This window comes from Acidovorax sp. LjRoot204 (genome assembly GCF_056175785.1).
This window is the reverse complement of sequence record NZ_JBGFFF010000014.1, coordinates 1-50,947: the sequence shown is the minus strand read 5'-3', so window position 1 is coordinate 50,947 and position 50,947 is coordinate 1. Positions and strand designations below refer to the sequence as shown.

Sequence of the window (50,947 nt, the reverse complement as noted above, 5' to 3'; positions counted from 1 at the left end):
GACATGAAATGGCGGCGAGTACTCATGGGCATTCTCCTGGCAGATGGGTCGGGTTGAGGTTGGAGGAACGGATTCAGTGGAACTGGGCCGACAGCTCTTTGCTGACCCAGACCTTGGCGTCGATGCTGCCCACACGGGACAGCTGCATTTCGTATTCGTAGCGGTCCGGCCGGTACAGGCCGTGCAGCCACTGCACAGGGCGCTCCTGGTCGTCATAGATGAGACGGCGCACAGCCAGCAGTGCCGAGCCCACCGAGACATCCAGGTGGCGGGCCACGACAGCGTCAGCCAGCTTGGCCGAGATGGTCTGGTGCGCGCGGCCCACCTTGACGCCCGACTCTTCGAGCAGCACCAGGATGGGCTTGCGCGCCAGCTCGCGCCGTCCGAACTGGCGGGCAATGTCGGCGGGCACATAGGTGGTGATATGGGACAGCGGCCCCTCTTTGGTGCTCCGCACCCGGACCGCCTTTTGCACGGCGTCGCCCACCGCGATGTTCAGCGCGCCGGCCACGGCACGCGATGCTGTGACTGTGTCCACATCCAGCACCTTGACGGAGGTGCGCAGGCCCATGCTGACCAGGTTCTCCAGCAGGCCCGTGAGATGCGCGCGGCTGCTCTCGCCCTCACCGCCCGCGCCGTTGGCGGTAGCTGGGGCGGGTGGCACAGGGCGGGTGCCCCGGCCGGGCTCGCGGGAGATCATGCCCTCGCCTTCCAGCAGCTCCAGCGCGCGGCGCACCGTGACACGCGCCACCGCGAACTGCCGCATCAGCGCCAGTTCGCCCGGCAGGCCATCGGCAAACCGCCCCTCTTGCAACTGCTCGCGCAGCACCAGATAGATCTGGTGGTACTTGGGGAGCGGCAGGTTGTTGGACGGCATGGAGGTCATATTAGGAATAGTTCTAATGTCCTGTCAATAAGACATTTAGAAGCGAAATTTGTCTCGCTGCAGACATTTGCGGCACCGGTGCACTGCACCGAGCGCACGCAACCACCGTGCCAGCAAGGAGAGATGTGCACCGCATCAATGCGAAACGACGCGCCTTTTTGGCAGCTTGTGACAAGGCCGCATTGACGCGCCCACAGGCACTGGCTACATTACTAACCAGTCAGTCATTAAAAATAGCCGGTTTGACCACTCCCCCCCCACCCTCCTCTGCCACGACCAGCACCAAACGCGAGCGCCGCAAGGAAGCCCGCCCGGGCGAGCTGCTGGAGGCTGCTCTCGACCTGTTCGTCGAGAAGGGGTTTGCCGCCACACGGGTGGATGAGGTAGCGGCGCGCGCAGGGGTATCCAAGGGCACGCTGTTTCTGTACTTCCCCAGCAAGGAAGAGCTCTTCAAGGCGGTGGTGCGCGAAAACATCGCCGGCCGCTTTGCCGAGTGGAACAGCGAGCTGGAGACCTTTGTGGGAACCACCAGCGAGGTCCTGCGCTATTGCTACCAGGTCTGGTGGGAACGCATCGGGTGTACCAAGGCCTCAGGCATTACCAAGCTCATGCTCAGCGAGGCGCAGAACTTCCCCGAGATTGCGCAGTTCTACCAGCACGAAGTCATCCTGCCCGGCCAGGCGCTGATTCGCCGCATCCTGGAGCGTGGCATTGCGCGGGGCGAATTCCGCCCCGTGAACCTCGACTACGCCGTGTACCTGGTGCTGGCCCCCATGATCTTCCTCATGATGTGGAAGCACTCAGTGGGCGCCTGCGTGCCTGATGCCCAGGAGCTGACGCCTGAGCAATACATCGAGACGCAGATCGACAACATCCTGCACGGCCTGTGTGTGCGCCCCGAGGCGCCTGCGGCTTCCGGCGCAGCAGGCACATTGCCGTCTGACAAGCCGTCCCCTCCCCCTTCTTTCACGCGCTCGCGCACACCCTGACCATGAAACGCTGGATTCCCTGGATGGCTGCAGCCGTCGTTGTCGTGCTGCTCGGTGGCGGTGTCTGGCGTGCCATGGCGGCGCGGCAGGCGCAGCAGAAGGCTTTGGCCGAGGCGTCCACACAACGGGCCGAGGCACCGCTGCAGCTGGCGGCCGACGAAGTGATCACCGTGCAATCGTCCCAACTCTCGCTGGGGGTACCGGTATCAGGATCGTTGCGTGCCGTGGACTCGGCCATGGTCAAGGCACGCGTGGCCGGCGAGCTGCAGGGCCTGACTTTGCGCGAGGGCGACAGCGTCAAGGCGGGACAGGAAGTGGCCCGCATCGACCCGACCGAAGCCCGTGCACGCCTGCGCCAGGCCCAGCAACAGGCCGATGCAGCCAAATCGCAGGTGGACATCAACCAGCGGCAGTACAACAACAACCGTGCACTGGTAGACCAGGGCTTTATCTCTGCCACGGCGCTGGTCACCTCGCAGGCCAGCCTGGAAGCGGCCCAATCCAGCTACCAGGCAGCCGTATCGGCCGCCGATGTCGCCCGCAAGGCGCTGGAAGACACCGTCCTCAAAAGCCCCATCAGCGGCCTGGTGGCGCAGCGGCTGGCCCAGCCGGGAGAGCGGGTGCCCATCGACGCCCGCATCATCGAAGTGGTGGACCTCTCCCGCCTGGAACTCGAAGCCCTCCTCACCCCGGCTGACTCCGTCGGCGTACGTGTGGGTCAGAAGGCCCAGCTCACGGTCGAAGGCGCCTCGGCGCCGGTACAAGCCACCGTCGTGCGCATCAACCCCAGCGCCCAGGCGGGCAGCCGCACCGTGCCAGTCTATTTGCGGGTGGACCAGGCACCCCACAACGCCAGCCTGCGCCAGGGCCTGTTTGTGCAAGGCCTTCTGGCCACGGGCAGTGCGCAGGTATTGACCGTTCCATTGGATGCCGTGCGCACCGACAAACCGGCACCCTACCTCCAGACGATCAAGGAGGGCCGCGTGGCCTATGCGCCGGTACAGACGGGAGCGCGCGCCGTGGTCAATGGGCAGACCCTGGTCGCGGTGGACGGCGTACCCGTGGGCACGACGGTCATTGCGGGCCGCATGGGTTCGCTGCGCGAGGGCACGCCCGTGGCGGCGGCAACTGCTGCGCCGCAAGCCGCTCCCGCCTCGCGCACTGCGCCCTGACCAGCGGACGCGCCATGTGGTTCACCAAAGTCAGTCTTAAAAACCCCGTGTTCGCCACGATGGTGATGCTCGCCATCGTCGTGCTGGGCCTGTTCTCGTACCAGCGCCTCAAGGTCGATCAGTTTCCCAACATCGACTTCCCGGTGGTGGTGGTCACCGTGGACTACCCCGGCGCGTCGCCTGAAATCGTCGAGAGCGAGGTCACCAAGAAGATCGAGGAAGGTGTCAACTCGATTGCGGGCATCAACGCCCTCACCTCGCGCAGCTATGAGGGCACGGCGGTTGTCATCATCGAGTTCCAGCTCCACATCGACGGCCGCAAGGCCGCCGAGGATGTGCGCGAAAAGGTCGCCACCGTGCGCCCCTTGCTGCGCACCGAGGTCAAGGAGCCACGCGTGCTGCGCTTTGACCCTGCCAGCCGCGCCGTATGGTCGCTGGCCGTGTTGCCCGACGAAAAATCGGGTCGCAGCGCGGTGGAACTGACAACCTGGGCCGAGCAGATCCTGAAGAAGCGCCTGGAAAACGTGCGCGGCGTGGGCGCGGTGAACCTGGTGGGTGCGACCAAGCGCGAAATCAACATCTACCTCAACCCGCAGGCCCTGGAAGCCTTTGGCGTGACCCCCGACCAGGTGGCCAATGCCGTGCGCAACGAGAACCAGGACCTGCCCGTGGGTGCGATCCGCTCGCTGGCGCAGGAGCGCGTGGTGCAGATCGACGCGCGCATGGAGCGGCCCGAGGATTTCGGCAAGATCATCGTGGCCCGCAAGAACGGGGCGCCGGTGCGCCTGGACCAGGTGGCCCGCGTCAACGACGGCGCGCAGGAAGTGGAAAGCCTGGCGCTCTACAACGGCCAGCGCACGCTGCTGCTGTCGGTGCAAAAGTCTCAGGGCGAGAACACCATTGAGGTGGTCGATGGCCTGAACGCCGCCGTGGTGGAACTGAAGAACCAGCTGCCACCCGGGGTGCGGCTCGAAACCATTGGCGATAGCGCCCGCCCGATCCGCGTGGCGGTCAACAACGTGCGCCAGACGCTGATCGAGGGGGCCATCCTCACGGTGCTCATCGTCTTTCTGTTCCTGAACTCCTGGCGCTCCACCGTGATCACCGGGTTGACGCTGCCCATCGCGCTGATCGGCACGTTCCTGTTCATGAACATGTTTGGCTTCACCATCAACATGATCACGCTCATGGCGCTGAGCCTGTGCGTGGGGCTGCTGATCGACGATGCCATCGTGGTGCGCGAAAACATCGTGCGCCACGTGCAGATGGGCAAAGGCGCCTACGCAGCCGCCATGGACGGCACGCAGGAGATCGGCCTGGCGGTGCTGGCCACCACGCTGTCCATCGTGGCAGTGTTCATGCCCATCGGCTTCATGGGCGGCATCATCGGCAAGTTCTTCCACGAGTTCGGCATCACCATCGTCGCGGCGGTGATGATTTCGATGTTTGTGAGCTTCACGCTCGACCCGATGCTGTCGAGCATCTGGCACGACCCGAGCATTCATGCGCACGGCCAAAAGACGGCGCCCGTCACCTTCTACGACAAGACCATTGGCCGCGTCACCGGCTGGTTTGACCGCGCCACCGATGCGCTGGCAGAGGGCTATCAGCACATCCTGCGGTGGTCGCTGGTGCACAAGCTGGCCACCATGGTCATCGCCCTGGCGGTGTTCGTGTTGAGCGTGGTCATGGTGCCGCTGCTGGGCACCGAGTTTGTGCCCAAGGCCGATTTTTCAGAGACCTCCCTCAATTTCTACACCCCCGTGGGTTCGTCGCTCGAGGCCACCGAGGCCAAGGCCAGGCAGGTGGAAGGCATCCTGCGCGAGATGCCGGAAGTGCGCTACACACTGGCCACCATCAACACCGGCAACGCCCAGGGCAAGATGTACGCCAGCATCTACGTGCGGCTGGTAGACCGCAAGGACCGCAGCCGCAGCGTGGACCAGATGTCCGACGTGCTGCGCGAGCGCCTCAAGACCGTGCCCGGCATCACCGTGACCCATGTGGGCCTGCTGGACGCGGTGGGAGGCCAGAAGCAGGTGGAGTTCTCGCTGCAGGGGCCCGACCTGCGCGAACTGGAGCGCCTGACCAAAATCGTCACCGAGAAGATCCGCGACATTCCCGGCCTCGTGGACCTGGACACCAGCGCCAAGCCTGACAAGCCCGTGATTGCGCTGGATGTGAAGCGTGAAGTGGCGTCGGACCTGGGCCTGTCGGTGGCGCCCATGGCGGCCTCGCTGCGCACGCTGGTGGCAGGCACCACGGTGGGCAACTGGCGTGCGCCCGACGACCAGACCTATGACGTGAATGTGCGCCTGGCGCCCGAGGCGCGCACCACCCCGGCCGACCTGGAGCGCCTGCCCTTTGCCCTGGCCGCCACCGATGGTACGACCCGCATCGTGCGCCTGAACCAGGTCGCCAGCGTCACCGAATCCACCGGCGCCAACCAGATCAACCGCCGCGACCTGACCCGCGAAGTGGCGGTGAACGCCAACGTGTCCCAGCGCTCGGCCGGTGAAGTGTCGAACGACATCAAGAAGGCGCTGGAGACCGTGACCTTCCCGCCGGGTTACCGCTACCAGTTTGGCGGCTCCACCAAGAACATGGCCGAATCGTTCGGCTACGCCATCTCGGCACTGGCCATGGCCATCATCTTCATCTACATGATCCTGGCGAGCCAGTTCAAGAGCTTTTTGCAGCCGCTGGCGCTCATGACCTCGCTGCCACTCACGCTGATCGGTGTGGTGCTGGCGCTGCTGATGTTCCGCTCCACGCTGTCGATGTTCTCCATCATCGGCGTGGTCATGCTGATGGGGCTGGTGACCAAGAACGCCATCCTGCTGGTGGACTTTGCGATCCGTGCCCGCGAGGAACACGTGAATGACCAGGGCCAGACCGTGCCCGGCCTGCCCCGCGCTGACGCGCTGCTGCTGGCCGCCCGGGTGCGGCTGCGCCCCATCCTCATGACCACGCTGGCCATGATTTTTGGCATGGTGCCATTGGCGTTCGCGTTGTCCGAAGGGTCAGAGCAGCGCGCGCCCATGGGCCAGGCCGTGATCGGCGGGGTCATTACCTCTTCTCTCTTGACCCTGGTGGTGGTGCCGGTGGTGTATTGCTACATGGACGACTTGGCCCAGTGGGCGCTTCGCAAGATGGGACGTGCCCCGGCAGCGCCTAAAATCGAAGGTTTGTCCTGATCGCCCCGATCGGCCTTGCATCTGCCCCACGGAGAAATCCCATGAACCTGCCCCTGAACACGTCCGCCAACATCAGCGACCCCATCGCCCAGGCCCGCTACAACATGATCGAGCAGCAGATCCGCCCCTGGAACGTGCTCGATGCCGACGTGCTGGACCTGCTGGCCGTGGTGCGCCGCGAAGACTTTGTGCCCCCGGCCTACCGCAGCATGGCCTTCATGGACATTGAAGTCCCGCTGCTGGGCAATGACGCTGAAGAAGCCGTGCGCAAAGGCCACAGCATGCTGCAGCCCCGCGTGGAAGCGCGCATCCTGCAAGACCTGCGCATTTTGCCCACCGACCGCGTGCTCGAAATCGGCGCCGGCTCGGGCTACATGGCCGCCCTGCTGGCCGCCCGCGCCGAGCGTGTGGTGTCCCTCGAAATCCACCCCGAGCTGGCCGAAATGGCCCGCGAGAACCTGCGCGACGCGGGCGTGCAGAACGCCGACGTTCGCCAGGCTGATGGCGCCCGCGATGCCATCCCTGACGGCCCGTTTGACGTGATTGTGCTCAGCGGCTCCGTGGCCGAGGTGCCCAGCCACCTGCTGTCCCTGCTGCGCGATGGGGGCCGCCTGGGCGCCATCGTGGGTGGCGAGCCCGTGATGCGTTTCACCCTGACCCGCCGCACCGGCGACCGCTTTGAGACCACCTCGCCGTGGGACACCATCGCGCCGCGCCTGGTGAACTTCCCCGAGCCCTCTGGCTTCACGTTCTGACCCCCTGCCCTTCGGTTGCCTTCGGAGTTTTGCATGATCGATCACGTCCGCCCCGCCCAGCTGTCTGCCTGGTTTGCCGCTGCACCTGAAGGCAGCCAGCCCCTGGTGCTGGACGTGCGTGAGCCTTGGGAGCTGCAGACCGCCAGCGTGCGCGCCGACGGGTTTGAGCTGGTGGCCATCCCCATGGGCGAGTTGCCCGCGCGGCTGGCCGAGCTGGAGCCCGCCCGCCAGGCGCAACGCCCTATTGCCTGCCTGTGCCACCACGGCGCCCGCAGCCTGCGCGTGGCCTCGTTCTTGCAGCACCACGGGTTCGAGCATCTGGCCAACATCACCGGCGGTATTGACGCCTGGTCGCACGAAAGCGATCCGGCGGTGCCGCGCTACTGACGCCTTTTGTGGTTGATGGACCGTTGTTGATGGACCGCACTTGCCGCACCCATGCCCCAGTGCTGCCCGCCGCTGCCCACCCCGATTCGATTCGCAGACTCTTCCGAAGGACCCCCAATGACACCGTTTAGGCCCCTGTCCCTGTCCATCCTGTCCCTGGCGCTGGGCGCAGCGCTGTGTGCGCCAGCCCAGGCCCAAAGCCTGCTGCAGCTGGTGGAATCGGCCCGCACCTATGACACGGCCTGGCAGTCGGCGCGTGCGCAACTGGACGCCGCAGCCCGCAAGGCCGACCAGGCCCGCGCCGGCCTGCTGCCTTCCGCCGCACTCACCGGGGGCCTCACCCGCTCCAACGTGGAGCTGAGCAAACCCAAGATCGAGAACACCGGTACGGCACAGACCGTGGGTGTCAATGCCTCCCAGCCGCTGTACCGCCCTGCCAACCGCATCACGCTGGAGCAAGGCCAACGCGGCGTGGATGTGGCCCAGGCCCAGCTGGATGCCGCCACCCAAGACCTGCTGGTGCGGGTGAGCCAGGCCTACTTCGACGTGCTGGCTGCACAAGACACCCTCACCTTTGTGCAGGCCCAGAAGGCCGCCGTGTCCGAGCAACTGGCCGCCGCCAAGCGCAATTTCGAGGTCGGTACCACCACGGTGACCGATTCGCGTGAAGCCCAGGCCCGTTACGACCTGGTGATTGCCCAGGAGATCGCCGCCGAGAACGATCTGCGCGTCAAGCGCCTGGCGCTGGACCAGCTGGTCGGCATCGCCGGCACCAAGCCGCAGCCCCTGGCACTGCCGGTGCAACTGCCTGGCGTAGTGCCGGACAACCTTGCCACCTGGGTGGACACCGCCCGCGACCAGCAGCCCGGCGTGCGCCAGGCCGCCATTGCGCTGGACATTGCGCGGCTGGAGACCAAAAAAGCCGAAACCGGTCACCTGCCCACGGTGGACCTGCAGGCGGGCTACAACGTCACGCGCAACCTGCACGGCACCATCACCTCGCCCGGCGTCACGGCCCGCAGCAATGCCGCCAGCGTGGGCGTGGCACTGAACCTCCCCCTGTTTGCAGGCTTTGCCGTGCAAAACCGCGTGAAGGAAACCCTGGCCCTCGAAACCAAGGCCGAGGCCGACCTCGAAACCGCGCGCCGCAACGTGGCCCAGGCCACGCGCGCCGCGTTCTATGGCGTGCAGTCTGGCCAAGGCCAGGTGCAGGCCCTGGAAGCGGCCGAAGCCTCCAGCCAGAGCGCGCTGGACGCCAACAAGCTGGGCTACCAAGTGGGTGTGCGCATCAACATCGACGTGCTCAACGCCCAAAGCCAGCTCTACCAGACCAAGCGTGACCTGGCCCAGGCCCGCTACAACGTGCTGCTGGGCGGGCTCAAGCTGCGCCAGGCGGCGGGCACGCTGTCGCAGCAGGACATCGAAGCGGTCAACGCACTGCTGGCCAAGTAATGGGGCCTTGCACCCCGCGCCGGGGTGCATCCCGTGCATGAATTGCTGAAGCCTAGTGCAGGCCGCCCTCGGGCTGCACCAGCGCCACAATCGCACGCGCCGTGGCCTGCGCAGCCCCTCGGTGCGTGGCCGCGAACCGGGTGGCCCGCTCGCTGGCCTGTTCATGGGCGCGGGCGTCCCCCGCCAGCGCTGCAGCCTGTGCCATTCCTTGTGCCAGGTCGGGCACCCGCTGTGCTGCCCCCGCCGCGCACGCCAGTTCGGCCGCCTCGGCAAAGTTGAAGGTGTGCGGGCCAAGCACCACGGGGCAACCGCAGGCAGCGGCCTCGATCAGGTTCTGGCCGCCCAGTGGGGCGAAGCTCCCGCCCAGCAAAGCCACATCGGCCAGGCCGTAATACAGCGCCATTTCACCGATCGAGTCCCCCAGCCACACGTCAGCGGCCGCAGGTGCCGCAGCCCAGGTGCTGCGGCGCGACACCAACAGGCCGGCCCGCTGCAGCAGCTGGTGGACCTCGTCAAACCGCTGCGGGTGGCGCGGCACGATGAGCCATTGCACGGGGGGCAGATCAGCGTCAGATGCTTCACTATTGATAGCTGCCAAGGCATGATCCACTAGCGCTTGGGGCGATTTTTTCCGTATTTTCTGGATCTGCTCCAGCCACATGGCCTCCTCGCCCTCGCGGCTGCTGGCCAGCAAGACCACCGGGCGGCCGGTGCGCGTGCGCCACTCGCGGCCCCGCTCCAGCAGCTGTGCGTCGGGCACCACATCAAACTTGAGGTTGCCCAGCACACCACGCACCGGCGCGCCCATGGCCGCGAGCCGCGTGGCGTCTTCCTGCGTCTGGGCCCAGACTGCCGTCAGGCCGCCATACGCAGGCCGTGCCAGCGCTGACAGGCGCTGCGCCTTGCGCAGCGATATCTCGTTGAAGCGCGCATTGGCCAGCACCAGCGGAATGCGCCGGTGCCGGCAGCCCGCCACCAGGTTGGGCCACACCTCGGTTTCCATCAGGATGCCGATGGCCGGGCGGAACTTGCGCAAAAACCGACCCACGGCGCCCGGCGTGTCCCAGGGCTGCCACACCTGCACATCGCCCGGCAGCAGCAGCTTTTCGCCCTCGGCTCGCCCTGTGGCGGTGCCGTGGGTGAGCAACAGGCGCATGCCTGGCAGCTGTTCACGCAACTGGGCCAGCAAAATGGCGGCGGCCCGGGTTTCGCCCAGCGACACGGCATGCACCCACACAAACCGCCCCAGCGGGTCGGTGCTGCTGTGGGGCATCAGGCTGTCGATGGGGGCCGGGTAGCGGCCAAAGCGCTCGCCCACCGCGTAGGCGTAGCCCGGCTCGGCCACCGCACGGCGGCGCAGCTTGCGGCGCAGCAGCGGCTGCGCGCTCCAGGTCAGCAGCGAATACAGGGCCCGCGCGGCGTTCATGCGGGCACAGACAGGCTCAGCACACCACCCGCCCAGCCGCTGTCGCTGCGCTGTGCCCAGACGATGCAGGGCGCGTCACCCGGCGCAGCCACCACACAGCGGCCACCGGGCGCCCAGAAGGCGCTGCGCCCCGCACTCATGTAGCCACCGGACGTGCCGCTGTAGTTGGCGGCAAGCACCGCCATGTCGTGGTCACGCGCGTAGCCTTCCAGCATGGCCGATTCGGCCGCATAGGCCTTTTCGGAGATCAGCACGCCCGCCGCATACAGGGCTGCGCCCGCCCCGCGGGCCGCCTGGGCATGCTCGGGATGGGTGATGTCGGCGCACACGGCCAGTGCCGTGGGCTCGCCGGCCACCAGTTGCACCTGCGCGTCGTCCGTGCCCGCGCTGGCAAATTGCTCTTCGCTGTCGTGCAGATGGCGCTTGCGGTACAGCGCCACGCTGCCATCCGGCCCCAGCAGCCAGGCTCCAATGGCGGGCCGTGCGCCTGCCTCCACCGGCGCTGCCGGAGCACCCACCACCAGCGCCATGCCATGGCTCTGGGCCGCCTGGCGCAAGGCTGCCAGCACGGGGTGGTCGGCCGTCAGCACATGGTCGGCCATGAGCGAAGGCTCGTAGCCGATGAGCGACAGCTCCGGGAACTGCAGCAGTTGCACGCCCTGATGGGCAGCGGCCCGCACGCAGGCCAGGTGCGTTTGCAGGTTGCGCTGAAGATCACCGGGCGCCGACGGCGTCTGGGCGGCGGCGACACACAGGGGGGTGGAGAGCGAGAGCATCGGGCGTGCGGCAGGCAATGTCAGTGGCTGGCTGCGCCCACATGGGCGTCGGGCTTGACCCGGTGCAGCAGCGCCAGCATGGCAGCCTCGATGCGGGCCAGGGCTTCGGGGGTGTGGCCCTCAAAGCGCAGCACCAGCACGGGCGTGGTGTTGCTGGCGCGGATCAGGCCAAAGCCATCGGGCCAGTCCACGCGCAGGCCGTCGATGGTGCTGATGGCGGCGGGGGCGGCAAAGGTTTCGACGGCCAGGGCCTGCAGCTCGGCTGTCAGGCGGTGCGGTTCGCCCTCGGCGCAGGCCACATTCAGCTCGGGGGTCGAAAAGCTGGTGGGCAGCGCGTTCAGCACGGCGCTCGGGTCGCTGCTGCGGCTCAGGATCTCCAGCAGGCGGCAGCCGGCATAGGTACCGTCGTCAAAGCCGTACCAGCGCTCCTTGAAGAAGATGTGGCCGCTCATCTCGCCACCCAGGGGAGAGTTCGTCTCCTTCATGCGCGCCTTGATCAGCGAGTGGCCGGTCTTGAACATCACCGGCACGCCACCGGCCGCTGCAATGGCGGGCGCCAGGCGCTGGGTGCACTTCACGTCGAAGATGATCTCGCCGCCGGGCACGCGCGAAAGCACGTCTTGCGCAAACAGCATCATCTGGCGGTCGGGGAAGATGTTGGTGCCGTCCTTGGTCACAATGCCCAGGCGGTCGCCGTCGCCGTCAAAGGCCAGGCCCAGTTCGGCATCGCTGGCCTTCAGGGCGTCGATCAGGTCACGCAGGTTTTCAGGTTTGCTCGGGTCGGGGTGGTGGTTGGGGAAGTTGCCGTCCACCTCCGAGAACAGCTCGATCACCTCACAGCCCAGGGCGCGGAAGATGGCCGGGGCCGACGCGCCGGCAATGCCGTTGCCGCAGTCCACCACGATCTTGAGCGGCCGGGCCAGCTTCACGTCACCCACAATGCGTTCGCGGTATGCGGGCAGCACATCCACGTGGCGGACCGAGCCACCGGCCACCAGCTGCCAGCTTTCCTGCTCCATGGTGCGGCGCAGGCCCTGGATCTCATCGCCATAGATGGCGCGGCCGTTCAGCACCATCTTGAAGCCGTTGTAGTCCTTGGGGTTGTGGCTGCCGGTGACCTGGATACCACTGGTGCACAGCGTGCTGGCCGCAAAGTAGAGCAGCGGCGTGGTGACCAGGCCCACGTCGATCACCTCGATGCCCGCCTCCACCAGCCCCCGGATCAGCGCCGCCGACATCGCGGGGCCGGACAGGCGCCCATCGCGCCCCACCGCCACGGTGGTCTGCCCTTCCGCGCGTGCTGCGGTGCCAAAGGCCCGGCCCAGGCCCAAGGCCACGTCTTCGTTCAGGGTGGACGGCACGATGCCGCGGATGTCATAGGCTTTGAAGATGGCGGGGGTCTGTTGCACGCAGGGGGGCCTTTCGTGATGGGGTTGAAAAGTCCGCTGCATTGTAGGCGGCGGCCCTGGGGGTGATTGTCAGTCGATGCCTCAGACGTGCGCCCTGCCCTTGCCAAAGGCACAGGTCCGAAAACGGCCAGTGGTGCGAAGCCAGGCTCCTATGATCTGGCCCATGACCCCGACCGCCCCCCCCTCGTACACCGCCACGGATGTGGCATCCGACGAAGGCCGCTACCTGGCGCTGCAGGCGCGCGACGCGCGGTTTGACGGGCATTTTTTCACCGGAGTGACCTCCACCGGCATCTACTGCCGCCCCGTCTGCGCCGTGCGCACACCCCGGCGCGAGAACTGCCGGTTTTTTGCGCTGGCGGCGCAGGCCGAAAGCGCCGGATTTCGCCCCTGCCTGCGCTGCCGGCCGGAGCTGGCCCCCCAGGCGATGGTGTGGTCGGTGCAGGACGCCAGCGGCATTCTGGTGCAGCAAGCCGTGCGCCTGCTGGACGCGCCCGACCTCTGGCCCACACCGGCCGCACCCGGCGAGGGCAGCGCCACCGTGGCCCGCCTGGCCGAGCGGCTGGGCGTGAGCGACCGGCATCTGCGCCGCATTTTTGAGGCGGCCCTGGGCGTATCGCCGCTGCAATATCTGCAGACACGGCGGTTGCTCACGGCCAAGCAGCTGCTCACCGACACCGCCATGCCCGTGACGCAGGTCGCACTGGCCAGCGGGTTCGCCAGCGTGCGCCGCTTCAATGCCGCCTTTGTGGGGCATTACGGGCTCAACCCCACCCAGCTGCGGCGCAACGGTGGTGGCAGCGCCGCATCGGGTGCGGGGCGCACCAGCGCCGTGCGCCTGGCGTGGCGGCCACCACTGGACGTGGCGGCGTTGCTGGCCTTTTTTGAAAAGCGGCAGTTCCATGGCGTGGAGTGCGTGGTGCATGGTGCGGACGGCCCCGGCCTGCGCCGCACCGTGCGGCTGGCCAGGACCTGCACCGGCCTGCCGCAGGAGACCACCGGCTGGCTGAGTGCCCGTTTTGACCTGGCGCGCCACCAGGTGCTGCTGCAGACCAGCGACAGCCTGTACCCCGTGCTGCCGCTCGTCATCCGCCGTGTGCGTGCCATGCTCGACCTGGACGCCGACCCCGCAGCCATCAACGCCGTGCTGCACCCGCACTTTCCGGAGGGTGATGGCCTGCGTGTGCCCGGAGCGTTTGACGGCTTTGAGCTGGCCGTGCGCGCCGTGCTGGGCCAGCAGATCACCGTGGCGGCCGCGCGCACACTGGGCCAGCGGCTGGTGGAGCGGCTGGGTGAACCCATCGCCACGCCCTGGCCCGGGCTGCACCGGCTGTTTCCCACCGCAGCCACCCTCGCCTGCGCCGATGGCGACACGCTGGGCCAGCTGGGCATCGTGCGCCAGCGTCAAGCGGCCATCGTGGCACTGGCCCGCGCGGTGGACAGCGGCACCCTGCCCCTGCACGCGGGAGCCGACGTGCCGAGCACCACCGCCGCCCTGTGCGCCCTGCCCGGCATTGGTGACTGGACGGCGCAGTACATCGCCATGCGGGTGCTGCGCTGGCCCGACGCCTTCCCGGCGGGGGACGTAGCGCTGCACAAGGCGCTGGGGGTGCAGCAGCACAAGAACCCCGCACGCGCCGCGCAAGAGGCCTCGCAGGCCTGGCGCCCCTGGCGCAGCTACGCGGTGCTGCGCGCCTGGGCTGCCGGTGGCAGCAGTGCCGGAGCGGCTCAGCCTACAGATGCTCAGACACTATCAAAACAGTAGCACACCAGGCAATAAACACTAGCGCATGGTGCCAATTTCGACCAAAAACGGCCTCTCCCACTCTTTCAAGACCTCTCAGTATGCAGTTCCACTCTTTCACCGTGCAGGCACGGGCCGACACCCCGCTGGGGCCCGTGCGGCTGGCCGCTTCCCCCAACGGCTTGTCGGGCGTCTGGTTTGAAGGCCAGCGCCACGAGCCCACCGCCCACTTGCACGGTTCCGAGGCCTGGGCGTTGGCCCCTGGCGACCACCCTGTGTTGCAAGAAGCCGCCCACCAGCTGCAGCAATACCTGGGCGGGCAGCGCCAACATTTCGACCTGCCGCTGGACCTGTCGGGGGGCACGGCATTTCAGCAATCGGTGTGGCGCGCGCTGCTGCAGATTGGCCGGGGCCAGACCATCAGCTACGGCACGCTGGGCCGCCAGCTGGGCAACCCCAGCGCCGTGCGGGCCGTGGGTGCCGCCGTGGGTCGCAACCCGCTGAGCGTGGTGGTGCCCTGCCACCGTGTGCTGGGTGCCGACGGCAGTCTGACGGGCTATGCAGGCGGCCTCGATCGCAAGAGGGCTTTGCTGACGCTGGAGAATGCACCCCTTTTGGCCGCCGCAGCCCATCCCATGAAAGCCACCGCATGAACAGCCCCGCCACCCGGCCCGTCTCCACCTGGATCGGCGAATTCATCCTGCTGGCCGCACTCTGGGGCGCGTCGTTCCTGTTCATGCGCCTGGGTGCGTCCGACTTTGGTCCCCTGCCCACCGCCGGCCTGCGGGTGGCGTTGGCCACGGTGTTCCTGTGGCCCATCATGCTGCGCCAGGGCCACTGGCCTGCGCTGCGCCAGCATTGGCGGCCCATCCTGTTTGCGGGGGTCATCAATTCGGCGATTCCGTTCTCGCTGTTTTCCTGGGCGGTGCTGCACATCGCCACGGGTCTGACCTCGATCCTCAACGCCACGGTGCCGCTGTTTGGTGCGCTCATCGCCTGGGTGTGGCTGGGCGACCGCATCAACCGCCTGCGCTGGGTGGGGCTGGCACTGGGTTTTGTGGGCGTGGCCCTGCTGGCCTGGCGCGCACCTGCCGGCACCGGGTTCAAGACCGACCACGCCCACTGGGCGATTGCGGCCTGCCTGCTCGCGTCGGCGTTCTATGGCGTGTCGGCCAGTTTTGCGCGGCGCCACCTCACGGGGCTGCCGCCGCTGGCCACGGCCGCCGGCAGCCAGCTGGGCGCCGCGCTGGGCCTGGCCTTGCCCACGCTGTGGCTGTGGCCGGCGCAGATGCCCGGTGTACGCGCCTGGGCGGCCATCCTGGCCATTGCCGTGCTGTGCACCGGCATTGCCTACATCCTGTACTTTCGCCTGATCGAGCACGCGGGCCCAAGCCGCGCGCTGGCCGTGACCTTCATCACCCCGGTGTTCGCTGTGCTGTATGGCACGCTGTTCCTGGGCGAGACCATCACGCCGTGGATGGTGGGCTGCGCGCTGGTGATCGTGTGCGGCACTTTGTTGTCAACCGGACTTATCAGGACGCTGCGGCCCGCCCGGCCCACCTCAGAACAGGCCTAAACTTGGCGGATGGTTTTTTTATCGGGTGCATGCCTTCTGAGCAAGGCCACATGCGGCACAGGTCGCGACATGCACCCGCTCCTTCTTTTGGCTTGTCCGCCACGTTCCAGACCCGCAGCCGACCGCTTCAGCGACCAGACCACCCAGGGAAAACACCATGGGTAACAACACGCTGCTGGCGGGCACTGCCCTCATGCTGCTGCTGCTGGTGCCGGTCTGGCTGTCGCCGCAGGAGTCTCTGCACCCGTCCCGGCGCACCCTGATCCTGCTGGGCGTGGCGGGCGGGCTGGTCTCCATCGCAGCTTTCGAGGCGCTGCGATGGAATGCGCCGGAACTCCACATCGTGGCCTACCCCACCGCCACGGCGTTCGTGGCGCTGTTTTTTGGCGTGCCGGCGGCGGCCATCACCGCCGTGCTGGCCTTGCAGGCCGCGCTCTGGACAGACACCTCGGCCGTCTGGCCCGCCACCACCGTTCTGGGCGGCGCGCTGGCTACCGGCTGGGCGTGGCGCAGCCTGGGCCAGCGCTGGGCCTGGCCCGACTGGGCGCCACTGGCCGGACTGACCCTCACACTGCCGCTCGTGGTTTCGCTGGTCACAACGGCCACCAGCACGGCCCCTGAAGGCACCAGCAACATGCACTGGCACCATGGCGCTGGCGTGCTGATGCTCGGGATTGGCTGGCTGGTGATTGCCAGCCGGGCCCGCGCCGAGCTGGCGCGCAACGAGATCCAGCAGACACTGGGCCAGCAGGAGCACCAGCTGCGCCTGGCGCTGGACGCCCTGGGCGGCGGCCGCTGGGAATGGGACGTGGTCGAACGCCGGTTTTTCTGTGATGGCCGGTTTTACGAGGCCTATGGCATTACCAGTGCCGACTTGCAGTCGCCCGACCTCTGGCAGCGCTGGTACGCCCGGCGTCACCCGCTGGACGCTGAACGCAATGCCGCCAAGCTGGCCCGTGCCATGGACGGGCTGGAGGAAAGCTACGAGGCCGAGTTCCGCGTGATGGACACCCAGGGGCGGTGGCGCTGGCTGATGTCCCGCGGCACCGTCGCCCGGCGCGATGCGCAGGGGCGCCCGGCCAGCCTGATCGGCATGGACGTGGACATCACCGCCCACCGCGAGACCGAGGAGGCCCTGCTGTCCGCTGAGGCCAAATACACCACCTTCTACCAGACGCTGCCCGACCCGGCAGGCATCACCCGCATAGCCGACGGGCGCTACATCGATGTGAACCCGGCGTTCTGCGAGCTGCTGGGCTTCACGCGCGAGGAGGTCCTGGGCCGCACCTCGTCGGAGCTGCACATCTGGGCCAACGAGCACGAGCGCAAGCGGCTGCTGGACACCTACCAGCGAGAAGGCAAGGTGGACCGGTTGCCCCTGGTTGCGCAAAGCAAGGGGGTGCAGGTTCCGGGCCTGATGTCGGCACGCTCTGTGCTTGTGAATGGCGAAAACTGCTTTGTTTTCGTTTTCCACGACATGACCGAAGCCCAACGCACCAGCGACGAACTTCGGGCGCTCTACAACCAGCTGCAGCAAGCCGGCCGACTGGCCCGGCTGGGCGCATGGGAGGACGAGCGTGGCCGCGGCCTGGTGTATTGGTCGGACGTGTGTTTTGACATCCACGGCCTGTCACCCAACCAGCCGCCCCCCAGCGACTACATCGACCGCCATGTGGCCCCGCAGTACCGCGAGCCGCTGCGCGAAAAATTCTGCCAGAGCATCCGTTCACGCGCTGAGTGGAGCATGGAGATGGAGGTCTATCACGCCGACGGCCATCTTTTTTGGGTGCGCGCCCGGGGCGAGCCGGTGATCGAGAACGGCCGCGTGGTCAGGGTGCGCGGCGTGATGCAGGACATCGACGAAGCCAAGCGTGCCGAGCAGCGCCTGCGCCAGTCCGAGGAGCGCTTCTCGCGCATCTTCCATCTCATGCCCTACCCCATGGGCCTGTCGCACCGCAGCGATGGCCGCTATGTGGACCTCAACCCCGCCTGGGTCGACATGCTGGGCATTCCCCGCGAGGAAGCCATTGGCCGCACCGCAGTGGAGCTGGGCATCTTCACCGCCGAAGACCGCCAGCGCCTGATGGAGCAGGTCAGCCAGACCGGCCACCTCAGCGACTACGAAGTGACGCTGAACGTGCGCAATGGTCCCCGGCGCACCGTGCTGCAGTCCATGCGCGCCACCGAGTTTGATGGCGAGCCCTGCTGGCTGTTCTCGGTGCACGACATCACCGACCGCAAGCGCAACGAGGTGCAGGTGCGTGAACGCGAGGCCCTGCTGTCGCTCACCATCTCCGCCGCATCGCTGGGACTGTGGGACTGGGACCTGCAGACCGGCCTGGTCACGGGCGACCGCCGCTGGCGTGCCATGCGCGGGCTGCCGGTGACCGGCGACACCTCGGCGGCCGTGCAATGGACCACGGCCATTGCGCCAGACGACATCGACCGCATCACCACCGAGCTGTCGCGCCACACCGCCCACCTCGGCACCCCGTTTGACGCCACCTGGCGGCTGAACCAGCCCAACGAGCCGGTGCGCTGGGTGCGCAACCTGGGCAAGATCGTGGGCTTTGACGAGCAAGGCCGCCCGGCCCGCATGCTCGGTGTGGCCATCGACGTGACCCCCCAGCGCGAGCAGGAGGTCATGCTGCAGCGCCTGGCGTTGTACGACGCCCTCACCGGACTGCCCAACCGGGTGTTGTTGGCGCGCAAGCTGCAGGAATGCATGGCCCAGGCCCGTGACACCGGCAAGCAGCTGGGTGTGGCCTACCTCGACCTGGACGGCTTCAAGCCCGTCAACGACCGCCTGGGCCACGGGGCGGGCGACCGCTTGCTGGTGGTGGTGGCCGGGCGGCTCACGCGCGCACTGCAGCCGCTGGACACGGTGGCCCGGCTGGGAGGCGACGAGTTCGTGATCCTCATGCCTGGCCTCGGCTCGGTGAGCGACTGCGAACGCATGCTGGAACGCGTGATGGAAAGCGTTTCGGCCCCCTACACGCTGGACACCGAGCGCGTGGTCGTCACGGCCAGCATCGGCTACACCATCTTCCCGCAGGACGACGCCGACGCCGACACCCTGCTGCGCCATGCAGACCAGGCCATGTATGCCGCCAAGCAGGCGGGGCGCAACCGCTTCCACCAGTTTGACGCCGCCCAGGAGCGCGCCCTGCAGCTGCTGCGCGCGCAGGGGCACTACCTGCGCGAGGCACTGGCGCAAGCCCAGTTCATGCTGTACCTGCAGCCCAAGGTGGACATGCGCAGTGGCACGGTGGTGGGCGCCGAAGTGCTCTCACGCTGGCAGCACCCCGAGCGCGGCCTGGTGCCTCCCGGCGAATTTTTGCCACTGCTGGAGGGCACCGATCTGGAGATCGGCTTTGGCGAATGGGTGGCAGAGGCCGCGCTCACGGTGCTGGAGCAGCTGCAGGACCGGGGCATGCCCATGCCGCTGAGCATCAACATTGCTGCCCAGCACCTGCAGCAACCAGACTTTGCCGATTGGGTGGCCGGCTGTCTGGCGCGCCACCCCCGGGTGCCCGCGCACCTGGTCGAGATCGAGATCACCGAAAGCGCCGCCCTGTACGACCTGAGCGCCGTCGCCGACACCCTGAACGCCCTGCGCGCCATGGGCGTGACGGTGGCGCTGGACGACTTTGGCACCGGCTATTCGTCGCTGACCTACCTGCGCCGCCTGCCCATGGACACGCTCAAGATCGATCAGAGCTTTGTGCACGGCATGATGGGCGATCCGGGGGATCTGGCCATCGTGCAGGGTGTGATCGGCCTGGCACGCTCGTTCGGTTACCGGGTGATCGCCGAAGGAGTGGAAACCGTCGAACAGGGGCAGATGCTGCTGCAGCTGGGCTGCCTGCAGGCGCAGGGCTACTGCATTGCCCGGCCCATGCCGCTGGAGGATTTTATCGGCTGGACGCCCACCTGGCAGCCGCCTGCGGGGTGGCAGCGGAACCGGCCGGTTTTGTAGCATTAAAACCTTGCCAGGCGCTAGTATCGTATGCACCAGAAGCTATCATTTTGGTAGCAACCAAGCATATTCTTCGCCCCCTGGAGGCTGGCCTTGAACATCCGTGAACTCAGCGCCGAAGACCTGGCCCCCCTGCTCAGTCTGTACACCCACCTGCACGCGCAAGACGACCCGCTGCCCCCACTCCCCGAGGTGCGGACCGTGTGGGCCGAGGCGCTCGCCAACCCACGCATTCGGTACTTTGGTGGGTGGGATGAGGGTGCGCTGGTCTCGTCCTGCACGCTGACCGTCATCCCCAATCTCACGCGTGCATGCCGTCCCTACGGCGTCATCGAGAACGTCGTGACGCACTCGTCCCATCGCGACCAGGGCTGGGGGCATGCGCTGCTGCAGCACGCCCTGGCCCATGCCTGGCGGGAGCACTGCTACAAGGTCATGCTGATGACGGGCCGCAAGGACGAAAACACCCTGCGCTTTTACGAGCAGGCGGGGTTTGACCGGCAGGGTAAACAGGCATTTGTTGCCAGGCCACTGCAGTGACCCGCCGGCCCGGGCGGGCCTGAACTCAGCCCACCAGGTCCTTCACCTGCTGCAGCGCGGCCGGGTCTTCCATCGTCGTCAGGTCGCCCGGGTCGCGCCGCTCGGCCACGGCCTGCAGCGCGCGGCGCAGCAGCTTGCCGCTGCGGGTCTTGGGCAGCACGGTCACAAAGTACACGCGCGACGGCCGCGCCACGGCGCCCAGCTGGTGGTCCACCTGCTTCATCACCTCGCCTTCGAGCTTCAGGCGTGCAGCGTCATCGGTAAGCCCTGACGCATCGCGCGCCACGGCAAACGCCATCGCCACCTGGCCTTTCAGGCTGTCGGCCACGCCCACCACGGCCACTTCGGCAATGTTGGGGTGGGAGGCAATGCTCTCCTCGATCTCGCGCGTGCCCAGGCGGTGGCCGGCCACGTTGATCACATCGTCCGTGCGGCCCAGGATGAAGTGGTAGCCGTCGGCATCGCGGATGCCCCAGTCAAACGTGCTGTAGATGAGGCGGCCGGGGATGCTCTTCCAATAGGTGTTCACAAAGCGGGCGTCATCGCGCCACACCGTCTGCATGCAGCCGGGGGGCAGCGGGCCTTCGATGGCGACCACACCCTTCTGGTTGGCACCGGTCAGTTCTTCGCCCGTGGCCTCGTCGATCAGCTTCACGCCATAGCCATACATGGCTTTGCCGGGGCTGCCGAAGCGTGTGGTCTGCTGCTGCACGCCGTTGGCAAGGGTCAGGATGGGCCAGCCGGTTTCGGTCTGCCAGTAGTTGTCGATGATGGGCACGGCCAGCGCGTCGCTGATCCACTGGGCCGTGGGCTCGTCCAGCGGCTCGCCCGCCAACCACAGGGCCTTGAGGCTTTTCACGTTGTACTTGGCCAGATAGGCCGGGTCCTGCTTCTTCAGCACCCGCACCGCCGTGGGGGCCGAGAACATGTGCGTGACCTGGTACTTCTCGACGATGCTCCACCACACGCCCGCATCGGGCCGCGTGGGCAGGCCTTCGTACATGATGGTGGTCATGCCCGCGATCAGCGGGCCGTAGACGATGTAGCTGTGGCCCACCACCCAGCCGATGTCGCTGGTCGCAAAGTACACATCGCCCGCCTTGGCGTCAAAGATGTGCTTCATGCTTGCCGCCAGCGCTACCGTGTAGCCGCCGGTATCGCGCTGCACCCCCTTGGGCTTGCCGGTGGTGCCGCTGGTGTACAGCGTGTAGCTGGGGTGGGTGGATTCGACCCATTCGCAGGGCACCACGGTGTTCAGGTGCTGCTCTCGCAGCGGCGCCCATTCGTGGTCGCGGCCTGCCTGCAAGTGCATGGGGGCCAGGCCCCGGTTCACCATCAGCACGGCGCTGGGCTTGTGTTTGGACAACGCAATGGCTTCGTCCAGCAGCGGCTTGTACGGCACCACCTTGCCACCGCGCGACCCGGCATCGGCGCTGACCACGGCCACTGGCTCGGCATCTTCGATGCGCGAGGCCAGCGAGCCCGAGGCAAAGCCGCCAAACACCACCGAATGCAGAGCGCCAATGCGCACGCAGGCCAGCATGGCAAACGCGGCCTCGGCAATCATGGGCATGTAGATGAGCACGCGGTCGCCCTTCTTCACGCCCAGGCCTTGCAGCACCGCCGCCATGCGCTGCACCTCGGCATGCAATTCGGCAAAGCTGTAGCTGCGTTCGGTGTCGGTTTCTGTCGATATCGCCACCAGTGCCGCCTGGCTGGCGCGCGTGGCCAAGTGGCGGTCTACCGCGTTGTGGCACAGGTTGGTGGTGCCGCCCACAAACCATTTCGCAAACGGCGGGTTGCTGTAGTCGCACACCTGCTGCGGGGGCGTCTTCCAGTCGATCAACTTCGCCTGCTCGCTCCAGAAGGTGTCTCGGTGGTCGATGGACTGGCGGTAGAAGTCGGCGTAGGTGCTGTGTGCGGTCATTGTGGGTGTCTCCTCGGCATCTCTCTCGCCCTGCCAGGACAGCAGGTTTTGAATTCATAATTATTCATGACGGGCTTGCGGCAAACTGACGCAGCCAACCCTCTGCCTCGTCATCCATGGCTCCAGATGCAGCAGGCATATTGATATGTCGGCAAACGTCATACCGGCCTGTCACACTCCCGGACCATGCACCCAGCACCGTCCCCTGCCCCCACGTCCGTCCTGTTCCGCGACGCTTTTCTGTTCTGGCTGAAGCTCGGGTTCATCAGCTTCGGCGGGCCTGCAGGCCAGATCGCCATCATGCACGCCGAGCTGGTGGAACGCCGCCGCTGGATCAGCGAAAACCGCTTCTTGCACGCCCTCAACTACTGCATGCTGCTGCCTGGCCCCGAGGCGCAGCAGCTGGCCACCTACATCGGCTGGCTCATGCACCGCACCTGGGGCGGCATCGTGGCGGGGGCGCTGTTTGTGCTGCCCTCGCTGTTCATCCTGATCGGGCTGTCGTGGGTGTATCTGCGTTTTGGCGATGTGCCCGTGGTGGCGGGCATCTTCTACGGCATCAAGCCCGCCGTAACGGCACTGGTGCTGCATGCCGCGCACCGCATCGGCACCCGCGCGCTCAAGAACGGCTGGATGTGGGGCATCGCTGCCGCATCGTTTGTGGCGATCTTCGCGTTCCACACGCCCTTCCCCGCCATCGTGCTGGCGGCCGCGCTGATCGGCTACTTTGGCGCGCAACGCTGGCCCGCCGTGTTTGCACTGGGGGGCGGCCATGCCAATGCCCACAAGGGCTATGGCCCCGCGCTGATCGACGACGACACGCCAACGCCTGCCCATGCGCGCTTTTCTCGCGTCCACCTGGTCAAGGTGCTGGCGGCGGGGCTGGCGCTGTGGCTCGCCGCCATGGGCCTGCTGGTGGCTACCCAGGGCTGGCAAGGCACGCTCACGCAGATGGGATGGTTCTTCACCAAGGCAGCCATGCTCACCTTTGGGGGCGCCTATGCCGTGCTGCCTTATGTGTACCAGGGCGCGGTGGAGCACTACCAGTGGCTCAGCGGCCCGCAGATGATTGACGGCCTAGCACTGGGCGAGACCACCCCTGGCCCGTTGATCATGGTGGTGGCGTTTGTGGGTTTTGTGGGCGGCTGGCTGCAGCAGGTGTGGGGGCCGGACGCCCTCTTTGCAGGCGCCGTGGCTGCGGCCACGGTCGTGACCTTTGTGACCTTTTTGCCCTCATTCATCTTCATCCTGGCAGGCGGCCCGCTGGTGGAGGCCACGCACGGCAAGCTGGGATTTACGGCGCCGCTGTCGGCCATCACGGCTGCTGTGGTGGGCGTGATCCTGAACCTGGCGCTGTTTTTTGCCTACCACCTGCTGTGGCCACAAGGATTTGGCGGCCACTTCGATGCCGTGTCGGCGGTGATCGCCGTGGGTGCGCTGGTGGCACTGTTCCGCTTCAAGCTGGGCGTCATGCCGCTGCTGGGCGGCTGTGCCCTGGTGGGCCTGGCAGTCAAGCTGGCAAAGCCCTACTTCGCCTGACCGGAACCTGCATCAATCACTATTATTTTGATAGCTGCCAGAGCATGAAAATCGTGAACTAGCAGCCAATTTGGCTTGAAAAGCGCTATTTGATCAGCCCGAGCACGTCCTTGAACGCCGGGTGCTCACAGCTGCCCAGCCATTCAAACGCCACCATCTCGGTGGTCACCAGCTCGGCGCCTGCGCCGGCCAGGCGGTCAAAGGCGGCGTCGCGGTTGCGTTCGGTGCGCGAGCCGCAGGCGTCGGTCACCACCCACACTTCAAACTCGTCGTCGATCAGGTCCAGCGCGGTCTGCAGCAGGCAGACATGGGCTTCGCACCCGGCAATCACGATGGTGCCGCGCTCTGCCGCCAGCGGTGCGGGCTTTTGCAGGTGCTTGGGCAGGCTGCGCGCGTTGCCGCCCTGGGGCTTGGCGGGAGGGCGCAGCCATTCCCCCAGGCCTTCTTCGGCGGCGCTGAAGTGCATCTTGGCCAGGGTCTTCTGGCACAGGGCGCGCAGCGCGGCGTCGTTGGCGCCCAGTCGCGAGGGGTTTTGCTCGGTGCCCCACACGGGCACATCCAGCATGCGGGCGATCTCGGCCAGGCGGCGGGCGTTGGCCAGCACGGCGGGGCCTTCGTGGATGGCGGGCATCAGGCGCTCCTGGTAATCGACCAGGACGAGTTGGGATTCGGTGGCGTCAAGCAGCATGGTGGGACCGTTTCTGTGTTCGTTGAATCGCTGTGCGGGCGCAGCGTGGAAGGCAATGGCGCATTGTCGCAGCCCGAGCCGGGGTTTTCAGGTGCGAAGGACGGACTGCAGCGCGGTGGCCAGCGGCCCGGCCATGGGCACGGCGTTGCTCGGGTGCGGGATGCAGTCCGTGCTCCACACCTCCCCCACCCCGGCTTCGTGCAGCACCTGCAGCGCATCGCCCGCAAACAGCGCATGCGTCACCGCCACATCCACCGAGGCGGCACCCGCCTGCAGCAGCAGCCGCGCGGCCAGCGCCAGCGTGCGGCCGGTGCTGGCCATGTCGTCCAGCAGCACCACCGCCCTCCCCTGGGCGTTGAGCGCGGGCAGTTCGATGGCCACGTGGCGGTCGCCATGGCGCACCTTGGTGCACACGGCATGGTCAAAGCCGTGGCGCGCGGCGGCCTGGGCGATCCACTGGGCGGATTCGCCATCGGGCCCCACCAACAAAGCATTCGGGCGGCGCTGGGCAATCAGGTCGGCCAGCGGCTCGGCACCGCTGAGCACCACGGCCTGCGGCACGGGGATGGCCTGCTCCAGCCGCTCGATGCGGTGCAGGTGCGGGTCCACCGTGATCACGGCATCGAACAACCCTGCCAGGAACCCGCCCACCACCTGCTGGCTCACGGCCTCACCGGGGTGGAAGGCGATGTCTTGCCGCATATAGGCCAGGTACGGCGCCACCAGCGTGAGGTACTGCACGCCGAGGTGGCGGGCCGTGCGTGCGGCCAGCAGCAGCTCCACCAGCTTTTCATTGGGCTGGTGCAGGCTGCGCAGCAGCAGGGCGTGCCGTGGGAGGCGGCCAGTGGTCTCGTTCACCGGCAGGCGCAGCTTGAGTTCGCCATCGGGAAAACGGTGGCGTTCGATGGCCTGGGCAGGCAAACCGGCGGCCTGCGCCAGGCGCAGCGCAGGCGCGGCTTCGTCATCGAAATACAGCACACAGGGGGCTTCGGGCGGTGTCATGGTCAGAACTCCACAAACACGCGCGGCACCTCGTCGGCCGTGCCCAGCCGGTAGCCGCTGTCGCGTTCGCACGCGTGGCGCGCAAACTCGAGGTCCGCCGGGTAGCTGGCGTGCACGCGGTACAGCAGGTCGCCCGCCGCCACGGTGTCGCCCAGCTTGTGCATCAGGTCCACCCCGGCGCCCGGCACCTTGGGCGCCCCGGCCAGCCGGGCCACGCGGGCGATCTGATAGTTGTCGACGCCCGCCACCACGCCGCTGGCGGGCGCCACCACGTCCAGCGTCAGCACACCCAGTGCCGGGTGGTTGTGGTCAAACCCCGTGCTGCCCTGGGCGGCAATGATGGCGTTCATGCGCGCCAGCGCCCGGCCGGAGTCAAGGATGTCGCGCGCAATCGCGTAGCCGTCGCCGCCGCGCACATCAGGGTCGCACTCGATCAGGCGTCCGGCCAGGCGCAGCGCCTTCTGCCGCAGGTCGTCAGGCGCGCGCGGGTCGTTCTGCAGCACGCGCATCACGTCGCGCGCCTCCAGCACCGGGCCCACGCCGTTGCCCACGGGCTGGCGGCCGTCGGTGATGACCACGTCCAGCGACAGGCCCATGCGCCGCGCCACATATTCAAACAGGCGGCGCAGGCGCTGTGCGTCGGGCATGGAGCGCACCTTGGCCGTGGGGCCGATGGGAATGTCAAGCACCAGGTGCGTGGCACCGGCAGCCACTTTTTTGGACAGGATGGACGCCACCATCTGCCCGGCAGAGTCGATGGACAGCGGCCGCTCCACCGAGATCAGCACATCGTCGGCGGGCGACAGGTTGGCCGTGCCGCCCCAGGCCAGGCAGCCTCGGTAGTCGCGCACGATATCGGCCAGCTGCTCCAGTGGCAGCTCTACCTTGGCCAGCACCTCCATGGTGTCGGCCGTGCCTGCGGGGGATGTGATGGCGCGGGACGAGGTCTTGGGGCACAACATGCCGTGCGCCGCCACGATGGGCACGACCAGCATGGTGGTGCGGTTGCCGGGGATGCCGCCAATGCAATGCTTGTCCACCACCAGCGGTTCGTGCCAGTCCAGCCGCCGGCCGCTGGCCACCATGGCATCGGTCAGGAAGAAGACCTCCTCCCGGTCCAGCTCGTTGCGGTGGCAAGCCACCACAAAGGCGGTGAGTTCGATCTTGGAATACCGGTGGTCGGCAATGTCGCGCACGATGGCGCCGAAGTCCTCCCGCGTGAGGCGCTCGCTGGCAATCTTGCGGAACAGCGCGCCCATGGACTCGGGTGGCTCTGCCTGGGCCACCGACACGGTATGGCCGTTGTCCACGCCGAGCTGGGCAAACGCGTCTTCCGACAGGCCCAGCTCGTGGCAGCCCACGATGGCAGGGTCGTCCACCACGTTCACCGTGGCCAGGATGCGGCGGCCGTTGGCGCGCACCTCGATCTTGGACAGCGCCTGGAAGCCCTCGGCCCGGTACACGGCGCAGTCGCGGTGCAGGTAGGCGACGTTTTCTCGCCAGGTGTCGATCGCCACACGGCGCAGGGCCAGCTGGGACCGGGCCGGCGTGCTCGCCAGATCGTCGGGCGCGGTGCCCGGATTGACCGAGGCCGCAGGAGGAGCGGAGGGCGTGGCAGGGGAAGAGGTGGTGGGCTCAGCATGCATCGCGCCAGCCTATACCGAAAATACGCGCCCAGCCTGCGGGATCACCCCGGGTCCGCCGGTTCGGTCACCCATCTCCGGGCTTGCTTGACCTGCATCAAGCAAAACCGGTCATGGGGCCGCAGCGGGCTGCAAGCGCAGCAACCGTCCCTGCGGGCTGTCGGTCAGCAGGTACAACAAGCCGTCTGGCCCCTGGCGTACGTCGCGGATGCGCTCGCCATTGCCTTGCAACAGCCGCTCCTCCTTTTGCACCTTGCCGCCAGACACTTCCAGCCGGTGCAGGGTGCCGAACTTGAGCGACCCGACGAACAAACTGCCCTGCCACGCCGCGCCGTAGCGCGTGCTGGTCAGAAACGCCATGCCCGAGGGGGCGATGGACGGTGTCCAGTGGTGCAGTGGCTGTTCCATGCCGGAGCGGGCCGTGCCCTCGCCCATCTTTCCGCCGCCGTAGTTCTCGCCGTAGGTGATGACGGGCCAGCCGTAGTTGCGCCCGGGCTGGGGCAGATTGATTTCGTCACCGCCCTGCGGGCCATGTTCGTGCATCCACAGCTTGCCGTCGGGGCCCATCGTGGCGCCCTGGGGGTTGCGGTGGCCGTAGCTCCAGATCTCGGGCAAGGCGCCGGGCTGCTTCACGTAAGGGTTGTCGGGCGGCGCTGCTCCGTCGGGCGTGATGCGGATGACCTTGCCGTGGTGGTTGTCGAGCTTTTGGGCGTCGTCCTTGCGGTGGTAGCGCTCGCCCAGCGCCACAAACAGGTTGCCGTCGCTGGCCTGGGCAATGCGGCAGCCAAAGTGCAGCGCGCTCTCCACCTTGGGCCGCTGGCTGAAGATGACGCGCACCTCCTGAAGGCTGCTGGCGTCGGCCGACAAGGTGGCGCGCGCCACCGCCGTGCTGTTGCCTGCCGCGCCACCCGCTGCGGGCTCGGCAAAACAGAAGTAGATGCGGCGGTTGCGGGCAAAGTCGTTGTCGGTCACCACGTCCAGCAGGCCGCCCTGCCCGCCTGCCGCCACTTGCGGCACTCCCGCCAGCGCAGGCCCCACCTGTCCCGTCGCGCTGACCACGCGGAGGCGCCCCGGCCGCTCGGTCACCAAGAACTGCCCGCCCGGCAAAAAGGCCACCGCCCAGGGGTGGACCAGGCCGGTGGCCACCGTCACCAGCGACACCGCCGGCGGGGGCACGGGTACGCCTTGGGCCTGGCTGCCTGCTTGCGCACTGGCTGCTATCAAAAATATAGCTACCCGTGCTTTGTTCACTAGCACTACCTGCCGATTTAGAGTCCAACCCATGCTCTCAAGCTCCTTTTGGCCCGTAGCCTTGCCACCGACCGCACCCGGGGCGGAGGCAAGCCAGTCTGGCGCGCATCTTGCAAGCGGCTTTTGCCTGTGAAAACACTGCGCCCATCGATTTATCTGAATCAAATCAACAGCTTGCAAAAATGCTTATTTTTGATAAATAACCATACCGTGTTACCCTTCGCCCCCATGTCCAGATGGTTTTGCATCCTCATCCTTGCCTGCGCCACCGCTGCGCATGCGGCGCCCCAGGGCACCAATTCTGACGATATGGACCGCTTGCTCGCGGACAAAGGGCTGTTTACCCGACTCGAAGACGTGAGCCACAAGGTGGCTGACAAGGCCCAGACCGTAGCAGGCCGCGCGGGTGACCTGGTGGTCAACGCCATGGGTTTTTTGGGCGTGCCCTACAAGCGTGGCGGCAACAGTGCCGAGACCGGCTTTGACTGCAGCGGCTTTGTGCGCGCTATCTATGAGCAGACGGTGGGGCTTTTGCTGCCCCGCCGTGCTGATCAGCAGGCAGCCGCCACCCAGGTCATCGACAAGAAAGAGCTGCAACCCGGCGACCTGGTGTTCTTCAACACCATGCGCCGCAACTTCAGCCATGTGGGCATTTATGTGGGGGACGGCAAGTTCATCCACTCGCCCCGCAGCGGCTCGGAGATCCGGGTGGAAGACATGGGCGTCGCCTACTGGGCACGCCGCTTCAACGGCGCGCGCCGTGTGACGCCGGGCGAAGGTGTCGAGAGCGCCCAAGCACCCCAGGCGCAGAAATAAATCGTAAAACGCTCCCGGCTTCCTTCATTTGCGGGCCGCGGTGATCAGGGCTTGACCACGTACACCGTCTCGGTGCTGCGGATCGGGCCGCCGGTCACATTGACCGGCCCGGCAGACGGATCGCCCCGCAGCAGCGCCTTGGCTGCTGCCATGTCAGCCTGATAACGCGCCCGGGCCTCGGACTCACACCGCTTGCGCTCCGCCGTCGGCATGGCCCGGCACTCTTCCAGGCTCACCTTGAGCCCGCCCCCCGCTTCACGAATGGCCGACTGGTAGCGCTGCTGCGGCGTGGTGTCAGGCACGGCACCGCGCGCCAGGGATGCCTCGTCGCTTTGCGCCTGGGCGGCAGTGGGAAACGACAGCGCACCGCCCAAGGCCATGGCGGCCACCAATACGGCGGCCGGGCGAGCCACCAACCGGCTCCATGACGAGCGCTGGGCCCCAGCCGGTGCAACGGAGTATGAAATGAATGGGGTGGATGACATAGTGAACATGGTGGGTACACCTTTCTGTCTTGAGAGAAGTCTGCGGCAGTTGTGGGTACGACAAGCACCCCACCACCCTTTGCGAACCTCACTGTAGCCCCGGGCACAACCTGCGCGGCGCCAGCACCGGCCGCGCTACCATGTCGGACACCACCCACAGGGCGTTGCCATGCACCACACCCCCGCGCTGCCCCCCGATGCTGCGACTGCACACGACAAGGGCTATCTCCGGCGCCTGCTGTCAGAGCGCAACCAGACCCCAACCGCCGGCACCGGGGCGATTGACGCCGCCATTGAACAGGCGTTTGTGCGCAGTGTCGCCATCCTGGTGCTGGACATGTGCGGCTTCTCCCGCATCACCCAGCGCCACGGCATCATTCACTTCCTGGCGATGATCCACCAGATGGAGCAGGCAGCGCGCCCTGCGATCGAAGGTAACGGCGGTGAGGTCATCAAGCAGGAGGCCGATAACCTGTTTGCGGTGTTCGCCACGCCCGAGCAAGCCCTGGAGGCCGCGCTGGACACCCTGCGCGCCCTGGGCGCCATGAATACCGTGTTACCGCCCGAGCGGACGCTGAACGTGAGCGCAGGCATTGGCTTTGGGCCCACCCTGGTGATTGCACGCGAGGACCTGTTTGGCCCCGAGATGAACTGCGCCTGCAAATTGGGCGAAGACATTGCCACGGCCAACGAGATCCTGCTCACCGAGGCGGCTTGGGCCAGCCTGCCGAACGGGCGCTACGTGTGCTCGCGCACCGACCACCAGATATCGGGCATGGACTTACATGCGCACCGCTTTGAGCGCTGCCTTTTTGAACGCCCCCTGCATCCGTGGGACTCCACGTCCCACCGCGTCGCTTTGCCTGGGGACGCTGACAGGGGGCATTGTCCGACAGCGCTTTGACTGCCCCATCTGTAAAGTGACTCTATCGTCTGAACCAACTATCAAGGGGAAAAACATGCTGTCACTTCTGGGGATGTTGCTGATTGGTTTGGTGGTGGGCTTGATTGCCCGTGCCGTCAAACCCGGGGACGACAAACTGGGCTGGATCATGACGGCGCTGCTCGGTGTAGCGGGCTCGTTTCTGGCCAGCTACGTGGGCATGGCCATGGGCTGGTATGCGCAGGGCGACAGCGCTGGCTGGATTGCATCAGTGCTGGGCGCCGTCGCTCTGCTGGTGGTGTACGGCCTGGTCAAGGGCAAGTCCTGAGAGGTCCTGGATCTTGCCCCGCTCGCTGAGCTGCCCGCCATCTGCGCTTTGAATCACGCACTTTCGTCCTATCACCCTCCATCACGTTGTCACCCATGCCCACCTCATTGCAAATGGCCGCTGGAGACCCTGAACTGGCCGCGGTTGTACGCCGCGCCCGCAAGCTGCTGCACCGCCGCGCCATGGTGGCGGCAGCGGCCAGCGTGGTCCCGGTGCCGGGGCTGGACTGGGCGGTCGATGCTGCCCTGCTTTCCCGCCTGATTCCACAGATCAATACCGAGTTCGGCCTGTCGGCCGAGCAGATCGACCAGCTGGACCCGAAAAAGCGGGAGCAAGTGCAAAAGGCGGTGGGCCTGGTGGGTTCGGTGCTGATCGGCAAGCTCATCACCCGCGAACTGGTCATCCGTGCCACCCAGACGGTGGGTTTGCGCCTGAGCACCAAGCAGGCAGCCAAGTACGTGCCCCTGGCGGGACAGGCCATCGCGGCCACCCTTGGCTACGCCACCTTGCGCTACCTGGGCGAGCAGCATTTGCGCGACTGCATCCGCGTGGTGCAACAAGCCCAGCTGCGGTTGCCGCCGCCCGTGGAGTCCTCAACGGTCAAGCGCTGACCCCAGGACCCGGGTGTACAGACCCAAAAAAGGGCCCGAGGGCCCTTTCCGCTTTATTGCAGCGTCGCTCAGGCCGCGCGTCAGCTGGCCGAGCAGACAAAGCTGCTGGCGTCTTCCACACTGCCCGAGCCCTTGTACTTGGCAAACTGCGGGTAGGGGCAAAGCGGACGCGTGCGGTTGGGGAAGTCGGCGTTGGTGGGCAGCGCCTTGGCCGCGATGCTTTGTGGGGCAATGCCTTTCTCCACCCAGTCCACCATGGTCTGGATCGAGTCGAAGTTGTCGGTGGCCGGGCCGCCCGAGCAGTGGTTCATGCCCGGAACGAGGAAGGTCCGCGCAAAGTTCTGCGTGGCCGCCATGCCGCCGTTGTTCGCGGCCAGGCGTTCGTAGTAGTCCACCGTGTCAAACGCCGAGAAGATCGGGTCAGACATGCCGTGGATGAACAGCAGCTTGCCGCCGCGCTGCTTGTAGGCCGCCAGTTTGTCGTCGGCATAGGTGTCGTAGACGGCAGAGTACGCGGCCATGCGTGCGGGGTCGGTATCAAAGTTGAAGGCCAGCGGGTTGAACGAGAGATCCGGCGGTGTGAAGAACTCGTTGACCAGGGCATCCACCATCAGTGTGATGTAGCGTGCGTCGGGCGTGGCCGTGGTCGAGTTACCCAGCGTCCAGGACCGCCAGCCGGGAGCCGCCAGCCCGGCATCCCACGGTTGGCCGGTGTACAGCGCCTTGCCCACGGAGTTGCGGGGCCCGGCAAACACGCTCTTGAGCGCACCCACCTGGGCGGACGACAGGCAGCTGTCGGTCTTGCCGCCCGTGCATTGCAGCACGGCGGGGTCAAACGCCTTGCAGGCATTGACGTTTTGGGCCAGGCCGTCCACCACGCCGTCGGCCGCGTCGCAGGTGGCATTGACTGCAGTGGCCACCAGTTTGAGGTCGCTGTTGCTGAAGGCCTTGGAGAGGATGCGGTTGCCACTGGCGTCTTGGGGCGCAATGGCGTTGAACTGGATGGTGTTCCACATGGCGGCCACCGTGGCACCGCTGGACACGCGCATAGCGGGCGCTCCGGCGGTGATGCCGTCAAAGTAGTCCGGGAACCGCTGCGAGAACATCATGCCCTGGCGCCCGCCGCCGGAGCAGCCAGAGAAGTAAGAGTAGTCGGGCTTGCGGCCGTAGCGCGTGCTGATGAGCGACTTGGAGGCCACAGCCGTCTTGTCGTAAGAGTTGTAGGCATGGTCGGTGCGCGCCTGCGGGTCGGCGCCAAAGCTGGCGCTGGTGCCGGTATGGCCCGCATCGGTGGACACCACCGCAAAGCCCTGCCCCAGCGGCGATGGCGTGCCGCCCGAAATGCTGGAGCTGAGCGAGGTGTCTCGCAGGATGCCGTCGTTGCCGCCCCCGCCGATGAACAGAAAGCGTCCGTTCCAGCGGTCGGGCAGGCTCAACTGAAAACCGATTGCATAGTTCTTGCCATCCACACCCACACGCGGGTTGATGGCACCCGTGACCACACAGTGCCCGGGCAAAAAGTCGCCCGTGGCAGCGCCACCGGGGCGGCGCGTGCCAGGTGGCACATAGCTGGTGGACAAGTTGGTGTTGCTGAGCTGCGCGTTGGTGCTCAGAGCAGCGCAAGCGGCGGCCGGGTTGGCGCTCTCGGTCACCAGCACAGCGTTGCCGCCGCCGCACGCACTGAGCAATAACGGCAGCAGCACTGCGGCGGGCAGCTCAACGCGTTGCGCGATGGGGATATCCAGCGAAAGGGATGGCATGGTGATCTCCTCGGTAGATCGGTCTTGTGGGGTTGAACCTTTGGCGCAGCAACGCCCGGCGACGACCGTCAGGGCGTCGCTGAGGAAGGTGCGCGGATTTTTTGGAAATCGGACGGCGTTGCCGCTATCGCCTGGCGCCGCCCTGCGAGTGGAATGCGTAGCGCCCGGCAATCACTGGGCAGTGCCGACTCAGTCGGCCTTGAATCCCGTGGCGGCCACGGCCTTGCCCCAGGTCACCGTGTCGGCCGCGATGATGCGGGCGAACTCCTCGCGGTTGGTGCCCGTCACGCGGAAACCAGCCTCTTCCATCTTGGCCTTGCCTTCGGGCGACTGCACGGCCTTGATGATGTCGGCGCTCAGCTTGGCAACGATCTCGGGGGGCGTCTTGGCCGGGGCCACGATGCCAAACCAGGAGTTGAACTCCAGGCTGGGGTAGCCCTGCTCCTTGATGGTGGGCACATCGGGCAGTGCGTTGGACCGGGTGCCGCCTGTGGTGCCCAGCGCCACCAGCTTGCCGGCCTTCACGTTGGGCGCAGCCAGGCCCACGCTGGCAAACACGCCCTGCACGTCACCGCTGAACAGGCCGCCCAGCGCGTCGGTGGTGTTCTTGTAGTGCACCGGTTCGGGCTTGAGCTTCACGGCCTCGCCAAACATGAAGGCGCCAAAGTGCCCCGGGGTACCCGCGCCAAAGGTGGCCAGGAACAGGCCCTTTTGCTGCTGGGTCCAGGCCACGAAGTCCTTCACATTGCGCGACGGCACCTTTTGCGGGTTGACGAGCAACGCGAAGTCGGCGGTGACCACCTGGCTCACGGGCGCGAAGTCCTTCTGCGGGTCATAGGGCAGCTTGTTGTAGCTGCTGGGCGCAATGCTGAGCTGTCCAGTTTCGCCCAGCATCAGCGTGTAGCCATCAGGGGTGGCGCGTGCGGCCTCGGTCGCAGCGATCAGGCCCCCGGCGCCGGGCTTGTTGTCCACGATCACGCCCAGGTTGCCCCAGCCTTCCGACAGCTTCTGCGCCAGCAGCCGCGCCACGATGTCCGGCCCGGTGCCTGCCGGAAAGCCCACGATGATGCGCACCGGCTTGTTGGGGTAGCCCGCCGTCTGCGCCAGGGCGCCAGTGGCGGGGGCCAGGCCCGCCACCACCGTGGCTGCCAGGCAGACGCTGCGCAGGGCATGCCGACGGGAGAAGCTGCGGGACAGGGTGCGGGTGAGCGTGAAAAAAGAAGTCATGACAAGGTCTCCAGGGTGTTGTTGTGTGCTGTCGGACATCAAAAAAAGTGAAATGCGTGACTGCTGTGCGGCTACATCAGCTCCCAGAACCGCATGGCTACTGCATCGGGAAACCGCGCACCGGTGCCCGTGAACATGCGCTCCCCGATCCATCGCAGTGCGGGAGACGCTGTCTCGAACTGGGGGCTGCAGCGAAAGTAGATCTGAGCCGGGTCCACCACCTCGCCACGCACCAGGCGCGCCATCAGCTCGGGCGGGCCGGACCGCACGGCGCGGTTTTGCACATAGATCAAGTCGCCGCCATCCGCCTCCAGCGTGTAGCGCGCGTCCAGCTCGGCCAGGGTGTCGCTCACGATGAGCTGAAAATCCGCCCCGCCGGGCATCACCCGGGCCTGCCAGCCATCGCCCTGCGCCTGACCGCCCAGGATGGGGATGAGCCGACGCAGGCCGTGCACGGTGCGGCCCACCTCCTGGGGCACGCCCACCTCCACGCGCAGGTCGGCAAAAAATCGCAAACGGGGTTCCACAAAGGGCACGGGTTCGGTCATGGGCTCCATCTTTCGGGTGTCTGGCAGGCAAGCGGCTAGGGGCGGCGTGCACCCAGCCTGCTTGCGGGGTTGCACCTAGCGTAAATCCCGTGGCGCTTGACCCCTGTCATCCCTGAAGATGACAGCCATGACAACGCCCACCCGGCACACCCCGCGCAACCCATGAGGCACTGGCTCCCTGCAAGCACCTCGGGCAGCAGCATTGCGCCCACGCCCAACCTCACGGGCTCAGCCCTGGGCGCCATGGTTCACCAGTTGGGTGACGACGGGTTTGCCTGCGGCATGCTGCAAGAGCTTGCCCCCGTGTTGCCCGCAGCGTCGTGGTCGGTGTACCGCACCGGGCGCCATTGCAAACCCACCTTGTTCATGTCGGCCAGTTACGGCATTCCCGACACCACGCAGGACTGCTGGTGGGCCTACCTGTCAGGCCCCTACCGCACCGACCGCACCTGGGGCCGCTCGCTGGACGAAGCCGCCCCGGCCGAAGCGCCCACCCAGTTGTGCCACCTGACGGCGCCCGAGGTGGACGCAGAACACCGCGCCCGCGTATACGAGGCCCATGGCGTGGCCGAGCGGGTGTCGGTGGTCGAACACGAGAGCGATGGCTCGGTCTTTGCCGTCAACTTCTACCGCCACCAGCACCAAAAGCCGTTCCAGGACCGGCAGATCAGCGACTTTGAGGGCATGGCCCCGGTGCTGCTGGCGCTGACCCGCAAGCACATCGCCCTGGCCCAGCGCCCCGGGGTGTTGCAACCCCCACTGCAGCCCCCGCCACAGGCCACCGCGCCCGCGCTGTCCCACAGCCTGCCCGCACTGCGCGAACGCCTGCTGCGCGCCCACGCAGGGCTGACCGAGCGCGAGCTGGACGTGTGCGCCCGCCTGTTGCAAGGCATGACGCAGGAAGGCATTGCCTGCGACCTGGGCCTGAGCCTGCCCACTGTCAAAACCTACCGCAACCGCGCATTCAGCCGCCTGGGCATCCACTTTCGCAACGAGCTGTTTGCACTGGCGCTGGGCACCCAACGCAGCGTTTAGACGAAAGGGCACGCCACGCATGGGCACAATGCCAGCCCATGCCCAGCCTGCCGCAGTCACCCGTTCCACCCACGCCCCCTGCAGGTCGGGCCCATGTGGTCGCGCAATGGGCCCAGGCCCTGCGCAACCGGGCTGACAGTGCCGCCCTGCAGCAGCTGCCCCCGCTGACCGACGCCGAGGCCGCGCAGGTCATGGCCCAGCTGCGGGGCGACGGCAGCCACCCGCCGGGCCACAGCCCGGCGCCCAACACACCCGATGGCGTCGTCCCCGGCCACTTTCGCCCGCGCATCACCCTCATGACGCTGGGTCGGGGCGATGGGCTGCTGGGCATGGCGCCCCAGGGCAAGCTGGGCCCGCGTGGTGACAGCGTGACGCTGGTGCAGATTGACTGGACCTACCGCACCGACGATGGCGCCACCTGGCAGACGCCGGCCCCCACCTCCATCCTCAACGCGCGCCCGGCCCCGGTGCAAGACCTGTTCGACACAGGTGGCCCAGTGGTGCGCATGCAGCGCAACCTGGCCGCCGAGGCCGACGCCATGGACCGCGTGTGGGACCTGGGCCTGACCCCTGTAGACCCCAAAAGCCTGCAGTGGCGCCACCGCGCAGCCGCTACCACGCTGGGCCCTGTGTGGACGCTGGCGCAGGAGACGCACTTTGGCGACTTCTGGGCCGACGTGGTTCCCCAGTTGCGCACCGAGGGCTGGAGCGTGGTGGTACACCCCGGCTTTGCGCACGAAAGCGTGCCTGTGTCGCGCTGGAAGCTGGTCATCGCCCCCGACACTGGCGAGCTGCTGGCCAAGGAAGTCGATGGCCCGCTGGGCACACGCCAGCGCCCCCTGCAAAAGCTCATGCTGCCCGAACGCGAGGGCGCCTGGCTGCTCAGCCTGGGCATCGAGATCGACGGTGAAACGCTGGACCTGGCCCCCATGCTGGCCGACCTGCTGCGCCGCGACGCCCGCTGGCTCAACGCGCGGCAGATGGCCGCCATCGATGACATCGCCATCATTTCGCTGCGTGCGCCCGGCGGCAAGCGCATCGAGGCGCCTGCCGGGCCACTCAAGGCCATCGTGGGCGCCATGGTGGACTTGCTGACCGACCCCACCCGCAAACAGCTGAAGGACGGCGACCAGCTGCGCCTGGGCGCGTGGGAGGCGCGCCGCATCGAGGCTCTGCGTGCCGGGCTCGTGCAGGTGCACCGCGTGGGCACGGTGAACGGCTGGAACAACGACTGGCAGTTGCAAGGCGACGTGGGCTTGGCGCAGCTCGCCAAGCGCCTGCGCTCTATCGGTGCGCCCCAGCCGGTGGCCGCACCGCAGGGCCTGCAGGTGCAGCTGCGCCCCTACCAGCTTGAAGGCCTGGCCTGGCTGCAGTACCTGCGCGCCCAGGGCCTGGGCGGCATCCTGGCCGACGACATGGGCCTGGGCAAAACCGCACAGGCGCTGGCCCATGTGCTGACCGAAAAGGAGGCCGGGCGGCTGAAGCGCCCGGCGCTGGTGGTGCTACCCACCTCGCTACTCTTCAACTGGCAGGCCGAGGCCGCGCGCATGGCACCAAGCCTTCGCGTGCTCGCCCTGCATGGCGCGGACCGTGGCAAACGTTACCTGCGCATCGCTGACCACAACCTGGTGCTGACCACCTATCCGCTGCTCTGGCGCGATGTGGAGGCGCTGGCCGCCGAGCCCTTCCACCTGCTCATCCTGGACGAGGCCCAGATGGTGAAAAACGCCGGCAGCCGCAGTGCCCGCGCCCTGCGCAAGCTGCAGGCGCCGCACCTGCTGTGCCTGACCGGCACGCCGCTGGAAAACCACCTGGGCGAGCTGTGGGCGCAGTTCGACTTTTTGATGCCTGGCTTTCTGGGCGATGTGCGCAGCTTCAACGCCCGCTGGCGCAAGCCCATCGAGGAAAACGGCGAAACCCTGCGCGCCCAGCTGCTGTCGCAGCGTGTGCGCCCCTTCATCCTGCGCCGCCGCAAGCAGGACGTGGCCACCGAACTGCCGCCGCGCACCGAAACCATCCTGCGCGTGCAATTGCAAGGCAAACAGCGTGAGCTGTACGAGGCCGTGCGCACCACGGCCGACAAGCAGGTGCGCCGCGCACTGGAGCGGCAGGGTTTTGAAGGCTCGCAAATCGCCATCCTGGACGCGTTGCTCAAGCTGCGCCAAGTCTGCTGCGACCCACGATTGGTCAAAGGCATACAACAAAGCCCCCACGCTCCGCCGCTGCGCGGGTCGCTGCCCCCCGAGGGGGACGCTTTTTTGCCTTGGGGCGGCCCGGCGGCAAAAAGGACGGCCCACTCGATGGAGCGCGCCAAGCTCGAACTGCTGGCCGACCTGCTACCCGCCCTGGTCGATGAAGGCCGCCGCGTGCTGGTGTTCTCGCAGTTCACCGAAATGCTGGGCCTGGCAGCAGAGCTGCTCGACACCCAGGCCCTGCCCTACCTCACCCTCACCGGCCAGACGCCACCCCGCCAGCGCGGCGCGGTGGTGCGGCAGTTCCAGGCGCAGGACGTAACCAGCGCCCCCATCCTGCTGGTCAGCCTCAAGGCCGGGGGCGTGGGCCTGAACCTCACGGCCGCCGACACCGTGATCCACCTGGACCCCTGGTGGAACCCCGCCGTGGAAGAACAGGCCACCGCACGCGCCCACCGCATCGGGCAGGACCAGCCGGTGTTTGTCTACAAGCTGGTGGTGGAAGGCAGCATCGAAGAGCGCATGCTGGAGCTGCAGGCCCGCAAGGGCGCGCTGGCCCAAGGCGTGCTGGGGCACGATGCCGAGGGCGCGGTCAAGTTCAGCGAGGCCGATCTGCACGCCCTGCTGGCCCCCTTGACCGAACCGGCCAACAACCCGCTGGGCATCCCCGGCGAAGACGCGCTGCGCTGGGGTGGCACAGGCAAACGGCGGCCCCGGCCGCTGCAGCCACCTGAAACCTGAGTTTTGGGCGTTTTTACCTTGTAGCGCTAGTAAATCATGCGCTGGCAGCTATCAATAGGTGAGCAAACTCATCCGTGCGGGGAGCCTTGCGCAAAAGCGCAGAATTCAAAAGCAAGCTTCGGAGTGCGCCCCACGGCCTCCGTCCCTAGAGTGCATGGCATTGCAACCCACCTAGTGAGCCCTGCACCATGATGAATGTGTCCGCTCTTCTTCCCCGCAGCACCCGCATGCCCACCCGCCACCGTCCCAACACCAAAGCCGCGCAGGCAGCCGCCACCCAGGCCGACCCGCGCTGGGCGGCAGTGGTGGCGCGCAGCACTGAGGCCGATGGAACGTTCTGGTACTCGGTGCAGACCACGGGCGTGTACTGCCGCCCCAGCTGCGCGTCGCGCACACCCCGGCCAGAGAACGTGCTGTTCCATGCCAGTTGCGACGATGCGGAGCGCGCCGGGTTCCGCCCCTGCCAGCGCTGCAAGCCGCGCCAGGCCACCGCGCTGTCGCACCACGCGGCGCTGGTGACGGAAGCCTGCCGCATCATCGAAAGCGCTGCGCCCGGTCAGGCACCCACCCTCGATGCACTGGCAGCACGTGTGGGCCTGAGTGCCTCGCACCTGCACCGCATCTTCAAGCAGGCCACGGGCCTCACCCCCAAGGCCTATGCGGTGGCCCAGCGCGCGCAGCGGCTTCGCAGTGCGCTCGACAGCCCGACCACGGACTCGGTGACGGACGCCATTTATGGCGCGGGCTACCAGTCCAGCAGCCGGTTTTACAAACAGTCTGCCCAGGTGCTGGGCATGCGGCCCAGCCACTACCGCGCACGGGGCGCATCGCAAGACATCCGCTTTGCCATCGGCCAGTGCTCGCTGGGCGCAATTCTGGTGGCGCAGAGCGACCGGGGCATCTGCGCGATCTTGCTGGGCGACGACCCTGACGCGCTGCTGCGCGAGCTGCAGGACCGGTTTGCGCAGGCCCGACTGATTGGCGGCGACACCGCGTTTGAAGCCCTGGTGGCACAGGTGGTGGCGTTTGTCGAGGCCCCGGGCCTGGGGCTGAACCTGCCGCTGGATGTGCGCGGCACCGCGTTCCAGCAGCGGGTGTGGCGGGTGCTGCAGGCCATCCCGGCCGGGCAGACGGCCAGCTATGCCGAGGTGGCCCAGCGCATCGGCAGCCCCAAGGCCGTGCGGGCCGTGGCCCAGGCTTGTGCAGCCAATGGGCTGGCAGTGGCCATCCCGTGCCACCGGGTGGTGAAGAGCGATGGCGCGCTGTCGGGCTACCGCTGGGGCGTGGAGCGCAAACGCGCCCTGCTGGCGCGCGAGTGCGATGCAGAAGCGGCCCCGCTGCCGGCGGAGCAGGTGGCATGAGCGTGGCGGCTTTTTCCAGCCCGGGCACGCTGGCGGATAGCGTGTGGCACCAGCGCGCGGCCACCTTCGACTGGCAAACCGCCAGCGAGGTCCTGCACCAGCAAGGCAATGCCGTGCTGCCCCAGTTGCTGAATACTGCCGAGTGCGCCGCCCTGGCGCAGTTGTACGGCCACGCGCAAGAGGGCACCTTTCGCAGCCGCGTGGTGATGCAGCGCCACGGCTTTGGCCAGGGTGAATACCGGTATTTCAGCTACCCGCTGCCCGACCTGGTGGCGGGCCTGCGCGGGGCGCTGTATCCACATCTGGCCCCCATCGCCAACCAATGGAACACCGCGATGGGCATCGACGTACGCTACCCCGCGCAGCATGCCGACTTCATCGCCCGTTGCCACGCCGCAGGCCAGGTGCGTCCCACCCCGCTGCTGCTGCAGTACGGGCCGGGCGACTACAACTGCCTGCACCAGGACCTGTACGGCGAACATGTGTTTCCGCTGCAGGTGGCCATCCTGCTGTCGGAGCCGGGGCGAGACTTCACCGGCGGCGAGTTCGTGCTGACCGAGCAGCGCCCGCGCATGCAGTCGCGGGCCGAGGTGGTGCCGCTCTCGCGCGGCGACGCCGTGGTGTTTGCCGTGCACCACCGCCCCGCGCAAGGCACGCGCGGGCCCTACCGCGTACAGATGCGCCATGGCGTGAGCCGCTTGCGCAGCGGGCAGCGGCACACGCTGGGCATCATCTTTCATGATGCTCAATGAGGTTGTCACCGCCAAAGCCGTTGCAGGCAGCCCCTCGCCAAAGATGACAGATGCCATGACCGCCAGCCTGTTCGACGACCCACCCCAGCCCGCCCGGCCACCCGAGGTGCTGGAGCCCGGCGCCCTGGTGCTGCGCGGCTTTGCGCTGGCGCAGGCGGCGGACTTGCTGGCTGCGGTGCAGCAGATCACCGCCCAGGCGCCCTTCAGGCACCTCGTCACTCCCGGCGGCCTGACCATGTCGGTGGCCATGACCAACTGCGGCGCGCTGGGCTGGGTGAGTGACCGCAGCGGTTACCGCTATGACCCCACTGACCCACAGACCGGCCAGCGCTGGCCCGCCATGCCGCCGCTGTTTCGCCAGCTGGCGCTCGATGCAGCGCAGGCCGCAGGCTTTGCCCACTTTGCGCCCGACGCCTGCCTCATCAACCGCTATGCCCCCGGCACACGCCTGTCACTGCACCAGGACCGCGACGAAGGCAACTACGCCCACCCCATCGTGTCGGTGTCGCTGGGTGTTTCGGCGATGTTTCTGTGGGGTGGTGCGCAGCGGGCGGACAAGACCCGCCGTATTGCGCTGCTGCACGGCGATGTGGTGGTCTGGGGCGGGCCTGCGCGCTTGCGGTTTCATGGTGTGCTGCCCTTGCCCGAAGCACACCACCCGCTGACGGGTGCACACCGCATCAACCTCACTTTTCGCACAGCAGGCTGAACTACTGGCGCATGCTTCACGCCTGCCAAGGTGCGGCTGCTAACGGCATGGAAAAAGTCGATTCATTTTTTCCCAGTGAGGCCGTACGCAATCAGCCCAAATGATCAGGAAAAAATCGCACGTGCGATCGATAAATACACAAGCACACCGAAGCAATGATTTGAAACAAATTAAAAACTTGGCACCGATCACCAGCAACGAGACGCCTATAAGATTCGTTCGCCCTATAGAGTCAAGAGAGCTCCATTTCGGGTGACGCAATATGTGCGGGCAGATGTTTTACAACATGGCTCGCGCCAAATACAAATCAACGTCTTAGTAGCCATGAAATTTTTCAAACATACCATTATTACCAGCTTAGTCATCACTGCATCGTCCATTTTCGCACAATCACTCCCAGACATTGGAGGGGTGAAAATTGGGGCATTGCTTGCCACACAAAAACCGCTGATGGAAAAGGTGAATACGGACTACAAATTCAGCGAAATCAAGACCCGCGAAGGTAAAGTGGTTGGAATTCAGGGAATTGCAGAAAGCAAGGAAAACAAAGTCAATGACCACATGATTGCGCTGCAGGATGACTCTGGAAAAATTTGGTTTTTGGGACGTGCTCAAAAATACCCAGAAGGGGGCTATATTCCCACAGCAACTATTATTTCAGCACTGAAGCAGAAATATGGTGCCCCGTCTGACGTTACACCCGATCAGCTGTCCATGCTGTGGGCTTATGACAGAAATTATGCCTTGACGACAATTAAGGGATCTACCATGTGCCCCTTTGGAGCGGGCGGCAACGTCACCACGCCACGCACAGATTTATCCAGATTAAAAGGCGACAGCATTAACTTGGCCGTACCAGCGGCCTTTGAGCCAAACTGTGGTATTCAAATGAATGCAAAATTGAATCGCCACTATGGCTCCGACATGATCACCGGATCAGCGATCCAAATCGTTGACCACAAGGTTCGCTACGACGTGCTGGAAAAGAAAAACAATGAAGAAGAAGCCGCGCGGAAAAAGGCGCTGGATGCCATGAAAGATAACAAGCCCAAGCTGTAACACGCCGGCTGCGCAGGTAACAAGGCCAGGGGTCCCGCGGTCTGTACATGCGGTTAGCGGACGTTGTAGCCTGTGGCGCTACCGATGGATGCGAGCATCCGGTCCGCTTCCTTGCGCCCCCGCAGATCCTGAGCCACCGTGATCCTCCTGCCGCTGTGCAGCAGAGCTTCAATGCGGAAATACACCTCGCGGCGGTTGTTGATCTCCATGGAGTAGCTTTCGGTCACACACAGCCGGACGATATCGTGGGGAGGCACCTGGTGCCAGCGCAGCATCAGGCCCAGCAGGCGACGCTCGGTGCGCAGGCCGGTGTGGTCCAGCTGCACGCGCAGGCTGTTGGCGATGGCGTAGAAGCTGGCCAGCAGCACCACACCGCCCACACCGCCAAACAGCAGGCGGAACAGCCACGGCGCCACATCGCCCGATGATTCCTGCTCCCAGGGCACCAGCGCCCCGACGGTCAAAAACACAGCCCCCACCAAGGCCAGCGCTAGCTTGAGTCCCCACCATCGGCCGGCAGGAAAGTACATGGCCACCCCGCCGGGCGTGCGCTCCACCCGCCCGGGCATGCCTGCCGCCAGCGACTGGGCGCCGCTGCCCGCACGGTCCTGCGCGGCCCGGGCTGGGCGCAGCACATGCACCAGCAGGCCCACACCCACACCGCCAAACACCACCACAAACACCATCTTCAGGGCCAGCAGGCCGGGCCGCAGGCTGCGGTCAATGACGGCATCCGCCGGATCGGACGAACTGACCCAGACCTGAACGGGCGCGCCGTCGCGCAGTGCCTGCTCCAGCCGCGCACCCAGCGCTTCCTGAAAATCGCCCACGTTGTCGCCACCACCGCTGATCGCCACGCGCTCGCCCTGGTACTCACGGCCCGCCACCTGATAGCGGTAGGTGGCCTTGACGGTGTAGGAGCTGGATTTGCTGCTGCGGCTGGTTTCCAGCCGCGCAGCCACCACCGTGGCAGGAACGGGTTGCCACCACTGCATGCGTGCCCAGTCGTACAGCGTGGGCAGCACACTGAGCAGCAGCATGCCCACACCCACGGCTGCAAATGGCAGGGCAAACAGGCCCAGCAGCCAGCCTCCAGCGCGCTTGCCGCCACGGGCAGCCGGGTCGCGTGCACCCTGCGCATGGGTTGAGGGAGAGCGTTTGGTCATGGACAAAGTTCAGGGCAAATAAGACAACAAACCGACGCGGTGATGGCCCTGGTGAGTGCCGCCACATTCGGCCTGGACCGGGGCGACCAGCCTTGCACGGTCAGATTCTGCGGCGCGTCCCCGGGCTGCGCAATCTGCCATGCGGACAGCAGCCCATTTCAACGCGTTGGCAGCCGATTTATGGAGTTTTTGGCCAAAAGCGCTGGTGGAACATGCCTTTACAGCTATCATATAGATAGCAATTTCATTGCCTGCGACTTGGGCTACGGCGCCCGCCACCACCCTCGGCATCTTTGACAGAATGCGTCCATGGTCACCGCTCCCCCCCCTTCACACCCCTCGCACGCCGCCGCGGGCCGCCCGGCCCAGTTCTGGCTCATGAAGTCCGAGCCGGACGAGTGCTCCATCGACGACGCTCTGGCCGCGCCCAAAGCCACCGTCCCCTGGACCGGCGTGCGCAACTACCAGGCCCGCAACTTCATGCGCGATGCGATGCAGGTGGGTGACGGCGTGCTGTTCTACCACTCCAGCTGCCCCGAGCCCGGCATCGCCGGCCTGGCCCGCGTGGCCAGCGGCACCCGCCCCGACCCTACCCAGTTCGACCCCACATCGCCTTACCACGACCCCAAGTCCCCGGCAGACAACCCTCGTTGGCTGTTGCTGGACGTGCAGGCCGTGCGCAAGACACGGCTGATCAGCCTGGCCGAGCTGCGCGCCCACCCGGCACTGGCGGACATGCGGGTGCTGCAAAAGGGCAGCCGCCTGTCGATCACGCCGGTGGAGGCGTCTGAGTGGGACTACATCACTGGGGTGCTGATGCGGGGCGACTGATAGGTATTGGTGCAGCGGGGCCCAGGAAGGGTCACAAGCTGCGCTCGGCCGACACATGCCCCTTGTCGGCGTACATGGCCTGGTCCGCCGCACGCAGCAGCTCGAACGTGGTGGTGCCATCGCGGGGGTAAAGGGCGGTGCCGACGGCGGCCGACACGCTCACCACGCGGCCCTCACCCAGATCGATGGGCTGCTCGATGGCCGCCATCACCCGGCGCAGCGCCTGGTCGACCTCGGCCGGGTCCTTCACGGCGGTGAGCACCAGCACAAATTCGTCACCACCGATGCGGGCCGCCGTGTCGTTGCCCCGCACCTGCTTCAGCAGGCGGCGGGCGGTGACCTTGAGCACCTCGTCGCCCATGTCGTGCCCGTAGCGGTCGTTGATGGGCTTGAAGCCGTTGAGATCGAGATAACACACTGCCGCCTGGGTCTGGGTGCGGTCGCTCAGGGCAAAAGCCTGGGCCATGCGGTCGGCCAGCAGCAGCCGGTTGGGCAGGTGGGTGAGCCCATCGTGGAAGGCGATGTGCTCCACCTGCTCCTGGTACTGCTTCATGGCGGTGATGTCCTGCATGAGCCAGAGCGACTCGCCCTGCCCCTCCAGCAATACCCCATTGACGTCGATCCACACGATCTCTCCCGTCACCTTGCGCATGCGGCGCTGCTGCCGGTAGTGCTGGCCCGAGGCCAGCACCGCGTAGGCATCGCGGCCAAAAGCCAGAAAGTCCTCCTGGTCCACGTACATCTCTTCCGTCGTGCGCCCCTGCAGCGTGCCGGGCGCATAGCCAAAGATGCGTTCCAGCGCCGGGTTGCGCCAGACGATGACGCGGTCCTTGACCTTGGCGATGCCGATCAGGTCGTTGTCCAGCATCGCCTGCTGTTCCAGGTTCAGGGTGTGCAGCTGCTGGCGCGCGGCGTGCAGCTCGCTCACGTCGTACATGATGGAGCGGCTCATCACATAGTCGCCCTGCGCATTGAGGATGGCGGTGGACGACACGCTCACCCGCCGCTGGACGCCGCCACGGCCACACAGGTTGAACTCCAGCGGTCCGATCTTGCCCGTCTGCAAGAACACCGGAAAACACGCGGTGAACAGCGCCTTGCCCTCGTCATCAAAAAAGTCTGCGGGGCCCAGCTTGCCGATGACCTCCTCGCGCGGCAGGCCCAACCACTGCAGGGTGAGCAGGTTCAGGTGCACATATTTGCCCTGGTGGTCCAGCGCGTAGTACCCGCAGGGCGCGTGGTCATACAGGTCCTGGAATTGCTCTGAGGCCTTTGCCAGCTCGGCCTCCAGCTGGCGGCGCTCGGTGATGTCACGCCCCACAGACTGCCATTCCACCAGCTGCCCCGCATCGTCAAACAGCGCACGGTTGCTGAACTGGCACCAGCGGATGGAACCATCGCCCGACACCACGCGGTTTTCGATCACCACCAGCGGATTGCGAGGGTGGATGGCGGCGAGCTTCTGTGTGACCAAGGGCAAATCATCCGGGTACACGATGGGCGACCATACTCGCCCCAAGACATCCTCGCGGCGCAGATGAAAGAGCCTGCAGAACGCATCGTTCACAAACGTCATGCGGTTGTTAGCGTCAAAGCGGCAGATGATCTCGGTCTGGTCTTCGAGAATCGACAGGTAGCGCTGCTCGCTTTGCTGCAGGGCCTGGGTGCGCTCGATCACGCGATGCTCCAGCTCGGCGTTGGCCTGCTCCAGCGCGGCCTTGCCGTCTATCAGGCCCAGGGTCATGTTCTGCAGGGCGGAGCGCAGATGCTGGAACTCCACCGTGTCCATTTCAAAATCAAGCGCCGCCACCTGGCCCGAGGCCTGCACCTGGCGAGCCGCCTCGGCCAGCCGCTCCACCGGCTGGCTAAAGCGCCGCGCCGCCCAGTAGGCCAGAGCCACCAGCAGGGCCGCCATCAGTCCCAGCAGCAGCGCGAGCAGCGTGTGCAAGCGGTTGATGGGCGCAAGCGCCATCTCCAGCGGCTGCCGCGTGACCAGCATCCAGCCCAGGTCCGTGACCGTCTGCGCACGCACCGGCACCACGGCGGTCAGGTACGTCTCCTTGGGGTCATCGCCCCAGGACATGACCTGGAACGTACCCTGAGACGGAAGAATGGGCAGCGCCGCACGGGGCTGCTCGACCGCGCCTGCAGTATTGATGACGCCATCCTTGTTCACCAGCAGAACCTCCAGCCCGCCTGTCATCGGGGACTGTGGTGTGGCGCGGCGAATGATGTCCTGCACCCAGGCCCAGTTCACATGGGCCGACACCACGCCTTTGAGTACCGAGTCCTGTCCCCGGACGGGCGACGCATAGTCCATGAACCGCAGAGGCACCGGGCTGCCGGGTGCGCGCAGCAGTTTATCCAGCAACACCGCATCGTGGGCATCGCCCACATAGGGTCCTTGCTGGCCCGCGCTGAACCAGGGGCGCTGCGACACGTTTTGTCCCCGCAGCAGGTTGCCGGTGGACACCTGCACCACGCCCTGCGCGTCGGTCACGCCAATCCATGAGTAAAACGGGTAGGACTGGCGGATTTGCTCCAGGTGCGCCTGCAGTTGGGGTGCGTAGCCGTCGTCACGGGTCAGCATGGGCAGGTAGCTGAGCAACGCGATCTCGCGCTCACGCTCTTGCATGCCCTGGGCCAGCGCCAGCGCGATGGGCTGGCTGGCACTGACCAGTGATTGGCCACTCAGCTCGGTCAGGTGCCGCGTCAGCACCTGGTCGGCCACCAAGCCAATCGCCAACCCCGCCAGGACGGCCGTACCGCCAAACAGCAAGGTCAGCCGCGAGCGTGTGGTCTGCAGCCATGAAGACACAGCAGGCATCAGGGTCATGAGGCAGCGGGCATTTCAGTGTTTGACAGCCGTCGATTCTGGCATCGAAAGCGCTGTGCAAGTCGCCGCCCGGCAACGCTGCAGGGTGGTAGAAACCCGTTCGGTGACGCGCCCTGCTTCGCTGCCAGTGCCGCTGCCTCTATGCTGCCCCCATGACCGCTGCCAAAACCCTGCTGATCGTCTACCACTCCCACACCGGCGGCACCCGGCAGATGGTGGACGCGGCCTGCGCAGGCGCAGCAGCGGCCGATAGCGGTGTGGCGGTGCGCTTGCTGCACGCGCCACAGGCCCAGGCCGCCGATGTGCTGGTGGCGGACGGCTATCTGTTTGCCACCCCAGAAAACCTTGCAGCTGTCAGCGGCCTGCTCAAGGATTTTTTTGACCGCACCTACTATGCGGCGCTCGACCAGATCAATGGCCGCCCCTACGCCACCCTTGTCTGCGCTGGCAGCGACGGAACCAATGCCGCCCGCCAGATCGCACGCATCGCCACGGGCTGGCGTCTGCGGCCCGGGGCGGACCCGCTGATTGTCTGCACCCACGCGCAAACGCCCGAAGCGGGGTGATCTCACTTTCCGTGCAGAAAACCCGGTTAAGAGCTACGGGTTAACCCGCACCTTTTTATTGTCTGGAATTATCAGTAGCGAATACGTAGACTGCAGCAGGCTTGCGACCGCGCCAGCCATGGGAGGACCAGCTTGTCTAGCTACTACCTACGTTTCGTTGGCGCCGATACCCTGCCCAAATCGCTATCTAAGCGGGAGGTCGAAGAGTGCTTTGGGCTGAGCATTGAAGACATCCAGGAGCTGCGCCCGCCCAGGTTCAGAGGGACTGCACGCCTTGGCGCTGCAGTTCAACTGGTCATGCTGCGCGCTACGGGGCGGCACCCCGATGCCTTTTCAGGTCTCCCCTCCGTCCTGCTGCGGTACCTGACTTCAGCGCTTGGCATGAACGCGACGGACATCGCCTCGGTGACCTCGCTGTACAAGGACAAGGACACGCGGTATGAGCACCAGCTCTGGGCACGGGAACGTGTCGGCTTCGCGGTAGTAGACGACGACACCACAAAACCGCTCCTGGCAGATGCCCTGGCGGAGCTTTCCGCCTCAGCGGTATCGGTCGATGACCTTATCCAACAGTCAGAACACTGGCTTTTTGATCGACGGCTCGTCCTGCCGGGTGACCGGACACTGCGCGACATGGCGCGCATGGCATTTGCTGAGCAGGAGAATGCCGCAATCGCAGCGATCCGCGCCTGTGCGCCACCCAAACAGGTTCAGGCGGCGCTCTCGCACGCATTCTCAAAGCGATCAGGGCCCGGGGGGCACACCGTACTGGAGTGGCTGCGCACACCCCCAGGAAAGCACGGGCAGCTCACGTTGAGCGAGGTCACCAAGAAAATCGAGTGCCTCAAATCACTGCAAGTTCACAAGTGGAAGCTGTCGGCGATTCCATTGAATCGTCTCAGGGCGTACAGCCAGGAGGTGATCAATCGTCCACCCTCCGCGACGAAGTTTCTCTCCGAGGATCAGCGCGATCTGCGCATCGTCTCTTTCCTGCATGTCACCCTCTTGGATCAGACCGATCTCGCCGCAGACATCGGTGCGCGATGTCTCACGGATCTCTATCGCAAGGCCTCTGGCAAGGTCCTCAAGAAGCAAGCCGAAAGTGCTGTGGATCTGCGTGCTGAGCGTGTCAGGCTCAAGGACATACTCTACGACACGCAGTTGACCGATGCTCAGATCGTCGCGGCGATGCGCGATCTGGTGCCCAAGAATGGAGAAAACTTTGCCGGTACGCGGGCTCAATTCGTCCGGGAAACACTGGTGAAAGAACAAGCGCCGCGTATGTCGGCCCTGCTCAATGCCCTCGGAGTCCTTGAGATCAAAGGCGAGGAAACGGACAAGGCGCTCAAGCAGCTCAAGACGCTGCGCGATTTGTCCAAACGCGGCATCAGCAGCCTTCCCGAGGGGTTTGATGTGTCGGTTGCGGACCCAAGCTGGCACTCGCTGCTGGAAGGCCCTGATCGCAAGGTTGCTCTTGCAGCTCTCAAAGCAAGCGCAGCGACTTCTTTGAAGAAAGCGATCAAAGGCGGAAAGCTGTGGCTGGAACACAGCAGCCGCCATCGCAACCGTGCCGATCAGCTGATACCCGAAACGCAGTGGGCCGAGAAGCACAAGTCGCTGATCCGTGCTTTGAGCTTGACCGACAATCCCGATAAGTTCCTGGAGCGCGTGCTGGGACGGGTCAAAGCGGGCATCGGCCAGCTGGTGCAGGCCGTCGAGGACGGGGCTTTGACCATAGACAGCCAGGGGCATATTCACATTGCACCGATTCAGGCGCTTGAAGTCGAACCTCAGGTCACCAAGACACGCGAGAGCATGTTCAACATGATCGGCGATGCCCAGTTTGGCAACATGCTGGTCGAGATCGACGCAAAAAGCGGCTTTAGCCAGGCTCTGCTAGGCCGCAGGGCCAAAGACATGGCTGAACTGAAGGCCGTCTACGGCGCCCTATACACACACGGAACAGAGAACACTGCCAAAGGCGTATGCGCGATGATCCCAGGCCTGCAGGTGTCTCAGGTCACTATGGCCATGCGTGCAACGGAGGCCAGTGGCCGTTTGCGGGAAGCCAACTCACGGGTCATTGAGTTCCAGCAAAGCATGCCTATTGCCAAACTCTGGGGCCTGGGCGACAAAGCATCCTCTGATTCGATGACGCTCGACACGTCACGGTACCTGCACTCAGCGCGCATGGAGTACCGCCGCAAGCAGCATGGCGTTGGCATCTATGTGCACATGCTTGATACCTGGGCACTGTTCCACGACCAGCCCATCGTGATCAACGACCGGCAAGCAGCGCCAGCGGTGGACGGTGTCGAGGCGCACAACTGTTCCCGCCGCGAGGACCAGATCCGACTGTCCCTACTCGCTGTGGACACCCATGGCTACACCAACGCAGCGATGGCCATCGCCAAGTTGCTGGGCTTCGATCTGTGCGTCCGTTTGCGCCAATTGTCGGAACGTAAGATGTTCTTGGCCAGGGGGGACACTGTGCCGGAAGCTTTGGAGCGCCTAACCGTTGGGAAAGTCTCGCTTGGGAAGATTCGAGCCGGATGGATGGACCTACTGCACCTGGTTGCCTCTATCCGACAAGGACGCTTGACAGCTGGAGAAGCCATCGCCCGCCTTGGCAGCGCGGCGCGGGGCGATCCCGTGCACGCTGCCGCAGACGAGTTGGGCAAGTTGCTTCGTACGATCTTTTTG

The 50,947-nt window shown here is 66.2% G+C and carries 39 protein-coding genes and 1 pseudogene; 25 read left to right on the top strand and 15 right to left on the bottom strand.

Annotated elements, in window-relative coordinates:
- Positions 1–73: 73 nt before the first annotated feature.
- A complete protein-coding gene (locus AC04MI_RS05010; RefSeq protein WP_199170813.1) occupies positions 74–886 on the bottom strand; it encodes a GntR family transcriptional regulator in 813 nt (270 codons plus the stop codon).
- A gap of 242 nt (positions 887–1,128) precedes the next feature.
- On the opposite strand from AC04MI_RS05010, the gene AC04MI_RS05005 reads away from it, so the two are divergent.
- The 6 genes from AC04MI_RS05005 (at position 1,129) to AC04MI_RS04980 (ending at position 8,838) form a co-directional block, all read left to right on the top strand.
- Positions 1,129–1,875 (top strand): TetR/AcrR family transcriptional regulator, encoded by a 747-nt coding sequence (locus AC04MI_RS05005; RefSeq protein ID WP_116749892.1) that lies wholly within the window; start codon positions 1,129–1,131, stop codon positions 1,873–1,875.
- A gap of 2 nt (positions 1,876–1,877) precedes the next feature.
- Complete coding sequence (locus AC04MI_RS05000) at positions 1,878–3,047, top strand: efflux RND transporter periplasmic adaptor subunit (protein WP_121942895.1); 1,170 nt, start codon at positions 1,878–1,880, stop codon at positions 3,045–3,047.
- 14 nt (positions 3,048–3,061) lie between these two features.
- A complete protein-coding gene (locus tag AC04MI_RS04995) occupies positions 3,062–6,244 on the top strand; it encodes an efflux RND transporter permease subunit (protein ID WP_288850282.1) in 3,183 nt (1,060 codons plus the stop codon).
- A gap of 41 nt (positions 6,245–6,285) precedes the next feature.
- A complete protein-coding gene (locus AC04MI_RS04990) occupies positions 6,286–6,999 on the top strand; it encodes a protein-L-isoaspartate O-methyltransferase family protein (RefSeq protein WP_436075146.1) in 714 nt (237 codons plus the stop codon).
- Between the two features lie 33 nt (positions 7,000–7,032).
- Complete coding sequence (locus AC04MI_RS04985) at positions 7,033–7,386, top strand: rhodanese-like domain-containing protein (RefSeq protein ID WP_055401749.1); 354 nt, start codon at positions 7,033–7,035, stop codon at positions 7,384–7,386.
- A gap of 117 nt (positions 7,387–7,503) precedes the next feature.
- Positions 7,504–8,838, top strand: coding sequence for a TolC family outer membrane protein (locus AC04MI_RS04980; protein ID WP_056744773.1), 1,335 nt, complete (start codon positions 7,504–7,506; stop codon positions 8,836–8,838).
- 52 nt (positions 8,839–8,890) lie between these two features.
- Here the strand turns inward: AC04MI_RS04980 and AC04MI_RS04975 are convergent, their stop codons facing one another.
- The 3 genes from AC04MI_RS04975 to AC04MI_RS04965 are packed head-to-tail and all read right to left on the bottom strand — an operon-like array spanning position 8,891 to position 12,449.
- On the bottom strand, positions 8,891–10,264 hold the full coding sequence (locus AC04MI_RS04975; RefSeq protein WP_436077265.1) for a 3-deoxy-D-manno-octulosonic acid transferase: 1,374 nt from the start codon (positions 10,262–10,264) through the stop codon (positions 8,891–8,893).
- Positions 10,261–11,040 (bottom strand): carbon-nitrogen hydrolase family protein, encoded by a 780-nt coding sequence (locus tag AC04MI_RS04970; RefSeq protein WP_436077264.1) that lies wholly within the window; start codon positions 11,038–11,040, stop codon positions 10,261–10,263. The genes AC04MI_RS04975 and AC04MI_RS04970 overlap by 4 nt, the downstream gene beginning before the upstream one ends.
- 20 nt (positions 11,041–11,060) lie before the next feature.
- Complete coding sequence (locus AC04MI_RS04965) at positions 11,061–12,449, bottom strand: phosphomannomutase/phosphoglucomutase (protein ID WP_436077263.1); 1,389 nt, start codon at positions 12,447–12,449, stop codon at positions 11,061–11,063.
- Between the two features lie 163 nt (positions 12,450–12,612).
- Here AC04MI_RS04965 and AC04MI_RS04960 point away from each other — a divergent pair, with 163 nt between their 5' ends.
- The 5 genes from AC04MI_RS04960 to AC04MI_RS04940 all read left to right on the top strand — a co-directional run bounded on the left by AC04MI_RS04960 (position 12,613) and on the right by AC04MI_RS04940 (position 20,288).
- Positions 12,613–14,214 (top strand): DNA-3-methyladenine glycosylase 2 family protein, encoded by a 1,602-nt coding sequence (locus AC04MI_RS04960; RefSeq protein ID WP_436077262.1) that lies wholly within the window; start codon positions 12,613–12,615, stop codon positions 14,212–14,214.
- 80 nt (positions 14,215–14,294) lie between these two features.
- The gene (locus AC04MI_RS04955) at positions 14,295–14,846 is read left to right on the top strand and encodes a methylated-DNA--[protein]-cysteine S-methyltransferase (RefSeq protein WP_436077261.1); all 552 of its coding nucleotides are present in this window, start codon (positions 14,295–14,297) and stop codon (positions 14,844–14,846) included.
- Positions 14,843–15,769, top strand: a complete 927-nt coding sequence (locus AC04MI_RS04950) for a DMT family transporter (RefSeq protein WP_099730309.1) — start codon at positions 14,843–14,845, stop codon at positions 15,767–15,769. The genes AC04MI_RS04955 and AC04MI_RS04950 overlap by 4 nt, the downstream gene beginning before the upstream one ends.
- A 157-nt stretch (positions 15,770–15,926) precedes the next feature.
- Positions 15,927–19,748 (top strand): EAL domain-containing protein, encoded by a 3,822-nt coding sequence (locus AC04MI_RS04945; RefSeq protein ID WP_436077260.1) that lies wholly within the window; start codon positions 15,927–15,929, stop codon positions 19,746–19,748.
- A 93-nt stretch (positions 19,749–19,841) separates the two neighbouring features.
- Positions 19,842–20,288 carry a GNAT family N-acetyltransferase gene (locus AC04MI_RS04940; RefSeq protein ID WP_108497005.1) on the top strand — a complete coding sequence of 149 codons (447 nt, stop codon included), beginning with the start codon at positions 19,842–19,844 and terminating at the stop codon, positions 20,286–20,288.
- 25 nt (positions 20,289–20,313) lie between these two features.
- Here AC04MI_RS04940 and AC04MI_RS04935 read toward each other — a convergent pair whose 3' ends face one another.
- Positions 20,314–22,215 carry a propionate--CoA ligase gene (locus tag AC04MI_RS04935; protein ID WP_056062917.1) on the bottom strand — a complete coding sequence of 634 codons (1,902 nt, stop codon included), beginning with the start codon at positions 22,213–22,215 and terminating at the stop codon, positions 20,314–20,316.
- A 186-nt stretch (positions 22,216–22,401) separates the two neighbouring features.
- On the opposite strand from AC04MI_RS04935, the gene chrA reads away from it, so the two are divergent.
- Positions 22,402–23,754, top strand: coding sequence for a chromate efflux transporter (gene chrA / locus AC04MI_RS04930; RefSeq protein ID WP_436077259.1), 1,353 nt, complete (start codon positions 22,402–22,404; stop codon positions 23,752–23,754).
- A gap of 85 nt (positions 23,755–23,839) precedes the next feature.
- Here the strand turns inward: chrA and AC04MI_RS04925 are convergent, their stop codons facing one another.
- The 4 genes from AC04MI_RS04925 to AC04MI_RS04910 form a co-directional block, all read right to left on the bottom strand.
- Entirely contained in the window at positions 23,840–24,442 is a 603-nt protein-coding gene (locus AC04MI_RS04925) for an isochorismatase family protein (RefSeq protein ID WP_056062923.1), read from the bottom strand.
- A gap of 87 nt (positions 24,443–24,529) precedes the next feature.
- Positions 24,530–25,444 carry a ribose-phosphate diphosphokinase gene (locus AC04MI_RS04920; RefSeq protein WP_436077257.1) on the bottom strand — a complete coding sequence of 305 codons (915 nt, stop codon included), beginning with the start codon at positions 25,442–25,444 and terminating at the stop codon, positions 24,530–24,532.
- Between the two features lie 2 nt (positions 25,445–25,446).
- A complete protein-coding gene (locus AC04MI_RS04915; protein ID WP_436077519.1) occupies positions 25,447–26,976 on the bottom strand; it encodes a thymidine phosphorylase family protein in 1,530 nt (509 codons plus the stop codon).
- A gap of 222 nt (positions 26,977–27,198) precedes the next feature.
- Positions 27,199–28,371 carry a PQQ-dependent sugar dehydrogenase gene (locus tag AC04MI_RS04910; protein ID WP_436077256.1) on the bottom strand — a complete coding sequence of 391 codons (1,173 nt, stop codon included), beginning with the start codon at positions 28,369–28,371 and terminating at the stop codon, positions 27,199–27,201.
- 195 nt (positions 28,372–28,566) lie between these two features.
- Between AC04MI_RS04910 and AC04MI_RS04905 the strand changes: the two genes are divergently transcribed.
- Positions 28,567–29,154: a C40 family peptidase gene (locus AC04MI_RS04905; RefSeq protein ID WP_056062930.1), complete on the top strand. Its 588-nt coding sequence runs from the start codon at positions 28,567–28,569 to the stop codon at positions 29,152–29,154.
- Positions 29,155–29,198: 44 nt separating this feature from the next.
- On the opposite strand, the gene AC04MI_RS04900 is transcribed toward AC04MI_RS04905, so the two are convergent.
- Entirely contained in the window at positions 29,199–29,639 is a 441-nt protein-coding gene (locus tag AC04MI_RS04900; protein WP_436077255.1) for a hypothetical protein, read from the bottom strand.
- A gap of 169 nt (positions 29,640–29,808) precedes the next feature.
- Between AC04MI_RS04900 and AC04MI_RS04895 the strand changes: the two genes are divergently transcribed.
- The 3 genes from AC04MI_RS04895 (at position 29,809) to AC04MI_RS04885 (ending at position 31,461) form a co-directional block, all read left to right on the top strand.
- Complete coding sequence (locus AC04MI_RS04895; RefSeq protein WP_436075133.1) at positions 29,809–30,543, top strand: adenylate/guanylate cyclase domain-containing protein; 735 nt, start codon at positions 29,809–29,811, stop codon at positions 30,541–30,543.
- Between the two features lie 55 nt (positions 30,544–30,598).
- The gene (locus AC04MI_RS04890; RefSeq protein WP_056062936.1) at positions 30,599–30,850 is read left to right on the top strand and encodes a GlsB/YeaQ/YmgE family stress response membrane protein; all 252 of its coding nucleotides are present in this window, start codon (positions 30,599–30,601) and stop codon (positions 30,848–30,850) included.
- Positions 30,851–30,945: 95 nt separating this feature from the next.
- Positions 30,946–31,461 carry a hypothetical protein gene (locus AC04MI_RS04885; RefSeq protein ID WP_056065019.1) on the top strand — a complete coding sequence of 172 codons (516 nt, stop codon included), beginning with the start codon at positions 30,946–30,948 and terminating at the stop codon, positions 31,459–31,461.
- A gap of 80 nt (positions 31,462–31,541) precedes the next feature.
- Here the strand turns inward: AC04MI_RS04885 and AC04MI_RS04880 are convergent, their stop codons facing one another.
- The 3 genes from AC04MI_RS04880 to AC04MI_RS04870 all read right to left on the bottom strand — a co-directional run bounded on the left by AC04MI_RS04880 (position 31,542) and on the right by AC04MI_RS04870 (position 34,996).
- On the bottom strand, positions 31,542–33,221 hold the full coding sequence (locus tag AC04MI_RS04880) for a DUF6351 family protein (RefSeq protein WP_436077254.1): 1,680 nt from the start codon (positions 33,219–33,221) through the stop codon (positions 31,542–31,544).
- A 189-nt stretch (positions 33,222–33,410) separates the two neighbouring features.
- Positions 33,411–34,448: a Bug family tripartite tricarboxylate transporter substrate binding protein gene (locus AC04MI_RS04875; RefSeq protein ID WP_436077253.1), complete on the bottom strand. Its 1,038-nt coding sequence runs from the start codon at positions 34,446–34,448 to the stop codon at positions 33,411–33,413.
- 71 nt (positions 34,449–34,519) lie between these two features.
- Positions 34,520–34,996 carry a DUF3237 domain-containing protein gene (locus AC04MI_RS04870; protein ID WP_436077252.1) on the bottom strand — a complete coding sequence of 159 codons (477 nt, stop codon included), beginning with the start codon at positions 34,994–34,996 and terminating at the stop codon, positions 34,520–34,522.
- Positions 34,997–35,158: 162 nt separating this feature from the next.
- On the opposite strand from AC04MI_RS04870, the gene AC04MI_RS04865 reads away from it, so the two are divergent.
- The 6 genes from AC04MI_RS04865 (at position 35,159) to AC04MI_RS04840 (ending at position 42,845) form a co-directional block, all read left to right on the top strand.
- Positions 35,159–36,031 carry a helix-turn-helix transcriptional regulator gene (locus AC04MI_RS04865; RefSeq protein ID WP_436077251.1) on the top strand — a complete coding sequence of 291 codons (873 nt, stop codon included), beginning with the start codon at positions 35,159–35,161 and terminating at the stop codon, positions 36,029–36,031.
- A 38-nt stretch (positions 36,032–36,069) separates the two neighbouring features.
- Positions 36,070–38,964 (top strand): DEAD/DEAH box helicase, encoded by a 2,895-nt coding sequence (locus AC04MI_RS04860; protein ID WP_476497200.1) that lies wholly within the window; start codon positions 36,070–36,072, stop codon positions 38,962–38,964.
- Positions 38,965–39,191: 227 nt separating this feature from the next.
- Complete coding sequence (ada, locus tag AC04MI_RS04855; protein WP_476497198.1) at positions 39,192–40,325, top strand: bifunctional DNA-binding transcriptional regulator/O6-methylguanine-DNA methyltransferase Ada; 1,134 nt, start codon at positions 39,192–39,194, stop codon at positions 40,323–40,325.
- Between the two features lie 41 nt (positions 40,326–40,366).
- Entirely contained in the window at positions 40,367–41,077 is a 711-nt protein-coding gene (locus AC04MI_RS04850; RefSeq protein ID WP_476497206.1) for a 2OG-Fe(II) oxygenase, read from the top strand.
- 55 nt (positions 41,078–41,132) lie between these two features.
- Positions 41,133–41,786, top strand: a complete 654-nt coding sequence (alkB, locus tag AC04MI_RS04845) for a DNA oxidative demethylase AlkB (protein WP_476497197.1) — start codon at positions 41,133–41,135, stop codon at positions 41,784–41,786.
- 324 nt (positions 41,787–42,110) lie between these two features.
- Positions 42,111–42,845 carry a hypothetical protein gene (locus tag AC04MI_RS04840; protein WP_476497196.1) on the top strand — a complete coding sequence of 245 codons (735 nt, stop codon included), beginning with the start codon at positions 42,111–42,113 and terminating at the stop codon, positions 42,843–42,845.
- 53 nt (positions 42,846–42,898) lie between these two features.
- Here the strand turns inward: AC04MI_RS04840 and AC04MI_RS04835 are convergent, their stop codons facing one another.
- Positions 42,899–44,011 carry a DUF3592 domain-containing protein gene (locus tag AC04MI_RS04835; RefSeq protein ID WP_436077245.1) on the bottom strand — a complete coding sequence of 371 codons (1,113 nt, stop codon included), beginning with the start codon at positions 44,009–44,011 and terminating at the stop codon, positions 42,899–42,901.
- 309 nt (positions 44,012–44,320) lie between these two features.
- On the opposite strand from AC04MI_RS04835, the gene AC04MI_RS04830 reads away from it, so the two are divergent.
- Positions 44,321–44,842, top strand: coding sequence for an EVE domain-containing protein (locus tag AC04MI_RS04830; protein ID WP_056744734.1), 522 nt, complete (start codon positions 44,321–44,323; stop codon positions 44,840–44,842).
- 31 nt (positions 44,843–44,873) lie between these two features.
- Here AC04MI_RS04830 and AC04MI_RS04825 read toward each other — a convergent pair whose 3' ends face one another.
- The gene (locus AC04MI_RS04825; protein WP_056744732.1) at positions 44,874–47,678 is read right to left on the bottom strand and encodes a PAS domain S-box protein; all 2,805 of its coding nucleotides are present in this window, start codon (positions 47,676–47,678) and stop codon (positions 44,874–44,876) included.
- Between the two features lie 152 nt (positions 47,679–47,830).
- Here AC04MI_RS04825 and AC04MI_RS04820 point away from each other — a divergent pair.
- Positions 47,831–48,238: pseudogene (locus tag AC04MI_RS04820) on the top strand (flavodoxin family protein); the annotation flags it as partial.
- Positions 48,239–48,376: 138 nt separating this feature from the next.
- Positions 48,377–50,947: Tn3 family transposase (locus AC04MI_RS04815; protein ID WP_476497195.1), on the top strand; the 2,571-nt coding region annotated here is incomplete at its 3' end.

Bases quoted from the DNA above. Each gene is read 5' to 3' on its own strand.
- AC04MI_RS04840 (WP_476497196.1), top strand. From the start codon at position 42,111: ATGAAATTTTTCAAACATACCATTATTACCAGCTTAGTCATCACTGCA.
- AC04MI_RS04895 (WP_436075133.1), top strand. From the start codon at position 29,809: ATGCACCACACCCCCGCGCTGCCCCCCGATGCTGCGACTGCACACGAC.
- AC04MI_RS04955 (WP_436077261.1), top strand. From the start codon at position 14,295: ATGCAGTTCCACTCTTTCACCGTGCAGGCACGGGCCGACACCCCGCTG.
- alkB (WP_476497197.1), top strand. From the start codon at position 41,133: ATGACCGCCAGCCTGTTCGACGACCCACCCCAGCCCGCCCGGCCACCC.
- AC04MI_RS04825 (WP_056744732.1), bottom strand. From the start codon at position 47,678: ATGACCCTGATGCCTGCTGTGTCTTCATGGCTGCAGACCACACGCTCG.
- chrA (WP_436077259.1), top strand. From the start codon at position 22,402: ATGCACCCAGCACCGTCCCCTGCCCCCACGTCCGTCCTGTTCCGCGAC.
- AC04MI_RS05010 (WP_199170813.1), bottom strand. From the start codon at position 886: ATGACCTCCATGCCGTCCAACAACCTGCCGCTCCCCAAGTACCACCAG.
- AC04MI_RS04950 (WP_099730309.1), top strand. From the start codon at position 14,843: ATGAACAGCCCCGCCACCCGGCCCGTCTCCACCTGGATCGGCGAATTC.
- AC04MI_RS05000 (WP_121942895.1), top strand. From the start codon at position 1,878: ATGAAACGCTGGATTCCCTGGATGGCTGCAGCCGTCGTTGTCGTGCTG.
- AC04MI_RS04925 (WP_056062923.1), bottom strand. From the start codon at position 24,442: ATGCTGCTTGACGCCACCGAATCCCAACTCGTCCTGGTCGATTACCAG.
- AC04MI_RS04860 (WP_476497200.1), top strand. From the start codon at position 36,070: ATGCCCAGCCTGCCGCAGTCACCCGTTCCACCCACGCCCCCTGCAGGT.
- AC04MI_RS04960 (WP_436077262.1), top strand. From the start codon at position 12,613: ATGACCCCGACCGCCCCCCCCTCGTACACCGCCACGGATGTGGCATCC.
- AC04MI_RS04875 (WP_436077253.1), bottom strand. From the start codon at position 34,448: ATGACTTCTTTTTTCACGCTCACCCGCACCCTGTCCCGCAGCTTCTCC.
- AC04MI_RS04885 (WP_056065019.1), top strand. From the start codon at position 30,946: ATGCCCACCTCATTGCAAATGGCCGCTGGAGACCCTGAACTGGCCGCG.
- AC04MI_RS04905 (WP_056062930.1), top strand. From the start codon at position 28,567: ATGTCCAGATGGTTTTGCATCCTCATCCTTGCCTGCGCCACCGCTGCG.
- AC04MI_RS04870 (WP_436077252.1), bottom strand. From the start codon at position 34,996: ATGACCGAACCCGTGCCCTTTGTGGAACCCCGTTTGCGATTTTTTGCC.
- ada (WP_476497198.1), top strand. From the start codon at position 39,192: ATGCCCACCCGCCACCGTCCCAACACCAAAGCCGCGCAGGCAGCCGCC.
- AC04MI_RS04945 (WP_436077260.1), top strand. From the start codon at position 15,927: ATGGGTAACAACACGCTGCTGGCGGGCACTGCCCTCATGCTGCTGCTG.
- AC04MI_RS04985 (WP_055401749.1), top strand. From the start codon at position 7,033: ATGATCGATCACGTCCGCCCCGCCCAGCTGTCTGCCTGGTTTGCCGCT.
- AC04MI_RS04980 (WP_056744773.1), top strand. From the start codon at position 7,504: ATGACACCGTTTAGGCCCCTGTCCCTGTCCATCCTGTCCCTGGCGCTG.
- AC04MI_RS04990 (WP_436075146.1), top strand. From the start codon at position 6,286: ATGAACCTGCCCCTGAACACGTCCGCCAACATCAGCGACCCCATCGCC.
- AC04MI_RS04835 (WP_436077245.1), bottom strand. From the start codon at position 44,011: ATGACCAAACGCTCTCCCTCAACCCATGCGCAGGGTGCACGCGACCCG.
- AC04MI_RS04900 (WP_436077255.1), bottom strand. From the start codon at position 29,639: ATGTCATCCACCCCATTCATTTCATACTCCGTTGCACCGGCTGGGGCC.
- AC04MI_RS04970 (WP_436077264.1), bottom strand. From the start codon at position 11,040: ATGCTCTCGCTCTCCACCCCCCTGTGTGTCGCCGCCGCCCAGACGCCG.
- AC04MI_RS04830 (WP_056744734.1), top strand. From the start codon at position 44,321: ATGGTCACCGCTCCCCCCCCTTCACACCCCTCGCACGCCGCCGCGGGC.
- AC04MI_RS04890 (WP_056062936.1), top strand. From the start codon at position 30,599: ATGCTGTCACTTCTGGGGATGTTGCTGATTGGTTTGGTGGTGGGCTTG.
- AC04MI_RS04910 (WP_436077256.1), bottom strand. From the start codon at position 28,371: ATGGGTTGGACTCTAAATCGGCAGGTAGTGCTAGTGAACAAAGCACGG.
- AC04MI_RS04975 (WP_436077265.1), bottom strand. From the start codon at position 10,264: ATGAACGCCGCGCGGGCCCTGTATTCGCTGCTGACCTGGAGCGCGCAG.
- AC04MI_RS04920 (WP_436077257.1), bottom strand. From the start codon at position 25,444: ATGACACCGCCCGAAGCCCCCTGTGTGCTGTATTTCGATGACGAAGCC.
- AC04MI_RS04865 (WP_436077251.1), top strand. From the start codon at position 35,159: ATGAGGCACTGGCTCCCTGCAAGCACCTCGGGCAGCAGCATTGCGCCC.
- AC04MI_RS04880 (WP_436077254.1), bottom strand. From the start codon at position 33,221: ATGCCATCCCTTTCGCTGGATATCCCCATCGCGCAACGCGTTGAGCTG.
- AC04MI_RS04935 (WP_056062917.1), bottom strand. From the start codon at position 22,215: ATGACCGCACACAGCACCTACGCCGACTTCTACCGCCAGTCCATCGAC.
- AC04MI_RS04995 (WP_288850282.1), top strand. From the start codon at position 3,062: ATGTGGTTCACCAAAGTCAGTCTTAAAAACCCCGTGTTCGCCACGATG.